Source organism: Lysinibacillus sp. A1, assembly GCF_000801965.1.
Lineage (GTDB): Bacteria > Bacillota > Bacilli > Bacillales_A > Planococcaceae > Lysinibacillus > Lysinibacillus fusiformis.
Genome location: NZ_JSZM01000012.1, coordinates 173,015 through 230,685, shown reverse-complemented (window position 1 = coordinate 230,685; position 57,671 = coordinate 173,015). Strand labels below are relative to the sequence as shown.

Here is a 57,671-nt window from a genome sequence, read left to right as displayed (position 1 = left end):
GGATTAATGATGAATAAACCACGTAGCGCGATACCTTCTTCTTCAATTAACACACCGTAATCTTTAGAAACTTGGTGGTTTGTATCCGCAGCTAATGGATATTTTAATTCACCAAGACCATTTTGAGTGCGGTCTGTATTAATCCATGCTAAGTGAGTGTGGATTGTATCAGTAGAAACACCGATTACTTCTGCATCTAAGTCTTCGAACTCGTCATAACGATCGCTCATTGCAGTGATTTCTGTTGGACATACAAATGTGAAGTCCATTGGATAGAAGAAAAGTACTGTCCATTTATCTTGTGCTTTAATATCTTCTAATGATACTTTACCAAATGATTTGTCTGAAAGTACTGCTTCCATTGTAAAGTCAGGTGCTTGTTTACCTACCATGCGTTCTGCCATAATAAATCCCTCCGAATAAATATGTAGTTTATATATTCTATTCCATTCGCACAAGCGAACTCGTCTTCTACGATAGCAGAGTAAACGTAGTTTTTCAAACAAGTAAGCTCCGCCCCATTACCCGAATGTAGTGAGTCGACAAAAAATCGTCAAATCCAAAATTGGAATTTCTGCTACATCCTATTTATTAGCTATTTTTGACAACTATATTCTCCTTTATACAAATTTTTTCTCCACTACTTTTATGACTCTTTTTTTAACATTTTACAGCGATTTTTTTCATAAAAAACGATTGCAAATTTTTATTTATTATGTATAATTGTAATGGTTTTAGTAAACTAAAAGTTTCGTTAAAGTAAACTTCATATTTCAAAAGTTTATCATTGCTAAACTTCTTCTAGGAGGGAAAAGATGCAAATAGGAGCAAAAATTAAAGCGCTTCGTTTAAAAAAAGGTCTTACCCAAGAGGAACTTGGAGAACGTACAGATTTAAGTAAGGGCTATATTTCCCAATTAGAACGTGATTTGAATTCACCTTCTATTGAAACACTTTTTTCTATATTAGAAGTGTTAGGGTCAACACCAAAGGAATTTTTTGATGATGAATCACCTGAACAAAAGGTTGTTTATACAGAGGAAGATCAGTCCATCTTTACGGATGAAGAAAAAAAATACGAAATTCAATGGCTCATCCCTACATCCAACGAAAAAGAAATGGAGCCTATTTTCTTAACATTTGAAGCCAATGGCGAATTCAAGCAATTTGAGCCTTCACTCTCGGAAACATTTATTTATGTAGTGAAAGGGCGTATTCGTCTCGTTTTAGGGAATGAACAATATATCGCTAGTGAAGGCAATGCTCTTTATTTTGACGCGACAGACCATCATCAAATTTTTAATGCACATGCTGCTGAAACGAAAATTTTACTCGTTGCAACGGATTCATATTTATAGCTTAAGGAGGCGCATCAATGACAATGAATTCCATTATCCGTTTTGAAAATGTATCCAAGTCTTATAGTGACGGAACAGTTGTCTTAAAGAATATTAACTTGGAGCTTGAAAAGGGCAAATTTTATACTCTCCTTGGCCCATCTGGTTGTGGGAAAACAACCATTTTACGAATTATTGCTGGTTTCACAGAACCTACAACAGGAGATGTGTTTTTCCATGATAAAAAAATAAATTCTGTTCCTGCCAATGAACGTCAGGTGAATACTGTTTTTCAAGATTATGCGCTGTTCCCTCATTTAAATGTATTTGAAAATGTCGCATTCGGACTACGTATTAAGAAGTTACCTGAAAAGGAAATTAAAGAACGCGTTGCGGAGGCTTTAAAATTTGTCAATTTAGCAGGCTATGGCAATCGTGAAATCTCCGAAATGTCTGGTGGTCAGCGTCAGCGTGTAGCGATTGCACGTGCTATCGTTAACGACCCTGAAGTAATTTTACTGGATGAACCACTATCAGCATTAGACTTGAAATTACGTACAGAAATGCAATACGAATTACGTGAATTACAGCAACGTCTTGGCAAAACCTTTGTTTTCGTTACTCATGATCAGGAAGAAGCACTCGCTATGAGTGATGAAATTTTTGTTTTAAGTGAAGGACAAATTCAACAATCTGGTACACCAGTAGATATTTATGATGAACCTATTAATCGCTTCGTAGCAGACTTCATCGGTGAATCCAATATAGTGCCTGGTGTCATGATTGAAGATTTCAAGGTTGAATTTGCGGGTAAGATTTTCGAATGTGTTGACCAAGGTATGAAACCAAATGAGAAAATTGATATCGTTATACGCCCTGAGGATTTAGAAATGACGACTATTGAGAAGGGGAAACTTGTTGTTAAAGTAGATACACAGTTATTCCGTGGCGTACATTATGAGCTATCTACGTATGATAAAGATGGCAATGAATGGCTAGTCCATTCGTTGAAAAAAGCTGAAGTAGGGACAGAAATTGGCTTAGACTTTGATCCAGAGGCGATTCATGTAATGCGCTTAAATGAAACAGAGGAAGAGTTCGATAAACGATTGGAATCGTACGGAGACGACGAAGATGCAAGCTAAGACATCAAAATCAGCGTTATTTCCATATGTTTTATGGATTGCCCTTTTTGTTATCGCGCCGATTGCACTCGTTGTTTATTATTCCCTACTCGATTTACATGGCAATTTCACGCTCGATAATTATAAAGCGTTCTTCACTTCTGTTTACTTAAAAATGACATTAAGCTCGTTCTGGTATGCATTTTTAATTACATTCTTTACATTATTAATTTCATATCCAACTGCTTACTTTTTAACAAAAACGAAACACAAGCAGCTTTGGTTATTGCTTATTATTATTCCTTCATGGATTAATTTATTGTTAAAAACATATGCCTTTATTGGTATCTTTGGTTTATACGGGCCGATCAATGCATTTATCGAAGTGTTTGGCTTTGACCCAAAGCAAATGCTCTTTACAGATATTAGCTTTGTTTTTGTATCCGTGTATATTTTTATTCCGTTTATGATTTTACCGATCTTTAACTCTTTAGATCGTTTAAATCCAACACTTATTTATGCGTCTCGTGATTTAGGTGCATCTGCTTTTACAACATTCCGTCGCGTTGTTTTACCATTGACAATGGATGGTGTTAAATCAGGTATTCAGGTTGTCTTTATCCCTGCTCTATCACTTTTCATGATTACTCGCTTAATTGCAGGAAATCGTGTTATCACCCTTGGTACAGCGATTGAGCAGCAATTCCTTGTGACACAAAATTGGGGAATGGGTTCAACCATTGCCGTGTTCTTAATTTTATTTATGGTAATCATTATGCTTATTACGGGACAAAAAGATAAAGGAGGTCGCGTGCGATGAACAAACTTTCTGCATCAGCCAAAGTCTATTTAACGATTGTTTTTATCGTTCTGTATGCACCCATTCTCTATTTAATCTTTTACTCGTTCAATAGTGGTGGCTCCATGAATAACTTTGAGTCCTTTACTTTAGAGCATTATAAGGCTGTTTTTGAAGATTCAAGGCTACTTGTTATTTTAATTAATACCGTTATCGTAGCATTACTTTCAGCTCTAATTTCTACTATTATTGGAACGTTAGGAGCAATCGGTATTGTAACAGTCAAGGATTCAAAAATGCGTAATACATTATTGTCCTTAAACAATGTTTTAATTGTCAGTCCAGATGTCATCATTGGTGCAAGCTTTTTAATCTTATTTACAATGGTGGGCATTAAATTAGGCTTTGCTTCAGTATTATTAGCACACGTAGCGTTTAGTGTACCAATTGTAGTGTTAATGGTTTTACCTAAATTGTTAGAAATGAATAAATCACTAATTGATGCAGCATTAGATTTAGGAGCAACCAAAAAGGATGTTATGATGCGTGTCATTTTACCATATATTCAGCCAGGTATTTTTGCAGGTTTCTTCCTAGCTCTTACGTATTCCTTAGATGATTTTGCTGTGACATTTTTCGTAACCGGCAATGGCTTCAGTACATTATCGGTAGAAATCTACTCGATGGCTCGCGCGGGAATTTCTCTAACAGTTAACGCTATTTCTGGTTTAGTATTCTTTGTAACAGTTATCGTTGTGGTTGGCTATTACTTCATTACAAGTCGCACAAGTAAAAGAACGGAGGGACAACAATGAAGTCATTAATTCAAGCGACCATCGCTATACTTGTTGTTTCTGCCCTTTTATTTTATGCTGCTGATGCCTTAAGTGCTGGTGGAGGTAAGAGTGGAAAAGACACTTTAACCATCTTTAACTGGGGAGAGTATATTGATCCTGATCTATTGAAAGAGTTTGAAAAAGAAACAGGTATTCATGTCATTTACGAAACATTTGACTCCAATGAAGCTATGATGACTAAAATACAGCAAGGTGGTACAGCGTACGATATTGCTGTCCCTTCTGAGTATATGATTGAAAAAATGAAGGAAGATAATTTATTGATTCCTTTAGACAAAGCGAAAATCCCGAATTTAAAAAATATTGATCCATACTTTTTAGATTTACCATTCGATGATAACAATCAATATTCAGTTCCTTATTTCTGGGGAACAGTAGGAATTGTTTATAACCCAAAGCTAGTTGGGAACTTAGATTTCTCCTCCTGGGATGACTTATGGGACCCTTCACTAAAAAGAAAAGTATTTTTAGTAGACGGTGCCCGCGAAGTGATTGGGATGGGTTTAAATAGTCTTGGACACTCCTTGAATTCATTGGATAACGATGAACTGCGTGAAGCAACTGACAAGCTGATTACACTTGCGCCAAACGTAAAAGCGATCATTGGGGATGAAATTACGCCATTAATGATCAATAATGAAGCAACAGTGGCCCTCACTTGGTCTGGTCAGGCAGCGGACATGATGTCTGAAAATGAAGAGTTGGACTTTGCTGTTCCTGAAGAGGGTTCCAATTTATGGTTCGATAATATGGTTATTCCAAAAACCTCAAAAAATATTGATGGTGCACATGCCTTTATCAATTTTATGCTAAGTGCTGAATCTGGTGCTCAAAATGCCGATTATGTTGGCTATTCGACGCCTAATATCGCTGCGATGGACTTAATGGACCCAGAAGTAGTTGCTGATGAACGCTATTACCCTTCTGAAGAGCAACGTGATACATTAGAGGTCTACAAAAACTTAGGCCCAGATTACTTAGGTAAATATAATGAACTGTTTTTAGAATTTAAAATGAGTATTCGATAATTTATAAGAGCGATTTGGTCTAGAAACCAAATCGCTCTTTTTCTGTAAGCATTCAGTTGTTTGACTATATTCAAAAAGCAATTCTACTAGTAGCCTGTGGTAGATCATCTTCACAGCCCCCTCTCCTATAATCCCTTTGTCTATGTTTAAATTGCTAACAATCATTTGCACTTCTTTATCCATGAAAAGACCATGTATTCTACGTGCCATTACATCTGCTCATCATAGCTTCATCTAAACAATATTATTCACTTTTATCACGCTATTTCATTTCAACAAAAATTGCTTCTAGGCAAAAGTCTATACGCTCTCACTTCCCCCTAACTATTCATGTTTATTAATCAATTAGATGATATTCCATTGTGAAGTTTTCTGAGAAAAAAACTTTTCTGAAAAACCATTCTAACGATCGGATCAGTTACAGCAATCTCAACTATTAGCCAGCTATAATTCTTTATGATAGACTGTACTATATTTGATTACATAAAGGGGGTTTTTCGATGACCCAGCAGAAGTCCAATAAGGCGGCTTTGTATATATTAATGTTTAATATGTTTATCGCAATGGGGAGTATTGGAATTATTATTCCTGTAATGCCGGAATATTTAAGAATATTTGGAGCAGCAGGACAAGTTCTAGGCATGCTTATTGCTACGTTCGCCTTGGCTCAATTCGTATTTTCTCCAATTGCTGGGAATCTTTCTGACCTGTATGGGCGGAAAAATTTAATTATTTTCGGTCTTATACTAACAGGACTTGCACAAATCGGTTTTGGCCTCTCTACAGATGTTTGGATGCTCTTTTTGGCACGCTTTTTAGGTGGCCTTGGCTCTGCATTTGTTGCACCTCCTATTATGGCTTTTGTAGCAGACGTGACAACTTATGAAGAACGCGGAAAAGGAATGAGTATGTTAGGAGCTGCAATGTCGTTCGGCTTTATGATTGGCCCTGGAATTGGTGGTTTCCTCGCAAAGGTTAGCTTACATTTTCCATTTTTCATGGCGGGAGCTGCCGCCATTTTAGCGTCTATTTTATCGTACTTTTTATTACCATCTACAAAGCCAAATACTGCGCAAAATAGACAAAAGCAAGATAATCTGGTGAAACAGATGGCTCGCTCTGTACATATGCCTTATTTTGTTATGTTAATTATTATGATGGTATTCTCATTTGGGATTGCTAACTTCCAAACAACCTTATCCCTATTTGTGACAGAAAAATTTAATTACTCACCTGGCGATATTGCTACCATTCTAGTTGTTGGTGGAGCATTTGGGGTAATTGTACAGATGTTTATCATAACGCCACTCTTTAAACGCTTTGGTGAAATGAAAGTAGTTTTGGTCAATTTATTTATTGCCTCCGTTGCTATTTTCTTAATATTATTTGTTTCAGGTTTTGCACTAATATTAGTTATAGCAACCATCTTCTCAACGGCAACAACGTTAATTCGTCCAGCTGTTAATACACTCATCTCAAAACTTGCTGAAACAGAGCAAGGATTTGCAGCCGGCTTGAACAATGCCTATATGAGTCTTGGAAATATGATTGGACCCGCTTTAGCTGGTTTCTTATTTGACTGGAATATGAATAGTCCTTATATATTTGGTGCCATTATCTTATTAGCCTGCTTCTTCCTTGCCCTGATTTGGACATTGAAAAAGGCACCACAGCTTATGCATCCAGATTCACACTAATCATCAAAGCTTATTGACTATTGATTCAAGTATGTTACACTTCTAAAAAATAGAAAAATTTTTACCACTAGGGGAGTCTTTTAAAGGCTGAGACGTATATGGTTATATACGGACCCTTCGAACCTGATCTAGTTCATGCTAGCGGAGGGAAGTGGCGCTTCTTGCTATTTTCAGTGTATAAGCAAGGCCGCTTCCTGTCGTTTGAAGGAAGCGGCTTTTTTCATTTTCCTAGTGGCTAAAACGAAAAGGAGCGCACCTATCATGTCTATTCGAAAATTAACAATTATGGCTTTATTAGTAGCGATTGCCGTTGCAGGCTCTACGTTCATCTCCATTCCAACTGGGATTGCTCGTGCCTACCCTATACAGCACGCTATTAACGTAATAGGAGCCATTATACTTGGACCCTTACCTACAGTTGTAGTGGCCTTTGTGACGGCTATCATTCGTATCCTTACAGGAACAGGTTCACTGTTAGCCATTCCTGGTAGTATTATTGGTGCATTATGCGCAGGGCTTGCCTATAAATATAGCTGTAAAATGTGGTTAGCCGGTATGGGTGAAGTGATCGGCACTGGTCTTCTCGCATCACTTGTAGCAGTACCCTATGCAAAGATACTTATGGGCACATCCGTAGCGGCCTTATTTTTCATGCCTGCCTTTTTAATATCAAGTTCAATTGGAGCAATCTTAGGTATTGTAGTAGCTAGCAGTTTGCGGAAAACGGAGCTAGTAAAATATTTTAATTCCCGCTCTCTTTATTAAAGAACGTCGTTGATATAACTTAGAGGATTTCTCTCCATGCATATATACAAAAAGCAGTGCGAAATAATTCACACTGCTTTCACCTAACTAAATTATTGGCGTTTTTTCATACCCTTTAATAATTGTGCTACATTCGTATCTTCTGCCTGTACGGGGGGATTTTCTACAAGTTGCCCCTTTTTCTTCGGCTTCGTTAGGAAATTCCAGCCAAAGCGTCTTATTGTAATATCAATAAAGAATAGGAGCATACCTGCAAGGAGAAGCCATGTCGCAATGTTTTGACGATCCGCCCCTCGCTTTGTAAAGTCACGGAACACTTCTTGTGGTTCTTTTAAAACAGCACCACCAGTTTGTTCGGTTAATTCTTCTATTAATTTATCATTAGCAGGAAGAAGTTCATACTCAGCACTATAGGGAACACTTAATCCAGCCTGATAAATCGTTTCCTTTTCATCAGCGATACGGAAGAAGATTAATCCCGGGTCAGCTTGTACTACAGCACGAACCTGAGAGGCTGATATAGTTTCAAGCTGTGTGTCTAACTCTTCACCAGCTTCATTAACCGCAACAATATCTAAAAAGGCTGCTTCATTTGTAGGATCTGTAATCATAAAGGACCCATCTGATTCTATTCTTACATCATAGGCAACATCATTATAACTTGGGAGCATTTGTGAAATAAGCGTTTGCCAAAATGTGCCCCAGTTTTGCCATCTTGCCCAGTCGCCTGACCACTTTCCTGTTGAATCAGAAGTGAATGCGAATGTTTTGCCAAGACCGTATTGCCATTGTGCTAACACCGGATCTTCTTTTTCGCTTTCAGCCACGACGGTAGCACCCTGCTTTGCGGTTGTTCCGATATAAGCATTCATTTGTGGAACCCCATTGGCAAATAGTGTATTCCATCCCCCTGCATTATAAAGTATTGGATAGAATGGGTTATCCTCAATGTACGTACGGGAAATCATAGCTGTTTCACGAGATAAAATGGAAGGAATAGTTTGCTCATCGATAACATTGTAGAAACGTCCGCTTCCCATCTCACTCAGAGCTTCCAATAAGTTAGCATCCGCATCTTGACCAATAGCCACTGTCGATAAAGTTATTCCACTATCTTTTCCTTGTTCAATTAAATCTTCATAATTTCCTGGCTGTGATTGTCCATCTGTTAAAAGAATAATATGCTTACGTTGCAGTTTTATATCTGCTAGGTTTTCATATGCTTTTGCAAGTGAACCATAGATTTCTGTCCCGCCTCCTGGTGTAACAGATAAAATGGTATCCACTGCCTCTTCTTTATTGTTCAGAGGACCAGTCTCTATAATTTCCCAAGGCCGATCATCAAATGCTATAAATCCTAATGTATCTTCATCACGTAGCATCTCAACTGAACGTGCTGCCGCTTCCTTCGCAAGCTCTAGCTTGGACCCTGACATACTACCAGAGCGATCTAATACAATGACAAGTCCTAATGAAGGTAATTGTTCTTTCCCCTTAATTTCCATTTCAACAGGTAATAATGTTTCAATTGGCGTTTTAAAATAACCACCTAAACCAAAGCTATTTTCTCCACCAACCATTGCAAAACCAACACCAAAGTTTTTGACTGCTTGCTCTATCACACTCATTTTCGCCTCACCGACTAAATGTCCTGGCACATTATCGAAAATAATGGCATTATATTGCAAATAACTGGAGAGTTCATTTGGTAAGCCTTCAGGTGATTTTACATCATAGGCTATTGATTGCTGACCGAGTGCCTCCGCTATTGGTGAAGCTGTTTCATAGCCATTCACAATGAGTAAATGTGGTTCGCTTTGTACCATTGTGACACTTGTTAATTTATTGTTTTCAAATATTGCGTCTTGTCCTACTTGAACAACGGCTTCATATTTCACCAGCCCTTCACCAGTCGCTGCATGTTTATAGGTAAACATATTCGTTCCTTCGGCTAGCTCAACTGCCTCACGATGAATCAGTTCATCATTTTCATATAATAGTAGCTCGCCCTTTCCAGCTGAAGTTGCATGCACTTCTGTTACCAGTTGTTGTTGCTCACCCACATAGGCAACTTGTGGGGACACAAAGCTTTTTAATGAAACATCATTCACAACAGGCTGACTAAAGGGCACAACATCCACACTAATATTGGAGCCTTTAAACTTCGTGGCGAAATCTAAAGCATTGCCCTTTGTCTCATTGCCGTCTGTTAAGAGCACTAAGCGTGTTGCTTTTTTCGGATCTATAATACCTGTGGCAAGTTGCAGGCTTTGTTCTATATTCGTTTGATCAGTAGCCTTTATTTCCGTAAACTTTGGTACTTCCTTTAATGTTTTAGTCAAAATGGCTTCTGTTTGTAATGTTGATGAGAATGAATACAGCCCTGCAAGCTGTTCGTCTTTTTTCGATTGTAAACTATCCTGTATAAACTGTACCATCTCATCCTCAGTCCCATTCATGGAAGCTGAGCGGTCAATTAGATACACGATTTGTTCTTCTTTTATAGGTAATAAAAGATACGGCCCTGCCAATGCGAAAACTAAACAGCCTACCGCAAGCATGCGAATCATAAGTACGATAGCATGACTCTTTTTTAGTCGCTGTCGTTCTCGCCAATAGGTCCAACCAAAATAGATGAGCAATGGAAGTAATAGCAACAATATTAATGGCATATCAATTCGTAAATCCACGACGTCGTTGCACCTCCCACTCTGAAACAAGTAAAACTAAAATAATTAGAATTAGCCAAGGGACAAAAGAAGCCTTCGAAATCTCAGCCTTTCCGTTATCAGAAATATCCCCTAATGCATAGCTTGTTCCTTGTTCAATAACACGTTCTTGCGCCTGCAATTGTACAATAAAATGTTTTTCTTCATTATTAGAACGCACAAAATAGATGCCTGGTTTTGTTGGCGCAGTTAGCATACCATCCGTAACTAATGAAAGAAATTCATCTTCTTGTGAATATACACTCCAGTCTTCCTGCGCTAAAGCTACTACTCTTTGTTCATTTGGTGTGAAAATACCGAGTGAATCAATGGATTCTGATAACTGCTGTTCAGTACTCCATAAGAATAACGGGAATGATGGATGTAGTGGCCAATCCGTATCTGCAATATCTGCTAAGACGACGATATCCCCTTTAGGAGAGCGCTGTATAAACGGCTGTTCTCCAACAGTAGCGATAGTTTGATAATTTGCAAATCCTGGATACAAGGCGCTAACATAAACATCCTTGAGCTCGCTAAAAGCAAATAAAGCATCACTTTTAGTACTTACTATGCCACTTACCTCTACTTTTTTGGCATCATCACGGCCAAATAACACAAGAGGTTTGTCCATCTTTTCCAGCAATTCAGCTTGATTAGTGATCACCGTGGCATCCTGATTGTCTACTACTTGTAAAGGCGGAACGATTTTCACACCCGTACTTACCGATTGAAACCCTTTTTGAATCAATTGATGCATGCCCTGATCAACCACAATTTTTGAAGTAGCTGTTTGTAGTAAAACTGTTTGTTGATTATCTACTGCATAATCATCTCGTACATCAATGATTGCTGTCATTGATTTTTCTAAAGGTAACTCCTTGAAGGTTTTTGTTATCTCTTCCTTTGGAGGCACAGCGATATTCTCAGCTACCAGCTCTTTACCCTCTTCATTAAGTAATGCTAGTGTGACCTTTTGCTCAATGTCTGTATCATTATGAAGCTGCACAAGCGCCATTGTAGCCTGTCCATCTGTTGTTGCAGCAAATCGAGTAATAGCAATATTTGTTAAGTCCTTCGCAGCACCTCTTACCAGCCATTTAACAGAGTCCTTGTTCATAGGTAGTTGTTTTTTATCGAGTGTATCTGTAAATACATAGATTGAAGTCGGTGTGTCTCCAACAAATGCTTGAGCCACATCAAGCGCCTTATCCATTTCTGCCGTTTCATAGGTTACTTGTAAGTCTTTAATACCTTTTTCGATATCTTTAATATTTGTCTCTTGCTGTAAAATCGCTTTTGGAGCTGAACCAGTCGTAATTAGCGTGACCGGTCTCCCATTTAATTCATCTATAAGCGTCAGCATTTCCTGTTTATGTGTGTCAAAGGTAGATTGCCCCTTACCAGCTAACATTGTCGCAGAAGTATCAACAATAAATATAGTTTGCTCACCAACAATCGTTGATTTTTTCACATAGGGATTCATGAGTGCCAACACAAGGAGTAGCAATGCTAGTAACTGCAAATACAGTAGGGCATTCTTTTGCAAATGCTTTAAATAAGGAGATACCCGTGTTTCCTGCATAATCTCAGACCAGAAAAGTGTTGAAGAAACCGTCTGAACTGTATATTTTTTTCGAAAGAAATAATAGAGTAGGACAATGACCGGGATGATGGCCGTCCAGCTAAATATGATTTGACTAAAGCCCAATACGGCTCACCTCACCTAATCCAATGTGCTTTTAATAATTGCTGAAAGATTGCCTGTTGCAAACCATCTTCCACCTTCAATTGTAATTTCCGAATGCCGAAACGACGACAAATGGCTTCAAATTCTTCTTCATGTAATAAACGTCTTGCGTGATAGGTTTCTAGAACTTTAGTGGACATTGTCACATTGACTTCATTACCTGTTTCACGATCAAGAAGACGAACATCACCCGAATAGTTTGGTGATAGCTCTTCTTGCGTCACAATTTGTAAAATACGGACATCACCAGCATAGCGTGGTAGCCTTTTTAAAAGTTGCTCCCATTCCTCGATGGACTCTAGTCCATCTGTCACAATAAATAACACTGTACTGTCTTTTGGTAAAGCCTTTAAGGCACCCTGCGCAAAAGGATTCGAATAACTCGCTTCCTCTATATCTGTAATTATTTGTAAAAATGCTCGGCGATACATAGCGCCCTTCCGACGAAACGGTGGCTTCGCATCATCCTGTAAAAATGAAAAAGACAAACGATCGTCTCGACCAAGTACCATAAAACCAAGGGATGCCACTATTTGACGAGCAAAAATCCACTTGGCATCTGTCCCCATTGATTTTGTGGTATCAAGTAAAATGTGTACGCGCATTTCTTGTTCATCTAAAAATCTTTTAATAAAGTATTTATCCGTTCGGGCAAAGACGTTCCAATCCACTTGTCGTACATCATCACCTAAATGATATTCTCGAAAATCCGAAAAATCGAGGGAAGCCCCAAAGCGCTGTGAACGATGCGAGCCTTTATGCTGCCCGCGTAGTTTGGAGGCAGTCGCTATTTGAAAACGACTGATTTTCGCTAACCAGTCTTCGGGGAATAAGTAGTTAGCTGTCACTTGCTAACACCTTGCTGAACTTTTTCTAAAATAACATCAATGACATCATCTGCTGTCTTTCCTGAAGCCTCCCCTTCATAGTTCAACAGCATCCGATGACGTAATACAGGCTTTACTACAGATTTAATATCCGCTACCGATACATGAAACCGCCCATTCATCAGTGCTCTAGCTTTAGCTAATTTTATTAAACTTTGCAAACCACGAGGTCCACTGCCATACATGGCATATTGCTTGACCTCGTCCAGAGCATTAGCTCTTTCTGGGTGCGTTGCCACCACTAAATCAGTGGCAAATTCAAGCATTTCATCAGCAACCAGCACTTCTTTCACCATTTGCTGTGCTTCTATTAGAGCCTCAGTGTTCATCAGTTTTTGTAAGCCAATTTCCTGAGCACCTGTCGTACGTTTCATAATTTCCATTAGTTCATTTTTTTCCGGATAGGAAACAAGAATTTTACAAAGGAAACGGTCCATCTGTGCTTCTGGTAACGGATATGTTCCTTCCATTTCAATAGGATTTTGCGTCGCTAACACGAAAAATGGTCTCGTCATTTTTTTTGTATCACCCAAAATCGTTACCGTTTTTTCTCCCATTGCTTCTAACAAAGCACTTTGAGTCTTCGGTGTAGCACGATTTATCTCATCCGCTAACACCATCTGACTAAAAATCGGACCTGGCTGAAACGTAAATTGTTGCTTCCCATCTGGGGTACGTTCAATCATACTTGTTCCTGTTATATCAGCCGGCATAAGATCTGGTGTAAATTGTATTCGTGAAAACGACAAGTCAAGAACTTCAGAAATTGTACGGATTAACATCGTCTTCCCTAAGCCTGGTAAACCTTCTAATAATGCATGACCATCTGCTAGTACAGCGTACATAGTATAATCAATTGCATCCTCTTGCCCTACAATAAAGCGATGGATTTCATCTTTTACTTGTTGTAATTTTGTACTCATTTCTACATACTGTTGCTCTGTAAATGCCATTTCATTTCCTCCTACTGCGACTCAATTGACGTGAAATAAGATTGCACGACATTTTGTAAATCCTTCGGTAATTGTAAACGCTCTGAGCTTTCTAAATAGCTGTCTTTATAGGAGCCAATTACTTCTTCATACGGTCGAATGGTACCCTTTTTTATCGGACCATTCCCCTGTTGCTCAGAAACATGGGAACCATCTCCCAATGCTCCTCCATCCACGGATGTCTCGTTTGACCCACCAAGACGATTCGGTGTCGTCAATAAATCACGACCACCTTGACCTCTGCCTGCGCCTTGTCCTTGTCCTTGGCCTTGACCCTGTCCTTGGCCTTGGCCTTGACCCTGTCCTTGGCCTTGACCCTGTCCTTGGCCTTGACCCTGTCCTTGGCCTTGGCCTTGATTATTACCATTTTGTTGTTGGGAGCCACTTTGAGCATTATTTTGACCAGATTGGCTTGCCTGCCCTTGCTGATTGCTTGGCTGGGAATTCCCAGATGACTGCTGACCACCTTGTTGTTGGTTATTATTTTGATTGTTAGTGCCAGCATTATTAGCACTAGCAATCGCATTTTGTAAGGAATTACTTGCTGGTTTCCCAAGTTTACTCATAGCTGTTTGTGTAGCATTTGCATTTTGTGTGAGATTTTGCTGCATTTGAGCAAGTTCCTTCAATTGTTCAACTTCTGCTTTCGATAAGCCTTTTTCGTCGGTTGCACCGTCTTGACTTGCCTTTTGCTTATCCTTTAATTGCTGCTCCTTAAGAGCAAGCTCCTTTTGCTTCTTCACCACTTCGCGCAATGCCTCTTCAGCTGTTTCTGCTTCCTTCAGCGTGTTTTGAAGCTCTTGCAATTGCTCTTTTACTTCTTTTGTCTGTGCTTTTTTCTCCAGCTCCGCAACTTCCTTCTTCATATCGTCGATTACAGCTTGCTCTTTTTCAACTTCTATCGCTTCAATTTGAGTCGCTGCTGGGAACATATAAAGGATTGCTAGGACGACAGCTGTGCCAAATAATCCAATAAACGCCTTTGGTCGAAACAAACTTTTCTTCCGAGCCTTAAAGCTTCTGAAAGCCTGTTCAACATTCTGTATCGCCTTTAATAATAATGCTTGAACAAGTGGGTCCTGATCGTCTTTCAATGATAAAGCAGTCACCAACTCATTATGTGAAAAATAATGATCCAATGTATGCAAAGCTTCTTTCTCTTTGACACGTCTCCACCAGATGTAAACTATCGTTGCAATCAGAAGCGTAACAAAGACAGCCAACGCAATTTGGCGATAATAGGGCCAGACAAATAATCTTGAAATAAGAACGAGAGAAGCACTCGAAAGCAATGCCAAAAACAGACCGTATTGTGCAATAGGGATGCTTTTTTCAAATGTTAAACTCGACTTTGCACGCTGAATATATTTTCGTAATTGCTTACGACGCTCCATAATAATTCCTCCTCATCGGTTACTTTTCATGTTGGCACGTAATTTTTTTATCGCAATCGTTAAACAAAGTACAATAATCAATACATAAGCAATTAAATAAGTAATCCATACGGGTAGTTCCACTCCTGAAAGCTCAGCTAACGCATTGCCCATATCCGGTGAAATCAGCGTCAGCATTAGGGCACCTGGATTAATTGAAGCCCAAAAATAAGTCATAAAGGAGGTACTTGCACCAACGGCATTACCCATTTGATGGAAAGCCATTGTTAAAAAGAAGAAGAATGCTGTAATCCCGCCTAAAAAGATAATAGATCCATATGTGGCAATCATGGCAACTATTGTTTTTTTCGTAATTGTTGAAAACATGACGCCAATACTACCTATTGCTACAACAGTAACTAAATAAAATGAAAATATAGAAATAAGCTGAGAAGGTGAAACTCCACCAAATAGGAACACTAAACTATATAATGGTAATCCTGCTACGAGCATTAAAACTAGAAATGACACGGACGATAATAATTTTCCAATGACAATTTGTGTAGAGCTTTGTGTCGTTGTTAGCAAAATATTTAAGGTTTGTTTTTCACGCTCACTACTGATAGCTCCTGCTGTTAAGCTTGGTGTAATGAATAGAACTAATGCCATTTGTAAAATCGTTAATACAGCAAACATCATAAAACTTGTTTCTGGTTTAAAAAATCCTTTGCCAGTAAATTCAGTTGTTAGCAATAAAAAGCCTGCAATGAAAATACAAAGTACTGCTAAGTAAAACATTAACCCTGAGAAGCTTTTAAAAGAACGGAATCGTAACTTTAACTCTTTCACAAATACTGGATTATAAAATCTTTCCATCATTGACTGTCCGCTCCCTTCGTAATCGCCATAAAGACATCCTCTAAATCTTTTTCTTCCTCACTTAACGCATAAATTGGTAAATCGGCAAGTATGGCCTTTTTCAGTAATGCCACCTGTTCTGCATCTGTTCCACGATAATTAAAGGCTATCTCAAGACGATGCTCAAGGACATCAATAGACGAAATATGGGGATCTTCTTCTAAATATGCACGTACTTCGTTTATACGATCTGTCACTTTCATTACAATACGCTTTTCTCCCTGTAGCTGTGCCTGAATGGCAGCAACATTTCCATGTGCAATTAATTTGCCATTATCAATGACGCCAATTTCATCACACATTTCAGCTAGCTCCGGCAAAATATGAGAAGAAATTAAAATAGTTTTACCCATAGACTTTAAATTCCGTAAAATATCTCGCATTTCCACACGGGCGCGAGGGTCTAATCCAGATGCTGGTTCATCTAAAATCAATACTTTAGGATCATGAATAAGTGCACGGGCAAGACATAAACGTTGCTTCATCCCACGCGATAATAAATCTACATATTCATAACGTTTACTCGTTAAATTGACAAGTTCTAATAGCTGTGGAATCAGCACTTGGCGTTCTGCCAGTTGTATACCATAGCTAGCTCCATAAAAATCTAAATATTCATCTACTTTTAACTGATCATAGACACCAAAGAAATCAGGCATATAACCAATTTGCTTGCGTACTTCTTTCGGTTCCTTGACGACACTTTTACCGTTTATCAACGCATCACCTGATGTTGGTGACAATAGTGTCGCTAAAATAGAAAATGTTGTTGATTTACCTGCTCCATTTGCACCAACAAAGCCAAACACGATGCCTTCTTCTAAGGACAAATTTAAATGATCCAGTGCCGTAAAGGAGCCATATCTTTTCGTTAAGTCACGAATTTCAATCATTATTTTGCCACTCCCTTCAGCTCTATTTCAGGTAATTTGGTTTGTTCGCCAGTTGGATCTGGGCCATATTTAATTTCTAGTCGAACTTCACTATCTTGATTAATATAATTTTTAATGTTATTTGTAAACACTTGCTTTGTATCCACTAGTGGCTCATACATATTCGTCGTATTATTCCATATCGACAGCTGCATACGCTTAACATCCTTATTAGAAATAGTTAGTTCATTAAGTGATTCCACAGCGTCCATAAATTGATCGGGCATTGCCATTGTTAATTCGTATAAACCATCAGATAGATACCAGTTATTTAATTCCTCATCAATTTTATCGAAGTATCCACTCGCCGATAGTGAGTTTAATGAGTACGTGAAATTATTACGTTTCATTGTAAATGGTCCTGATAGTTCCACTTTCCCTTTAAACGGTTGAACAAGCATTGTAAGTGGAGACATATTTGCACTTGTTTCAAGTTCAGCCCCTACAATCGCTTGGTCCGTCCATGCTGTCAGTATTGGCTGTCTATCATTCTCTACAAGTGGCAATGCTAATGTTTTCATTCGTTCAACACGCATTGGATCTACCTCATCCTTCTGAGATGGGTAACTATAATTATAACTATTAAAAACAGATGGCTTTTGCAGTACTGTTGTCTTCATTTCCTTGTCTACTTGTAAGGTGCCGTTTGCTTTAATATCACCCAGTTTTACTTCTTTCACGCCAGAGATTAAAGTGACGTCTTTTAATTCAAATGGAAAATTATTTTTTATTGTTCCAGTTAGCTTCTCATTTTTCAACGTTATATCAACATCCATTTTGCCAATATTCTGAGCAGATGTTTTCCCTCCAAATGATTGAACAGACCAATAATTTAAATCACGTAATGTTAACGTTGAACCGTTGGCATTTTCCTTAATATAAGAAGATTCATGTAAATCACCCACTGTACCCGTGAAATTATTATAATTTCTCATCGCAACAGCTGTTGTGTTTTTATCCGTATTCACGATAAAATCCCCGCTACGATTCGTTAAGATGGATTCAACATAATATCCATTTAAACTACTATCCTCATTGACCTTATAAAATGCGGATTGTTGTACTTGTGGCTGAACAACTCTGTCTTTTGCACCAACAATGAAAAGACCAATCGAAAGAACGATTGAGAATACCGGAATAATCCACCATGCATGCTCCCGCTTGTCTATCTTTTTCAGGACAAAATAAAGAACTGGACCAATGATGATAATATAAAGAATAATGACGATAAGCATATAGCTTACGGAAACTTCAAAGGACGGGAATAATTCATTTATGTTACGAAGCTCATAAGAGATTTGATCGAGTGGGGATTGTCCCTGACTCATCATTCCTTGCTGTGAAATACTTTGAATATCAATTATCTTTGCTAGGAGGGCTGCATAGCCATCCATTGAAGCGAGCGGCTGATCCCCCAAAGAAAAGGCTGTTTGAATAATTTCACCACTGCCAATTTTTTTCTTCGAGGCTAGGACTACATTATTCTCCGTTAATACCGGTAAACTTTCTTTATGATTAGTAGCTGTATGAATCGAAATTGGCTGCGTAAAAATACCACCGCCCGATAATTTTGTTAATGTTTCTGCAGAGATAGATGTCATTTCTTGTGATAATGACATTGGTAAATAATCTTTAAAAACTCCTGCTGTGGCATCTATTTGATCAGAAGCGCCTAAAAGTAATGTACCCCCATCTTGTACCCATTTCAGCAATGCCTCTTGTTGTTTTTGCGCTAAGTCGGCTATTGCTACTTCATCTACGACGATGACGTTTGCCATGGCAAGTCCTTGTTCATCTTCTGGGAATGTATAATCCTTTAATTGATTGATGTTAAATATTTCCACATTGTTTTGAGGAACAAATGATGATAAACGTAAAAGTGCTGATAGTCGATCACTTTTTTCTGTTAATGTATAGACAAATGTTGATGTAGGATCTAAAAAATTGGATTGTAGGCGCTTGGTCCCCTTATAGGCAATCTTTTTTCCCTTTTCAATATTCCCTTCATAAAAGGCAAATAAATCTGCGTCCGAATATCCATTGTCAGCTAAACCATCTAGATAGAAGGTAAATGTCTTCTCTTCTCCTGCTGCAATATCAATTGGAACGACAAGTGCGGATGCTGCTTCATAAGAATTTGAAGAATTTATTGCCATATCTCCAGAAAAATCTGCACCGTTATTTTTCACTGTCACTTGTAATGGCACAACTGATTGATATTTAGCTTTCCCTGAAATACCTGCTGTTGCTTTGACCTCTAATGGTGCAGCTGCTTGCGCCTGTGTGGAAGGCAGCAGAAAGCTCATCATCAGCATAACTAATAAGGTCAGTGCCGTCATTTTTGTCTTTTTCAAAAGCTCAACCCCTTTTTATGTAAGTAGATGGTTACATAATTATACGATTTAAATTGCATTTTGTTCCATTTCTTATGATATCTTCATCAATATTCATAAACTCTTAAGAAATCACCGAGCTAAAACGAAAAAGACAATCCCCTAATAGACTGGAATTGTCTTATTTTTTATTTTGTATAGTCAAACAAACAACGCGCATGGTCTTGCACTACTTCTACAAATGCTTCTACCTGTCGCAATTCAAAAGATGATTCATAGCCTATGAGCCATGTATCGCGTGTAATTCCAAATTCCTTTTCATCGTTTGTTAAAGGTATTTTATGAATTTCATCATGGTCATTTAATGTAATGGACGGTAGTATAGCATACCCTATCCCATTTAAAGCCATCTGTTTACAAATTTCTATTTGATCGACTAAAATTTGTTTTCTTGGATTGGAGGCAAAGTGCTGTTGCCACCATTGTTGAATTTCCTGATAATAGTTCGAGTCACTTTTATATTGAATAAAAGGACGATCTGTTGTCAGCACATCTTCAATTGTCTTCACCTCTTTATCCACCAAATAAAGGGTGTCTCTGAAAAGGTGAATCTTTTCCCCTTTCCAATCTACCTGACCTCGTACAATTCCAATATGTGCCTCGCCCTCATAAAGAGCTTTCACAATTTCAGAACTCCAGCCGGTCATAAGTGATATTTTTGCATCGGGATATTTAGATACAAATTCCTTCAGTATTTTAGGCAACCAGTTTTGACCAACAATAGACGCACAGGCAATTTTCAAGGTTCCATTTACCTTTGTCGTTAAGGATTGAATCGTTTCAAATATTTCTTCCTTTTTGGCTAGCATTTCCTTTGCATAAGCAATAACCTGTTCACCAGCAGGTGTTGCTGTTAAACCTTTTTGTGAACGAATAAATAATTGTGCACCCCAGTCCTTTTCAATCGTTTGTAAACGTTGGGAAAGGGCTGGCTGGGATAGAAATAGACGTTCAGCTGCCTTCCGCATATTGCGTTCTTCAGCTAAAATTTTTAAAATCTCTGCCTCTGTTGCCATCAATCTGTAAACCTCCAATTACAAGCAAAGAGGGCCTCATGATTTTCATATGAGCTCCCTCTTAAACTACTACTCTTTTTGATAAATATATTTTTTCAATTGCTTTAAAATAACACGTCTTGTTAATATCCCTGCAAAAGTACCATCTTCGTCCACTACACATAAAAATGCGTGGTTAATGACTAAATCCAAAGCTCGCTGAAATGTATCTGACAACTTTAATACAGCGATCTCTTTTTCCATAATAGAGTCAACTTTAATATCAGGAAGCTTTTCATACTCAATATGCTCGAGCCCTAGAATCGATTCCGTTATCATTTTCATGCTCAGTAAACCTTGAAGTCGATATTTCAAATCTAATACAGGTATGGACGAATATCCTGTACGCGTTAGTACAAGTAGTGCGTGCTCAGCACTATTGCCACTTTGTACATGCGCAACTTTTTCAGAGGAAATGATAAAATCACTAATTGGCATTGCTAATAAGTCTTTGCTGTTAGTTGAAATCATGAACTTCTTCTCCTTTTCTGTTCTGGCTGTGCAGAACAGTCCTTCCCTTTCATCATATCACAACTTTTCTATGTCTGACCATGATCAGGACGGGAAGAGTTTTTCAGGAATAACGAATTTTTTTGAGCTATTCAACAAAAACTAAGTACACCCTCAATCAGTTCAGTATTTCATCACTGATTGAGGATGAGTCATTTCTAATAGCCAACCTTACTCCAGTAATAAAAAATCATGATCCCTAAAAAAAGTAAAAATATTCCGTATACCCATACGATCGGATTGAGCATCGTTGCATACTCTTCGACCGTTTCTGAAATCGGCGTATCCTTTTCAGACTCCCGTTCAGAAGTCATCTTTGCAATTTTCAACGTGGATACAAACGAAATAACAGAAATAATTACGATGGCAATTAGAGCTGGTATCAACCACATACCCATTGTCAAAACTCCTTTCTTTGCCCTTAGTATGCGTCAATCCAGCTCTTCATTATGCAAACATTTTAGAATGGATATTGATTGAGCCACTGACCACCATCCAGTGTCACACATTCTCCATTCATATAGCTTGCCTTATTAGACATCATAAATGTAGCTAAATCAGCTATTTCCTCAGGAGTACCCGTACGTCCAAGTGGAACAGAATCCAATGTACGCGCAGCAGCTGCTTCAGATTCCCAAAGCTTATCAGCACCACCTGTTCGTTCAATTGGCCCTGGTGCTATTGCATTGACGCGAATACCAAACTGCTTCCCCCATTCTACTGCTAATGTCCTCGTCAATGATAATACTCCCGCTTTTGCTGCAGCTGAATGGACCACCCCAGCTCCTGCATTCCAAGCATAAGTAGCAACCATATTCAAAATAGAGCCCTTAATATTATTTTTAATCCAATATTTTCCTACAACTGAAGAACAGAAGAACGTACCATTTAACACGATATCTACTACTGCCTTCCAGCCATTAGGTGTTAAATCCTCAGCATGTACTATGAAATTACCAGCCGCATTATTAACAAGACCATCAACCTGTCCAAATTTTTCAACAGTAAATGCTAGCATCGCCTCGGCGTGTTCTGGTACTCTTACATCCATTTGGAAAGTTTCAATCGTTGAGCCAGCCTCGGCAATAAACTTTTTTGCCTCTGCTAAACGTTCTTCGTTGCGCCCTGTGATGACAACATTTGCTCCTTCAGCAACAAATTGCTTCGCCATATAAAGACCCATCCCACTTGATCCACCTGTAATTATAATTGTCTTCCCCTGCAACATTCCATTTCCCCCTTTGTCAAAAATGAATGGTTATTCATTAAAATTTTACTATATTTTCTCGAAACTGTCATATTAATTCTGCCAATTGCTCTTTTTATTTTCTATAAAAACATAAAAGAGCTATCCACATGGATGAATAGCTCGGAAATTTTTTAGAATTCATAAGTATAAGCTGTATGATATAACTCCATTAGTTCCTCTTTTGTTGGTATCTTTGGATTATTGCTAGGACTACCACTTGCAATTGCGTCTTCAGCCATTTTAGGGATGGCCTTATAAAACGCTCCTTCCTCTATCCCCCACTGTTTTAAATTTCCAATATTCATTCGTTTACACATTTCCTTAATGGAGGAAATCGCCAACTGAGCAAGGTCCTCTTGTGATAGTGTTCCATTCTTTTCATGAAAGAACTCGCCTAAAACTGCTAACCGATCCATACAAGCTTCTTTAGAAAATTCTAAAACCGCTGGTAAAAGCATCGCATTGGAAATACCATGGGGTACGTGGAATAACGCACCTATTGGACGAGACATTCCATGTACTAATGCAACCGAGGCATTAGAAAAAGATAGACCTGCCTGCATGGAACCTAATGACATAGCTTCTCTCGCATCTACATCATCCCCTTGCTCATAAACTCTCAAAATATTATGGACGATTAAATCCATGGCAGAAAGAGCAAGTACATTTGAATATGGATGGGCTAAACGGGACAAATAACTTTCAATGGCATGGCTTAAGGCATCAATCCCTGTAGCTGCAGTAATCGCAGGTGGTGATGTAATCGTTAAAATAGGATCAACAATGGCAACCGTTGGCATAAAGGCAGGCTGCTTAATCATCATTTTGACTTCACTCTTTGTATTAGTAATAACAGTGGCATCTGTTGCCTCTGAACCTGTTCCAGCTGTCGTTGGAATAGCAATATGTGGGATTGGCACTTGCTCTGCCATTTTTGCCATTTTCATATAATCTCCTATGTAGCCACCGTTTGTAGCCACCACTGCAATTGCCTTTGCTGTGTCAATACAGCTTCCACCTCCAACAGAAATGATAACATCACAACCTTCCTGCTGAAGAAGATGTAGCCCTTCCTCTACATACGTGTCATCCGGTTCAGTTACTACCCCTAAGTATGGAACCGCTTCTATTCCATATGTGTTTAACAAGCTTCTACATTGCTTCACAAAGCCTAAGCTGTCCATAATTGGATCACTAATAATAAGTGCTTTAGTGCCGAGTTTTTTCGCATACTCGCCCACCTCTTCAAAGGAATCACGCCCATACACAATCGTTCCAGGTGAATGAACGGTAAAGCTTGTTTTTGTTTGAATCATCTTTTTCCCTCCTACACTATTGAGCTGTATAGCCACCATCTAAAAGAATAGCTTGACCCGTTAATCCTTTTGCTAAATCACTCGCCAAATATAATGCAAGCCCTGTAACTTCCGATACATCCAGTAAGCGTTTTTGAGGTACAAGTGGATAGAGCACCTCTTCAAGTACTTCATCTACTTGAATTCCTCTAGTTTTCGCTAAATCTTTAAATTGATGGCGCACTAGTTCGGTATCAACATATCCTGGACAAATCGCATTTACCGTAATTCCATCCTTTGCTACTTCCAGCGCAGCTACCTTCGTTAAACCAATGACTCCATGCTTTGCCGCATTGTAACCTGCCTTACCTGCAAATCCAATCACACCATTAACGGAGGCCATATTGATAATACGACCAAATTGATTTTTCTTCATATGAGGTAATACATATTTCATCGCAATAAATGGTGCAACGACCATTACTTTTTGCATGTCTTCGAAAATTTCCGTCTTAAAGTCTTCAATAAGGGAGACATGTTGAAATCCTGCATTATTAATTAAAATATCTAACGTTGTAAAGCGATCGATTGTCCATTCAATTGCCTCTCGTATGGCTTCTTCATCTGTCACATCACATGTATAAGCCATTAAGGAAGGATTGTTTTCAACAGCCTCTTTTAAAAGCTGTTCATTTTTATCCGTAATTACGACATTGGCTCCTTGCTCGGTAAATGCTTGTGCCATCGAAAGACCAATACCACGGGCTGCTCCTGTAATGAACACTGTTTTTCCTTGCATACAACATTCCTCCTACATCCCTATTGAAAATAATATAATGGCAATTATTGTACCGATGGTTGGAATAATAACCGTCAACGCTCCAAATGGCATATAGGCGTCCTTATGCTTTTCATTACAGACTGAATTAATGGTAGTGACAACATAACCACCATGTGGCAAAGAATCAAGTGATCCTGATGCAATGGCAATTGTCCGATGCAGTGCCTCTGTATCTACCCCCATGTCAATATAGTGAGGTGCAAGCAAAGGCATTGCAATTGTTTGACCACCCGATGCTGAACCTGTTAAACCTGCAATGACAGCAATCGCTAGGGCTCCCCCAATTAATGGACTGCCAGGAATATTTGTCATGACATCTACCGTAGCTAAAAAGGATGGCGTTGCTTTTACGACACCACCAAACCCTACTACAGCCGCTGTATTAGCAATGGCAATAATGGCACCCATTGCTCCCGCTGCTAATGTCGTTCCAACGGATTTGGCATACTTGTAACTCACTAAATAGGCGACAATACAACCACTTGTCAAAGAGACAATTAAAGCAGAAGTTCCAAGCGAATTATGGAAAGCAAAAGAAATCACTAAAACGACTAGTAATGGTATTAGACTCAGAAGTGGGCTAGGAAGCTTCCGCGTTTCATCAATTACTGGATCTGTTGAGCGTTCAATAAATATTTCCCCATTGTTCACAGCTCGTTTAATCATCCAATTCAGCCAAAGTGAACCACCAACAGCCATAAAAATAGCGACAATAATACTAACTTGCCAACCTGCATAGGGTGTCGTTCCAAGGTATTGAATTGGAATCCAATTTTGAATTTCAGGTGAGCCAGCTGACGTCATCGTAAAAGTGACCGAGCCTAGACCAAGTGCAGCGGGGATAAAGCGTCGTGGAAAGTTCGCTTGTTTGAATAAACTGATGGCCATCGGATAAACAGAAAATGCAACGATAAAAACAGAAACACCCCCATAAGTGAGGACCGCTGCGGCTAATACAACCGCATATGTTGCATATTTCACCCCGATTTTTTCAACAATCCATTTAGAAACACTATCAGCTGCTCCTGTATCCTCCATAACTTTCCCGAAAATAGCACCTGCCATAAACATTAAATACCAAGAACCAACGAAACCAGTAAATCCATCCATATAGCTCGTTAGAAAATTAGCTTGATTTTCATTAGCAGTCTGTGGAAAAAACGCAAGACCATTAGTTAAAGCAGCTAACAGTGCAGTTAACGGTGCTGAAATAAGTAAATTAACGCCTCTCATTGTTAAATACACTAATAATGCTAAACTACCAAAAAGACCAATGTACGCCAACATGTACACCCCACCTCTCCCCATTTTTTTGGAAAAAGAGCTGTATATCGCTACAGCTCTTTGTTGGTACTAATCGTTATTGCTTGGGAATGCAAATGTTGATGCAGTGGATGTATCACTTACCATCCAGCGTTCTGAAACGGTCTTTGTCTTTGTAAAAAATCGCGCCTGATCTGGACCAAACATATGCCCTTCACCAAAACGAGATCCTTTAAAACCAGCAAAATTATGGTAGCCTACTGGAATAGGAATTGGTACATTCACTCCTACCATGCCGACGTCTATTTCTGTTGTGAATTTACGAGCCGCTAATCCATCATTTGTAAAGATAGTGACACCATTTCCTAGCTCATGCTTATTAATTAGTTCAATAGCCTCCTCCAGAGAATCTACGCGTACAACATTACGAGCAGGTCCAAATACTTCTTGCTCATAAATTTCCATACCTGGCTTTACATGATCTAATAGGGTAGGACCTACATAGAAACCTTTTGACTCTTTAACAATATCCAACTCACGACCATCACAAATAATGGACGCTCCCTCAGATTCTCCACGATCAATGGCAGCGAGTATTGCTTCTTTTGATTGTGGAGAAATAACTGGACCAAAGTCTGAATCTGGATTTGTATATGGACCTACCTTTAGATTAGTAATTTTCTCTTTTAAAATCGACACTAAACGATCAGCAGTATTTTTGCCTACAGGCATAATTGTGGATATCGCCATACAACGCTGAGATGCTGCCCCATAGGCTGCCCCTATAAAGGCGTTTGCAACTTGTTCAAGATCTGCATCTGGCATGACAACCATATTGTTTTTTCCACCGCCAAGTGCCGTTACACGTTTTCCATGCTTAGAACCGGTTTCATAAATATACTTGGCCACTGGTGTTGAGCCCACAAATGAAATCGCTTGCACAGTTGGGTTCTCTAAAAGTTCATTGACAGCATCTTTATCACCATTCACCACTGTCCAAATCCCATCTGGTAAGCCCGCTTTTTTCCATAGCTCACTAACATATAAAGCAGTCATTGGTACACGTTCAGATGCTTTTAAAATCACAGCATTTCCTACCGCGATAGCCATACTCGTTTGAGCTAAAGGCACCATGATCGGGAAGTTAAAGGGTGAAATGGCCGCTACCACACCAAGTGGATATTTTGCGGAATAAGCGTTTATTTGACCTCCAACATTAACGGAGTATTCCCCTTTCATGAGATGTGGTGCACCGATGGCTAAATCAACAGATTCAAGACCTCGTGTAATTTCACCTTTGGCATCTTCCAACGTTTTTCCACTTTCCTTACATATAATTTGTAGTAGCTCCTCCATATTTTCTGCTATAAGATTGCGGAACTTTAAGACGATTTCTGCACGTTTAGCCACAGATGTATCACGCCATAATGGAAAGGCTGCTTGAGCCTGCTCGATTGCCTCTTTTGTCTCCTCTACTGTTGCCAGTGGCACTTTAGCAATGACATCACCCGTAGTTGGATTGTATACAGAGCCAAATCTACCACTTTTCCCTTCAACTAACTGTCCACCAATAAAATGCGTTAATGTTTTTACCTCTTGAGCTGTCGTCATCATCATTTCCTCCTCTTATAATTGTTTTATTTTACATGTATCCTTTAAGCTTAAATAAGCTGCAGACATATCATTTTCACCATAGCCCTGCTGAGCAATCTCACTATAAAGATCCACCAATTTTTCCCCAATACGTAGAGATACACCAGCTTCATCAGCCATGCCCTTTGCTAACTTCAAATCTTTCAATAATAGATTCGTTGAAAAACCAGGTGTATAATTATTATTTTTTATATATTCCTCATAGTTACGCTCATAAATCCGACTTTGACCGTAGCTATTACTTAATACTTCATACAGCGTATCCGCATCAATCCCCATTTTTTCACCAAGCACAATCGTTTCAGCTACAGCCTCTGTGTAAAACCCAATCATTAGATTATTTAATAATTTAAGACGTGTACCTACACTTGAGGATAAACCTAGATGATAGATGTTTTTTCCAACTATTCTGAGTATTTCACTTGCACTATCATAATCGTCCTTGTCACCACCGACCATTATCGTTAGGGTAGCATTTACAGCTCCTATGACCCCTCCACTTACAGGTGCCCCTAAATATCGTAATCCCAACGTACTTGCTTCTATATGTAACGAATCATTTAAGTCGGGATTGACCGTACTAAAGTCAATAAGTAAGGCACCTTTCTTAGCATGATGTATAATGCCCTCCTTTGATAAATACACCATTTCTACAATTTGAGGAGTTGGTAGGCTAGTCATTATCACATCACATTGCATTGCAACATCCTTTGCTGATGCAAGACCTATACCGCCAGCTTCTGTAAATAGCTCCACTGCCTCCACATTTGTATCAAAGCCATACACCTCATTGTTTGCCTTTAATAAGTTAATAGACATTGGTAACCCCATATTTCCTAACCCGATAAAACCTAATTTTCTATTCATTTGGATATCCCCCAATCCTTGAAAATTCAGCAATAGTGCTGGATGGTCACTAGCCAACTACAGTTTTTTATCGTAACATTAATAACGAGATACCTTTAATGACCTCGGTCAGTGACTGTGGTCAATTAAATCATAATCAAAATAAATCCATCTCGTCAATTAAAAATTTTATATTTTCAGAATTTTTAATTTAAAAAATATTTTACAATACTTACTATCGGAGGTAATCTGCCACTATGGAATCTCTAACTAACAGACAAAAGAAGGCATTAGAAACTCGTGATAAATTATTAAAAACATCATTAGATTTATTCAATAAATTCGGATTTGAACATGTTACTGTCGAACAAATTACAAAGGCTTGTCATGTCTCAAAGGGTACATTTTATACACATTTCCCATCTAAATATGATGTTATTTTAGAAAAGTTTAAAGAACTGGATCATTTTTATAGCACTGTAGAAAAAAATATCAACCCTACATTACCGGCAAGTGAAAAAATTTTATTCGTCTATCAAGAACAAATGAAATACTTAACGAATGTTGTAGGAAAGGACCTGTTACGCACTGTGTATACTGCTGCAATGACAAATCAGGTAAAACAGGATCATTACTTAATTAATCCCGAGCGCAGGATTTTTCAAATAATGAATACATATATTGAGGAAGGGCTACAACAAGGTGAACTAAGACATGATGTATCAGCTCATGAAGTGCAAGCCATCATACAACGTTGTATGCGTGCCAATGTTTATGATTGGTTAATTCACGGTGAAGACTTTGACTTGGCCGCTGAGATGAATCGATTTACAGCTATTGTGTTAAACGGCCTCAAAAGCGTCAAATAAAAAAGTAGCACTTCATCCTATGATGATGAGTGCTACTTTTTAACTAGCTGACGAAATATTTCTGAACAATTGTTTCAACGGGTAAAGGTTTATTATACAAATAACCTTGTCCCTTTTGACAATGATGACGTTTAAGAAAATCAACTTGTGTGGGCTCTTCGATTCCTTCGGCAATTACCTCTAGCCCTAGGTTATGAGACATCGAAATGATGGCTTTAATGATGGCCTCATTTTTGTCATCTTTAGCGATATCTCTAATAAACGATTGATCGATTTTTATAATATCGATTGGATAACGCTTTAGATAGCTTAATGAAGAATAGCCTGTTCCAAAGTCATCTACTGACACATAAACCCCTAATTGCTTCAATTCCGTAAGAATCGAAAATGTCTCATGAACATTTGTCATAGAGCTTTCGGTAATCTCTACCTCCAGAAGTTCTGGAGGTACCTCGTATTTCTTTAATGCCGCTTTTATTTTTCGTGCGAAGTTTTCTTTTCTGAACTGTTTTGGTGATATATTGATGGCTATTCTTACAGGACGATACCCTTTCGATTGCCATTCATTTTGATGACGACAAACCTCGTCAATAATCCAATCACCAATTTCAATAATTAATCCTGAAGCCTCCGCAATAGGAATAAATTGTGCAGGTGACACAAAACCAAATTTACGGTTATTCCATCGCAATAAAGCTTCAAAGCTATTGATGCTATTATTTGTTAGGTCCATCTGTGGCTGGAGATGCAAACTAAGTTCATTAAATTCAATAGCACGTCGTAAATGTGCTTCCATTAAAGCTTCATTTGGGAAAATTGCCGTCATATCTTCACGATAATAACGATAGTGAGATCGTCCATGCTCTTTAACAGAAAATAACGCCTTATCAGCCTTCCTTACAAGTGTCTCTAAATCCTTGCCATCTGCTGGACTAAGGGAGATACCGATTGAAACACTAATAAAATATTCCTGTCCTTCTATCATAAATGGCTGCTTTAAAACTTCCAAAATGGCATTAGCGGTATGTTCAATTTTTTGAATAGTCGCATCTTTTAGTACAAAGATAAACTCATCGCTGTTATAACGAAAAAGGGCACATTTTGAATAGCACAGTTCATTAAGCCTTTGGCTAAACATACGCATAAGCTCATCCCCCTTACTTTCACCTAGGGATTCATTAAATTTTTTAAAACGATCTATATCCACTAAAATAAGGGCTGCTTGCTTATGCTCTTGTTTCTTGTCGTTTAGATGATGTAGCCAATGCTCCTTGAATGCCTTACGATTCCAAATACCTGTTAATTCATCCATTAGCGCTAGGTAATAAAATGCCTCATGATCATTCATAAATGAATTTGCATCTTTTACAAATAAATGGACACCTATAACCTCACCATTATAATAGGTAGGGTGTGTTCTTAAGTAAAAAGGCTCTTTACTTAGCAATTGGTTCTTAAACAAGCATTTCGGCATACCAAAAGCTGAGCCTTCAATAGTTTTAGCAAATAATAATTTAAATTCTTTCATATACTTACTTTCCAATAATGAAAAAATATCTCGTCCCATTAGACATTGCTGCTCTCTAGAAAGTGCTGACGTAACGGCCATGTTTTGATGAATAATTCGGCCTTGTAAATCGACCGTTAGCACAGGACTCACATGTTGTTCCACGTATTGTAAATAAGGTTTATCTTCTATCTGTGTTTCTCTCAAAATAACCGCAACCATGGATTTAGAAAAATGTTGTACATGAATAGCAAATGCTCGTTCATAATAACCGGTACCTAATTTCAGGACATGCTGTGTATGGTCTTCTTCGTTTAGAAAATTCGACAACTGCAGCCAGCATTGCTTGGTAAAAAAACGTTCAGCGTTCGTCGCTGCTTTATCTTGCAGCTCCATAAATGATAATAACTTATCATTAAAATCAACGACCTCGAACACCTTTTTATCAACTTTTCTCAAACAAATGACTGCGTCAAACGGATTCATTTGAATGAGTTGTTGATAATCTGCAAATGGCGCTACACTCTCTCTATAATTTTTCATTCTATCCCTCACTAAGTATCGTGTTTGCTCTATTCTTCGTCTAGCGTAGGCTTTAATGCATCTTGTAAGAAAATCTCCTGGCTATTCAATGGATCTTCACTACGATCAAAATCTTTATAATGATACTTACCATTGGAATCTTGAATACGAGCCTTAGCAGTATCCATTAATTGTGTATTCATAATGTCAATAATACGAGTTTTTGCTTCATTTGCATATACAGGGAATAAAATTTCTACACGTTTAATCATATTGCGTGTCATCATATCAGCTGAAGATAAATATACTCTATTCTCTCCATTATGATGGAACCAATAAATTCGGGAGTGTTCAAGGAAACGACCGACAATACTTGTTACTGTAATATTTTCACTAATGCCAGGGATACCAGGTCTAATACAGCAAATACCACGTATGATGAGCTCCACCTTTACACCAGCAATCGAAGCCTCATATAACTTCATCATTAGATCTTTGTCTGTCAATGAATTCATTTTAGTTCGAATAAAACCATTCCCGTATTTTTTATGACAAGCAATTTCTTCATCCATTAATCGAATAAATTCATCTCGAATATCAAAAGGTGCCACGACTAAGTGATTAAATGTAGGTTTTTCTGTATAGCCACTTAAATAGTTAAAGAAGTTTGTCGCATCAATACCAAATTCTTTATCTGTCGTTATTATGCCCATATCCGTGTAAATTTTTGCAGTGGCATCATTATAATTTCCTGTACCAAGATGAACAAAGCGTTCAATTTTGCCATTTCGACGACTTACGACTAATGTGATTTTGGAGTGTGTCTTTAAATTGTTCATCCCATAAATAACAAGACAGCCTGCTTGTTCTAGCTGTTTTGCCCAATGCACATTATTTTCTTCATCGAATCTGGCCTTTAATTCAACTAAAACTGTTACTTGTTTACCATTTTCTGCTGCAAGTTTCAGTGCTTGAATAATCGGTGAATTACCACTTACTCGATATAATGTTTGTTTGATTGCTAAGACATTGGGATTTACAGCTGCCTCAGAGATAAAATCAACGATTGGTGCAAATGATTCATATGGATGATGGAAAAAGATATCTTGTGTTAATGCTTTTTCAAAAATATTTTCATCGGATTGTAAATCTAAAGGTGGCTGTGGAATAAAACTTTCATATTCCAGATGTTCACGACCAACAGCTATACCTTTAACAAAAGAGAACATAAAGGTTAAATCTAAAGGTCCATCAATATGGAAAACGTCATTTTCTTCAATTTCAAATTCATCTAATAAGTAGAGAAGTACTTCCTCATTCATTTCTCCAACTCGAACTTCTAAACGGCTTCCTACTCCCCATTTACGCTTCTTCAATTCTTTTTCAATTTCAACGAGAAGATCCCTTGCGCCCTCTTCATGGATCGTTAAATCTGCATTCCTTGTTAAACGGAAGGCTTGCGCTGATTTTACGCTATAGCCATAAAATAATTTTTCAATATGCGCTACAATGACATCTTCCAACAATACAACGACCGTTTTACCTTCTTCAGTGGGCACTTTAATATAACGATCTAAAACAGATGGCACTTGAACGATTGCGACTCTTTCGCGACTTTCAAGATCCGATTCATCCTGCTCTAAAAGGACAAGTAAATTAAGTGTTTTCCCTAGCAATGTAGGGAATGGACGATACGCATCTACTGCTACAGGTGTTAGAACTGGGAAAATAGTTTCTGCAAACATTTCATTAATAAAAGCTTTTTGTGTGCTATTTAAATCTTTCATGTCTGCAATATGTACATTATGCTGTGGTAATAAATCATAGATTAAATGGCGGTATACTTCAGTTTGTCGACGCACTAAAGCCTGTGTACGTTCTGCAATTTTAGCTAATTGTTCCTTTGGTGTTAACCCAGATTTATTTTCAGCTTTATGGAACCCTGCGCGAACTTGATCTTGTAAGCCAGCAACACGTACCATAAAAAACTCATCGAGATTTGAGCTAAATATAGCTAAAAATTTCAAACGTTCGAGCAGAGGATTATTTACATCCTCCGCTTCCTCTAATACACGTTCATTAAAAGCAAGCCAGCTTAACTCTCGATTATTATAGTACTGAGGCTTCGCAATCTCCTCTAATAATTGACTATGATTTTTTAAAAACTCTTCCTCATTCAGCTCTTTATTAGTTATTTCAGTTGTCATCCGTATTCCATCCTTCTTCAATAAAATTGATTGTCATTGGGATTTTTAATGCTCGCTCTAAATGTTTTTTATGTCGATTAGCTTGATACTTTTCAGCTGCTGCATTGTTCTTTACATAAATATTGAGCTGTACATAATCTTCCTCTGGATGCATATCAATTGCATGTACAACATTTCGCTTTGAGACATTTAAAGCATAGACAAATTTTAATAACGCTCCAAAGTCTCGTATTTTTCGATAGTCCTCACGATTCATCCAAGTGGAGAACGGGGCAGCAAATCGTTGAAAATAATCTTTGTTTTTATAAGAGGCTAAAAGGGCTAGCTTGACTCTTTCTGGGTGATTTAAACCATCAATAGATTGATTCGCAATCAAATAAAAGGTGTGTTGGCTTGCAGAGCTTAATTCGATATATTCACCAATATTAAAAACCTTCGCTGCTTTTCTTATTAACTCCAAATCTCCTGCATTATATGGTAAATAGCCTAAATGACAACATTCGCGATACAATTGATCAGCTAAATGCATCAAATAATCAACCTCTTTTTCAGTTCGACCATACTGTCGTGCAAGCCTTCTGGCATTTCCTTCAAACACATTATATTTATCAAAGGCATTGCTATCTGTTTGCAAAATCTTTTTAATAATCAGTCCCTCACGTAAACCCTTCTTCGTAAGCTGAAATGACTTGCTTCCTACAGTATCCATTAACACTCTAAATACTTCTAAGGCAGGTAAAATAATATCAGCTCGGTCTGAAGACAGGCCATCTAGCTGCTTCAATTCTTGGAAGCTTAATTGACCTAAAAATATGCTTAATTCTTCTAAATTTTCTTCTGTCATTTCGTATCCATGGACACTAGCAATGGGATAATCATGTTTTTGTTGATGAATCTGTGCAATATTACGTGCACTCCCCCCAATTGCAATAATTGGTAAACCACTATTTTGAATCCATGATAATGTTTGAAATTGCTCTTTTATAAAGGCAATAAGCTCCTTCCTTTCACCGCTATTCATGATGTCGCCCTTCACAAAACGTTGCTTTAAAGAAACTGTCCCGAATGGAAAGCTATGTGATTGCTGAATTTCTTTATTTTCAAACAGCGTAATTTCGGTACTACCACCACCAATATCAATCGTAACTCCCGATTTGGTTCCACTGGAATAAGCAACAGCTACAAATCCAAAATATGCTTCTTCTTCTTCTGATAAAAGCTCAATTTGAATACCAGTTCGTACTTTCATTTCTGCAATTATTTGGTCACGATTAGACGCTTGGCGGATAGCAGCCGTTGCCGCCGCTTTCACATCTGTCACTTCAAAATCTTCTAACATCGCTTTAAATGTTTGTAATGTCTCGGCTAACACATGGATTCCTTCTTCAGACATCTCACCAGAGGGTTGTATATATGTACGTAAACGTGCCACCGTTTTAATATTGCCTAGTTCATGGAGTCCCTCTTCATTGTTGTACTGATATAACACTAAACGAATAGTATTGGAGCCGATATCAATAATGGCTGTTTTAAGTTCATTCAAATAATCACATCCTTCAAGCATCTTCTGATTATTTTGTTCACAATATGTAGACCTATACAAAAAGTCGGATACTTTAAAGGCATCCGACTTTACTTTCATTTATTTATACTTTCAGGATACCCATTATTAAAATTGTGAAGTATCATGTAAAGCACAACTATTACAGAATTAATTGGTCAACACGTAGGATGAGCTCTGCAATTTCTGGCTTACTAATTTGATCTTCTGCTCCTACCTGATCACCTTTATGACGAAGGTCATCCGTAATTAGACTTGAGAATATGATAACTGGAAGTTTTTGAAGATCAGGATGCTCTTTGATTTTTCTTGTCAAATGATGCCCATCCATTTGTGGCATTTCAATATCTGTTACGACTAATTGAATATGTTCTGCGATATCACTACCGCTCTTCGCAATTCCTTCTAAGTATTCATATGCATCTCGGCCATTTTCAAAGAACTCTACATTGTCATAGCCTGCTTCGTTCATCGTATCAAATAATAACTTCCGTAATAATGGTGAATCCTCTGCAATTAAAATACGTTTACCGGTACGTTCACGTTTGCCCAGCTTTTTAACAGATTCCACACTTATGCCCGATTCAGGATTAATATCCACCATAATTCTTTCGAAATCGAGTAGTAGAATCATTTGCTCGTTTTGTTTAATAACACCTATAACTTGTGATGTTCCGCCTTGATACATATCTGAAGGCTTTTCAATTTGATTCCATGATATACGGTGAATTTGTGTCACGTTATCCACATGGAACACAACACGTTGCTTATTAAATTCAGCAACAATATATTTTTGTTGCGGGTTACGCTCAGTACTCTGAATTCCAAGTACCCGTAGCATATCCACAACTGGTAATACTTCACCTCGTAATTGAATGATTCCTTCTACATGCGGGTGCGCGTGTGGAATAAATGTTACTGGAATCGGTTGAATGATTTCTTTTACTTTAATTACATTGATACCAAATTTATTGTTAGCTACTTCAAATTCAACGATTTCTAGCTCATTTGTGCCACTTTCTAATAATATTCCTTTATGTTCCAATGCAACCCCGCTCCTTTCTTTACTTCAATTTATAATTCAATTGTATCATAGGCAATACATTTCTCCTACTTGCTATTTCCATTTTTATCATTAACTTTTAGATGTACCAATAGGCCAATGACTGTCATTACGATTAGCGTCGATAGTGCGACACGGCTAGCTAGTGTACCGTAATCCTTCATCCATAATGTAACTGTTCCGTATACGGCTGGACCAATAATGGATGATACTTTCCCAGAGAAAGCAAACAAGCCAAAGAACTGTCCACGTTTCTCATCTGGTGACAATTCAATAATATAGGTCCTAGACGTTACCCACATAGAGCCAAGTGATATACCAAAAAGACTACCTGCCAGCCAAAACATCCATTGTGCTGTCGCAAATACAGCAAACACTAAAGCGACAATCATAATGAGGGCTACCATAGTAATCGCGCGTTTAGCGCCTACTGATTTTGTAATATAGCCAAATGCCAAAGACCCAATTATCGTGGATACAGTAGAGACTAAATAAAGAATGATAAATTGACCTGAGCTAAAACCGACAATAGCCGTCGCGTAAACGGCCATCATTGCAATCGTAGTAGCGATAGCATCATTCAAAAAGAAATAAGCAATCATAAAAGTAAAGATCGCCTTATATTGCTTCATATCCTTAAAGGTTTGAATAATTTCTTTATAGCCATCTAAAAATTTTAAAGACTTCCTCTGTGCTTTTGGAATTGGCGTATCTTTATTGATCAAAAATAAAGGCAGTGAAAATAATAAATATAAAATTGCCGTAGGAATAAATGCACGATGAAAATCACTGTTGCCTACATACAAATAAACGAGAAGACCAAAAAGTGTACCCAAATACCCAATTGCAACGCCATAGCCAGAAATAAGTGGCATTTCTTCTTTCGTTCCTAAATCTGCCATCATAGAATCATAGAATACTAAACTTGAATTAAAGAAGAACTTTGCAATGACAAAACTTGCCACGACTAAAAATAAACTAAGGGGTACGCCTGAGTAATGAGTGGTTATCTGTAGATCCGCAAATATCCCCATCATAAAAGTAAAAAGAATGGAAATAGAAGCAAACCAGACAATAAATCTTTTTTTATAGCCAGTATTATCAATCCACACTCCAAAAAGTGGAGAAAATACTACAAGTAATAAGCTAGCAATGGCATTCGCATACGAAATAAATGTACTAGCTACTTGTTGCATAACTTCATTTGTTCCTAATACCTCATCCATATAAAACGGGAAAAAAATCGTATTAATATTTGAAGAAAAAATTGTATTAGCAAAATCATAGAAAGCCCATGAAAGTATTGGTAATGATAAGTAAATCGCTAACTGACTTCGATGCTGGACGTCTATTGCTGAACTCTTTTTCATAAAACCCTCCCTTACATTCTCTATAATAATCAATTAATTTCTTTCCGTAATGAAAAATTCCTTTTTTTAAAGAAAATTAATATTATTTACAATATAACAGTAAATTCATTGAAACATAACTGCTAAAAGATCGATAAATAATGCCTTCTCAATCAAAAAAAGATATCCAAGCCCCCTCGCTTGAATATCTTTTTTATTATTCTTCTGTTATTGCTACCCATTCAGAAGACCATTGTTCAATTGCTTTTAGTACGGGTGCAAGTGCGTATCCCTTTTCAGTAAGTTCATACTCAATGATGACTGGGGTAGAAGGAATGACAGTACGTAATACAATTTCCTCGATTTCTAGCTCCTTTAATCGCTCAGTTAATACGCGGCTGCTTATATTTAACTGATTTTTAATAACTGAATACCGCTGAGGACCATCTAATAATTGAAAAATGAGTAAAGTATTCCAGCGATGATTGACTATTTTGAGCGCCTTTTCAAATCGAGGACAAATTTTTTTTTGATCCACGTTACAAGCCTCCATTGTTAGTAGTTCATATACAACATTATAACACTTCTTTCAATATTCAGTTCTTAAAACACATTTAGTTACTTGACAAAAGCTATTTTTAAAAATAAACTAAGTTACGAATTGTAAGTTAAAGAAAAAGGAGATATTTTATAATGCAAAACATTGGTTCAACTATTTTACGTGTCGTTCTCGGCATTATTTTTGCGGTGCATGGTTTTCAAAAATTTCAAGGAGGCATTAGCTATACGGCAGACTTCTTTGTTAGTTTAGGTATCCCAGGATTTATGGCGTATATCGTTGCAATTATTGAGTTAGTGGGAGGTATTGCCCTTATTTTAGGTTTAGCAACAAGAATTTTTGGCGCATTACTAACAATGACTATGATTGTAGCCATTTTCACAGCTAAGCTAAGTATTGGCTTTATTGGAGCTGATGGTTTAGCCGGATACGAATTAGATTTAGCCTTGGGTGCAATTGCACTATACTTCACTCTAGCTGGTGCTTCTAGTTTTTCATTAGACGCCCAACTTTTTGGAAAAGAATAACAAAAAAACCTGAAGTCTCTCCAAAATGAAGAAACTTCAGGTTCTGTTTTATCCAAATAGGATTTTTATTATTTATAGCGTTGAAGAAGAGCCTGTGTACCATTATCACCATAGCCCTCTTCGATCAATTTTTCATACATTTCATAGGCTAATGCCAATCCTGGCAATGTAATCCCCATTTTCTTGGATTCATCCAAAGCTATTTTCATATCCTTCACAAAATGTTTGATATAAAAACCTGGTGCAAAGTCTTCTTTGATCATGCGTGGTGCCAAATTACTTAGAGACCAAGAACCTGCCGCACCTGATGCAATGGACTGCAGTACGGTTGGTAAATCTAGCCCTGCTTTGAGACCGTATGCAAGTGATTCGCATACCCCAATCATGCCTGCAGCTATGGCAATTTGATTGCACATCTTTGCATGTTGACCAGCCCCTGCCTCACCTTGATAAACGATATTTTCTCCGAAATGCTTCATCAGCGGTAAAGCCTTATCGTAAGTTGTTAAACCGCCACCGACCATAATCGACAATGTACCATTTTGCGCACCGATATCACCACCTGAAACAGGTGCATCTAAAGAATCTACACCAATAGTTTGTGCATGCTCATATATTTTTTTGGCCAAAGATGGCTCTGAAGTCGTCATATCAATGATAAGGTTGCCAGGTTCAGCTGTTTTGAAAAGGCCATTATCTCCAAAATAAACCTCTTCAACATCTGAGGGGTAGCCAACCATTGTAAATGCAATGTCTTGATGTTTAAATGCTTCTGCTGGCGAACTAGCCCATGATGCTCCTAAAGCTACTAGCGGCTCTGCTTTTTCTTTAGTACGAGTGTACACCGTCACCTCATGGTCATTTTTCAATAAGTGTTTAATAATACTTGTCCCCATTACACCAGTTCCGATAAATGCAATACGTTGCTTTTTCATATGTATATACTCCTTTGTTATAAAAGTTAGGATTCTTTCACCTACGTGACTTGATGTTTTCAGTTTAGGCGAATAAATAAAATAATTCAAACTCTTCCTATAACTTGTACTAATAATTAGATAACTTGCATATATACCGAATAAGCAAAAAAAAAGAGAGCAAGTGATTGGGGGATCACTGCTCTAAAGGGGGAAATGAGAATGTTGCTGTGTTCATAGTAAGTTATTCCCCATTAAAATGCATTTTAAACATCTATTTTTAAAATGTTATTACTCTGAATACTGGAACAATCTTTTTATTCGTCTTGGTCTTTTTCTTCATCAAATGCTGTCTGTCTATAATAGGTATTCATTAACTGGTCTAATCTGCGACTCAGTTGAATGGTTTTTGCATTTTGTAACCCGTTTTCAACACCAGAGCGAATCATCAACTCACGAGTTTGTTCCATTTGTTTCAAGAGTAGATTGACCATTCATACAACCCTCCACACACAAATAATCATACCATTATTATACATTTATATTTCATTTCTTACAGCATTAACTTACGACAATGTTCGACAAATTAACTCCTAGGTATTTCGTTATAAGTATAGATAATTCGTCCATTTTGCTTGGCCTCACCTCTGAAATGTTTAAATAAAGGATGCGCTACAAGAATTTCTCGAAATTCGTAAAAATCTTCCTTTTGAATTTCAATACTTCCTATTTCCCCATTTTGTAATTGTTTAAGCATATTTTCGTATCTTTCCATTAGTTTTATTCCTTTCTTTTCATCTTTTGTGTAATAAATTATGAATTATTTAAAAAAAGCTTTACGTTTACCATTTTTTCGTGCAAACTGTATATTATTAGTCGATGAAGGAGCTGACTGTCTGTGAAAATAGCTGAAGTTGGAAATATTATCGAGTTTAAAAATGGTCTCCAAGGTATTGTCGAAAAGGTAAATGAAAATTCGGTGATCGTTAACTTAACATATATGGAGAATTTTGATTCCCTTGAAATTGAAGAGAAAACGGTCGTCAATCATAAACGTTACAAAATTTTATATACGAATGAAGCTTAATAGTCTGAATAGTCCCTATTTGTCTTTATAGATGATATGGGGCTTTTTTTTTGATAAAATTAAAGCATGGAGGTCGTATATGCTAACAAATTCAAAACAAACAGTACTATTACTCCTTTCTCTATTATTCGTTTATGGCATGCTTGCCTTTACCTTTGCTAACCAAGCAGTATTTTGGTACATGTATGCATTTACCTTACTAGTATGTATTGCCATTGCCATATTAGCTGGTTCTATTGAAGATCAATTACCCACATGGCAATTTTTACTCTTTGGGATTGGATACGGTACCATCACATATGGTATTATTCGCTTCGGTTATTGGCTTGCTCCATTTATTAATAATAACTTAGTACAATCAGTTCATAAATTTTTAACAAACTATGGACCGCAAAATATTTGGCACTATGCATTACTTGTTTTTATTGTTGCCATCGGCGAAGAATTATTTTGGCGTGGTTATATTCAGCAACAATTAAAACGCTTTATGCGCCCTACTCTGGCTATCCTAGTGACGGCAGTTTTATGTGCAATCTCCATTGCCCTCAGTGGTTTTATTTTAGGCGTGGTTGCTGCACTGGTGACAAGTATTATTTGGGGCTTCTTGTATGAATGGAAGAGAAGTATGCCACTTGTTATTGTAGCTCATGTTGTTTTTGTACTATTATTATTTTTAGTGTTACCTTTAACATCATAACATTATTATTTGGAAACATTTTAGCTTTACTAACGTTTAATTTAGAAAAGGAGGGTTTTTTATGCAAAAAAAATTATTTTCAATTCTTGCATTATTATTAACAGCAGTACTAGTAGTAGGTTGTAATACCTCTGAAAAAACAGAGGGTTCAGATACTCAACAAAATGAGCCGTCTGATACTGCTGCCGATCAAAAACCATCTGGCGATGAAACAGCAGGTGAAGCACAAGAGGAAGAGAATACAGATACACCTGCATCAAATGAAACAAATACTGAGGATGCTTCTAAACAGCCTCAACAAGATGTGACTTACAAACAAAATGGTGTAGATAAAACAGAAAAGGCAACTGAATCTAAAAGTGTTGACCAAAGCTATAAGCTACAGCAACTTCCAGGATTCACATTAACGCAAGAAGAGCCAGGTAAAGATATGCTAGTTTCTAATGATGATGACGAAGTGTTTATGCGTATTGAAACAATTGAGGCATCACAATCAAGCTTTACTGAAGTAAAAACAGCTATGCAAGATTATATGAATGCTGTAGGTGAAACAGTAGCTTTAACTACTGATGAATTAGCTGCATTCAAGGATGTTCAAAATATTGAAGGTTATGTTGTAGACTTTGACACAGAGAAAGTAATCGGGGTTGTTTTTGAAAATGATGGTCTCATTACAAAATTAACGATTCACGATAATGATAAGCAAGATTTAACGAATGCTATGATGAACATGGCAGCAACTATTTCTAAAAAATAATAATTCGTAATACAAGAAGGACGATAGACAAGGCATTGTCTATCGTCCTTTTATGTATGTTTGAGATTTTTTTATCCACATGATTAAAAAGTTGTCTCAAATGAATGAGACAACTTTTTTAATAAGATAAATCTTTAATAGAAAGGCCCATCTTCTTTAATAACATAATAGCCAGCTCTTTTTCTTCTGAAGATAATACGCTCATTATTTCATGCAAATGCTGCTCATGCTTTGGGAATAGTTCTCCCATAAATGCTTCGCCTTCATCCGTGATTTCTGCATATGTCACACGACGATCTGAAGGACAGGATACACGCAATAAATAGCCTCTTTTTTCAAGCTTATCAATGACATACGTAATAGACCCACTGGCAAGTAAAATTTTATTGCCAATTTGCTGTAACGGCTGTCTTCCTTTATGATAAAGAAGCTCGAGAACTGCAAATTCAGTTGGGTTTAAACCATTATCCTGAAATAATTGATGTGTTGTCTCATTAATAGCTTTAAGTGCACGTGACAATACAATATATAATTTTAAAGATTGTTTTAAGTCTTCTGACGTCATATTCTTTTCCTCTCACTTCGCTCTTTATACTTGACATTATAGCGATATTAGAAAAGCATTGTCAAAAGCATTATCCGATTTAGAAGGTTATATTGTTGTTATCCAACCCATTTTTACTCTCTTTATGTTACTAAATAGGCAGCATCTTTTGTGGATACTTCCATTGTATCCACTTGGTTAAATGTATAAATTGGGAACTGTAGATGGAAGCATGTCCCCTTCTGTAATTCACTACTAACACCTATAACTCCATCGTGCTCTTCGATAACTTTTTTCACGAAAGCAAGGCCCAGTCCTGTCCCTGTTGATTTTGTCGTGTAAAAAGGCTGGAATAGGTTTTGAAGGGTTGTGCTATCCATTCCAACGCCTTCGTCTTTAATTGTAAGTTCAACAATCGCGCAGTCATTTGTTGTCATTTCTACAGTAATCGTACCACCATTATTCATGGATTCCATCGCATTTTTGATGAGATTCATTAATACTTGCTTTAATCGATTTTCACTTCCACCAATATAAACTTGATTAGGAATTGAAATGTACTGAATCATAATATTTTTCATGAGTGCATCTGGTAACATGAACTCAATGACTTGTTTTACAATATGATCTAGTTCCAATAACTCCACTTTCATAGTTGATGGCTTGGACAAAACTAATAGCTCTGATAAGATTTGTTCCATTCGTTGAAGCTCACTATCAATGACAGAAAGGTACATGCGTGATTCATCGTCAGCATTTATTTTTAATAAATCAGTAAAACCCTTTAAAGAAGTTAATGGATTACGAATTTCATGCGCAATACTCGCAGCCATTTGTCCAACAACATTCAAAGCTTGTTGATGCTCCACTTTATGTTGAAGTTGCTTCTTTTCTGTTTCATCATTAATAACCGTGACAATAATGTTATTGTATTCATCAAAAATACTGGAAATTTCATAATAGCAAGTTCTACTTACTTGTGTTTCATCGACAACGTGTAGACTTGCATGTTTGTCACCCATTAATTTAGAAAGGTAGGATGTAATTTGCCCTTTTTTCAATGTAAATAGATCAAATATATGCTGATGAGCTTTATGGAGCAGCTGCGAGCTCTCTACTTTGAGAAACATTTCTGCATACTTATTAAGCCCAAGAATAATACCGCTAGCATCACTTACAATAACAGCATAAGGTAAGTAATCATATGCATTAAAAGATTGGGATCTTTCATGCTCTTGACTAACGTATAATTTATGGGGGACATCTTCATTTAATGTTGAAATTTGCGCAACAATTTCCTCTGCATTTGGGTCGTAGAAACATTTAAATGATAACATTTCGTACTCATTTCCTACTGTGCGAATGTTGAAAATTTCTTCCGATCGTAAATCCTTTTGTAGTTGTTGGACGAACTTCGCCCATTTAAATTTAGATGGCTCGTCCATAGCCAAATTGCCAATATACGTTAAATTAAGATTAAATAGTTGGATAGCAGCCTCATTGACGTTCAAAATTTTCCCTGCTTTATTGAGTATAAGTGTTGGTGACGAAGTACTTTTCATAAGATTTCCAAAACATTGATTAATATCATTTTGCTTCAACTTTCTCACCGAACCTTTCAAAAGAGTAAAAAACCTCTAAATCGAATTTTGAGCCTTTACTATACATTATGACAGCACGATTCTATTATTACAAAATTTAGTAAATTTAAGTATTTTAAATTATTTCACGAACTGTTCACAAAATAAATAGGTAAAAAGAATTATATTGTATGTCAAATACTTGACTGATACAATTAGATACTGAAAGGAAGATTATTGTATGAATACTATTTTAACTACTTTAAACGCAAAGTATATACACACAAATCTAGCATTACGCTATTTAAAAGGTGCCGCTGCACCCGAATTCAATTCAATTATAGCAGAATATACAATTAAAGACCCTGCTTTTAATATTGTATCAGATTTGTTCCAAAAAAAACCTGATATCGTTGGATTTAGCTGTTATATTTGGAATATTGAAGAAACAGTTCATGTTATTAAAATGTTAAAAACGGTCTGTCCAGATGTTAAAATTTTGCTTGGAGGTCCTGAGGTTTCTTACGATTCCCACCATTGGCTACGCCGTATACCTGAAGTAGATTTCATAGTGATGGGTGAAGGAGAAACTTCATTTAAGCAATTGTTACGTTATTTACACGGTGAAATATTACTGGAGGATGTCCCTGGAATTTGCTATTTGGAGGACGGAAAAGTTAAGATACACGCTCAACCACCTAAAATAGATTTGCGTGAATTAGCGAGTCCGTTTCGCTTCGAAGAGGATCTTCCTCACCTTGGGAAACGTATTCAGTACATTGAAACAAGCAGAGGCTGTCCATTTAGCTGTCAATTCTGTTTATCTTCTATAGAGGTTGGTGTTCGATACTTTAACCGAGAAAAAATTAAGGAAGATATTCGTTTCTTAATGGATAATGGCGCTAGAACTATAAAATTCGTGGATCGAACGTTTAATATAAGCCGTAGCTACGCTATGGAAATGTTCCAGTTTTTAATTGATGAACATAAACCAGGTGTTGTATTCCAGTTTGAGATTACTGCCGATATTATGCGTCCGGAAGTTATCCAATTTTTAAATGACAATGCGCCGAGAGGCTTGTTCCGCTTCGAAATTGGTGTTCAGTCCACAAATGATTTAACCAATACACTTGTACAGCGTCGCCAAAACTTTGAAAAACTAAAGCGAACAGTGACAATGGTTAAAGATGGTGGAAAAATCGATCAACACTTAGACTTAATAGCAGGTTTGCCTGAAGAGGATTACGCAAGCTTCCGTCAAACCTTTAATGATGTTTTTGCCATGCGACCAGAAGAACTTCAGCTTGGTTTTTTAAAGCTTTTACGCGGTACAGGGCTTCGAGTGGAGGCTGAGAAGTTTGGTTATACTTACGTCGATCTAGCGCCTTATGAAATCTTTTCTAATAATGTCCTTACATTTGATGATATTGTTCGCATTAAACATGCAGAGGATGTTCTGGAGAAATACTGGAATGATCATCGTATGGATCATACAATCGAATATTTAGTAACCGAGGTCTTCGATACACCATTTGACTTTTTCCAAAGCTTCGGTACGTATTGGGAAACTAAGGGATGGTCCCGTATTGGCCATCAATTAGAAGATTTATTCCGTCGTTTACTAATGTTCTTAGAAACTGTAGATGGCGCGAATTTAAACATTATACAAAGCTTAATGCAACTAGATTATCTAACAGCTCAGCAATTCCAGCCCCGTAAACTATGGTGGAAGGAACGCCCAACAATAGAGCAACAAAAAACAATCTACCAGACATTACGTGAAAATCCGGCTATCGCTGGTGAGGCTTTTGCAGGCTTTAAACTTACTGAGAAAGAGCTGTTTAAGCATACTTTGGTAATCCCACATGCTCTCAATTATGATGATTTCTTGAATGGCAAAATTGTACAAAAAGATGGCTATCTTTTAACTTATTTCCGTCATGGTCAAGCGCCTTACTTTGCAACAATCCCCACACTTTAATAACAAACGCTAGTCCTGTATGAACGATCAGGACTAGCTTTTTTATGGTCTTAAACAATTCTTAAAGATGCCCTGAAAAAGAAACGGGTAGCTGTTTTATATCGTTTCTGCCTTTTTAATCTATTAGTCAAGTATACATAGCGATTCTAAAAAAAGTTTAGGGCAAATTCCTTAAAAACAAACAATCTATACGTTGAAAATATACCCACTTCAAATGTTCACATTCGGGAAAAATAATTTTAAATTTTCCGAAAATTTTGTGACAACTTACACATTCAGGCGTTTTAGTAACAAATGGAGCCCTCTTATTCTATATCAGACACGTTTATTTATTTGTTTATTTTTATGTATTTTATATTGTATTGGAACTACCTATTCCATTCAATAGTTAATTTTCAATTCCTAAAAAATGTATAGAATTAGTATAGAGTTTTTTTAATGTATATACAGTTGTAATGACAACTTTCGACAATTTCATCTCTTTTTACTCCTATATAATAGAAGAAAGTCTATTACTCCTAAATGCTCTTTCTAGCTATCGAAAAGAGAATACATTTGTGTATGACTGCTTCATTATGAATACAGCTCACACAGCTATGTAGCTCCCAAACAAGTACATTATTACTTAACACTTTTGACGAAAAAAAGGGGCAAACTCATGGAAGCCCCTATAAAACCTATAGTTAGCAGCATTTAATTAGCGTTAACCGATAATTACACGTTCCTTTGGATAATGGAATTTCGATTTCTTTCCACGTCCACCACCACCTAGTGTATACAGGAAGGAAATTAAACCAACTCGACCAATGAACATTAACATAATAATTATTACTTTGCCAATGACCGATAAATCTGAGGTTATTCCTAATGACATACCACAAGTACCGAACGCAGAGGTAATTTCAAAAATAATTTGAATAAGGGAGGCGTGTGGCTCTGTAATAAGCAAAATAATCGTTGCAATTAAAACCATGAAAAAGGCTAATAAGATGACAACGAAGGAGCGGAAAACATCAATTAAATGAATTTCTCGCCCAAACACTTGAATATCCTCTCTCCCTCTTGCAAATGTAATTAAAAATAAAATAGCTATGGCAAAAGTAGTTGTTCGAATTCCTCCCCCCACTGAACTTGGTGAGGAACCTATGAACATGAGAAAACTCATAAAAATATCTGTCGCCTCACTAAACGTCGTCACATCGTAAGTTGTCAGCCCAGCAGATCTCGTCGAGACAGAATGGAACATCGCTGAAAAAAGCGCCTCATGCCAGGACATTTCCTTGAAAGAATGGAAAGATTCGAGAAGTAAAATGACTAGAGCACCAACAACAAATAAAATGGCATAAGTAGACGTAGTGATTTTTGTAAACAAGCTAAATCGAAAATTCGCATGACGTTTGAGTAAAAAAGTTTTTAGTTCAATTAAGACAGGGAATCCGATTGCCCCTAACACAATAAGTATCATTGTCACCAATTGAACAAAATAATCATTATGGAATGGCAATAAGCTCATTCCCGTAATGTCAAATCCCCCATTTGTCGTAGCAGAAATTGAGGCGAATACTCCGTGTAAGAATGCTTCTTCTAACGTATCAAAATAATTGGTAAAATGTAGAGTTAAAATAAACGTACCTGCTACCTCAATACCAATTAAGATTTTTAAGATTTCACGTATTAATTTCACAACACCTGACAAATTGTACTGGTTGTGGTCAATCATAATTAACTGACGCTCACGCATCCCTATTTTTTTCCCGACTAAGAGCCACACAAAGGTACCCAGTGACATAATACCAATTGCACCTAACTGTAAAATAACAAGAATCATCACAAGTCCCAATGTCGTATACGTTTCAGAAATATTAATAGTTGTTAAACCAGTGACACTTACTGCACTTACTGCCGTAAATAGACTATCTAAAAAGGAAACCTTTACTCCTTCTTGATGAACGCCTGGAAGCCGTAATAACAGGAAGGAAATCGCTATAGCTATAAAATAATAAGAAACAAGTACCTGAAATGGTGTGACAAGTCTATTGGAAGATTTTTTCCAAGGCACTTTAACAACCCCTCCTACATATGATGCCCAACTAGATAGATTATAGTATAGAAAAAATACAAGAAAAAAGAAAGAGGAATAGTTATTACTATACTTTTTGAGAATGAGACGATATCTGAACAAAAATGCATTTTTATTTTGGAGGTGAAATTTTGAATAAGTGGTTAAAGGCTTGGAGTATATTTATTTTTACAATCGGAGGATTATTAGTATTACTAATAATTGCGAGTGTTTTTTGTTTTTTTTGCATTTTAAGGCTAATTTACATCCAGATTAATCTGAAGAAGCAATGGTACTTTTACAAGCAAACTATCCAACGATGACATACGAAATTTCTGGTGAAGCAATTTGCAAAGAAAGTTTTATATCTTCTATTGAGTATTTTCATTATGATTTACCTATCGAACATACACAGGAAAAGATTTTCTCACACTGCACAATCGGTTAATGTCAAAAAAACTCGAACTATGTAGGTGGAGTGTTTATGTAGAAGTTGATTGGAACGTAGAGTGGCGACGTGGGAAAAGCGGGAACGTATAGATCCTGGACTGAGCGCAGCGATGGAAGCAGCTCTGCCCCGCTGTGGAAAGCGTCCTCCAATAGTGGAGATTAAAGGCTATACTTTATAAACAGTCGCCTAGATTGATTCTAAGCTATTTTCTCCTGTTGAAAAGTAAATCCTTAAAGTGATAAACAATGTTGACGAAAAATCACATTCATGACGTAAGCTTACCAAAACCTTGTAAGTACAAGTGAGATTAGATTTAGTAGTAAAATATCATAGAGAATGAAATACCAAAAGCCATCGATCATAATACGTTCGATGGCTTTCAACTACAGCTGAATAATTCAATCTAAGCTATTTTTTATTTCGAACACCTACTAGATAACCTACAAATGCTATGCCGAGTAAGACAATCCAGAATGTTAACTCCCATGCAGTGGAATGTGGGAATTCTGCAGGTAATATCCCTACTTTTTCATGAGCTAATGTTAAGACAACGAGCTTCACACCTACCCAGCCTACAATTAAAAATGCAGCTGTTTCAAGTGAAGGATAATCATTTAATACTTTGACAAACCATTGGGCAGCAAAACGCATCATAATAACCCCGATAAACCCACCAAGGAGCATGACGATAAATTGTCCACCATTAATGCCACCGATATCAAAATTCCCCAAATGAGGCAATGTGACAGCGATAGCTACTGCAGCCAACATGGAATCAATAGCAAATGCAATGTCTGCAGCTTCTACTTTGAGTACTGTTAACCAGAATCCAGACCCCTTTTTCCCAGTCTTTTCACTCGTCTCTTCTTCTTCATCATCTTTATGTTTACGTAAATCATAAATATTTTTCGCCGACATAAATAGCAGATAAGCCGCACCTACTGCTTGTATTTGCCAATAGTTTACTAAAACTGTAATGACAAAAAGCGCAGCGAATCGAAAAATCAGGGCGCCAAATAGTCCATAAAATAACGCCTTTTTTTGTTGTTCTTGCGGTAAATGTTTGACCATTACAGCCATTACTACTGCATTATCAGCTGCTAGTAATCCCTCTAATACAACTAGGACAATTAAAACCCAGCCGTATTGTAATATTATTGCTTCCATTTATGCTAGTGCCTCCTCTAAGCTCTAAATACCCAAATGACTAGTTCCACTAAAGTACAAAAGAAAAAAACCCCTGCCATATGTAGGCAAAGGTCTCGCTAAGTAAATTAGTACCTTATCGGTACATCAATCTACACGTCATCAGTCATCATTTTACGCATAGAGCCATTCACTATCACATCCGATGGTCAAACCATGTCTTGACGAATGTGAAACCAGGTAAAATAATTGCAAAACCTGTTAGCTACTCCCCTTTGACAAAGTGTCGAAGGTATCTTCTTTCAAACATTATAGCACTATCATTTACAGCTGACAAAAATATCTATATTGTTTTTTCATTACTTAATTTGTATCTGGTAGCTCTTATCTTCTTTATGTGCTAAATAAAAATCAATCATACGCGGCATCGTCCGAATAAAATCAGGACATGTAATTCCACCTTTTTGCAAAATTTGCTGGGCTTCATTCGTGTCGAATGTGGCATTCCATGTTAAATAATCTAATGTCTCCTGCTCCACCCCTAGCTTTCTCCGAATAAATGGAATTTGCAAGGATAGCTTTGCCCACGCAAACGGTAAACGTCCCTTCGGATAAGCATTCGTTACTAGTTTCACCATAGTACGATATACTTCCTGTACAGGGTGAGGATTCGGATCTGTTAAATGAAGGGTCTTACCTTCAGCCTCTTGTTCTGATGCCAAAAAAGTTGAGGCATTTAATATATAATCTACTGGTACTACATTGATCGTAGATGTAGATTGTCCAATATAAGGAATTATAGGTAAACATTTTAAACGTTCTACTAAATTTAAAAAGAAATAGGGGCCATCAAACTTAATTGTTTCACCCGTTTCCGAATGCCCCCTCACAATACCAGGTCTAATAATTGTTAATGGAATTTCGGATTTTAAATCTTCTACTCGGAGCTCAGCCTCATATTTTGTCTCTTCATAATAATTTTTAAATGCGAATGGTCGAATCAGTTCATTTTCACGCAGTACCCCCTCACGTGTACCAGCCACATATGCCGTACTAAAGTACATATAGCGTTTTAAATGGGGTAAAGTGCGCACAAATTCATTCACCATTGTTGTCCCATGTACATTCACTTTCCAAGCAATATCACGGGGTACAGCTAGATCGTATATAGCTGCCAAATGCCAGAACACTTCAATTTGAGGTACGATTTCTTCAATTACTTGATTATCTAAACCGAGGTTCGGCAAGGTAATATCACCCTCAACAATACGAATCGATCCATTAGGAAACTCCTTTAGTATTTTATTTTTCTCTTGATGAGCTTTAATGGTTTCGCCAGCTAATACAATTGCTATAACCTGTTGTGTTTGTTTTTTTTGGAACAATGTCCTAATTAATTGACTTGAAATGAAACCAGGAAAACCAGTAAAAAAATGAACTTTCATCTCCCATTCCCCCTCGATTCTAACGCATCTTTCTTGTTTCCTTATCCACTAAACTATAAACAATCGGTACAATATATAGTGTTAGTAACGTGGACGTCACAAGTCCTCCAATCACTGCAATTCCCATCGGTTGATTCATCTCTGTTCCTTCCCCAATGCCAAGTGCAAGTGGAAGCAATCCTAAAATAGTCGTTAACGCTGTCATTAAGATAGGACGGAGACGATCCTGAGTAGCCAGTAAAATGGCTTCATACGCTGACATACCATTCGCTTTTTGCTGGTTAATATAATCAACTAACACAATACCGTTATTTACAACAATCCCTACAAGCACTAAAATTCCTATTACAGATGTCACACCCATTAATGTATTTGTGGCAAACATGGCGATTGCTACACCTATGATCATTAATGGCACCGTAAACATAATGACAAACGGATATTTGAATGATTCAAATTGAGCAGCCATCACAATATAAACTAATATAATTGCCAGAATAACGGCTAGTAGCATATCATCGATTGCACTATCATAAAGCTCTCGATCACCGCTAAATACAATTTGCGTAGTAGGTGATAAATGAGCACTCTCTATTGCTTTATCTACCTTTGCTGATATTCCGCCTAAAGATTCCTTCGTTTCATATTCAACAAAAAATGCCACTGCTGCAGCCTGATCAGAACGTCGAATAGAGACAGGACCCTCTTCTATAGAAACTGTAGCAACATCCTCTAATTTCACAAACAAGCCTGCAGGTGAACGAAGTTGCATTGCTTTTAGTGAATTCACACTATCGTTGAAGGTCTGTCCGAAACCTGTGTAGACAGGTAACACAGCACCATCCTCTGCTATTAATTGGGACGTTAATTGCCCTCTTGTCATTTGATTGACAGACTGTGCAATTTGGGCCGGTACAAAACCATAATCTTTTGCATTCTCTCGATTGACCTCAATTTGAATTTCTTGAACCGTATTATCTAAATCTGTGGAGACTTTCGTCACTTCTTCAATCGCTTGTAGCTCTTGTTGTACTTTATTAACAGCCTGTTGGAGCCTTCCTTCATCAGAGTCAGTTAATCTAAACGTTAAAGTATGTGGTGATGAGCCAGTTGCTGTCGATACGTTAAATGTCAGTTCAGTCTTGTCTTCTAACTCTCCCTGTAATTCTTGCTCTAACTCTTCGACAAATTCAAAAATTGAACGTTCTCTATCCGCTAAAGGCACTAGCTTTACATACATTTCTGCTTGGTTCGGGCTAGTTTGTCCACGTGATTGAGATTGTTGTGTGCCACCAATTAAACTAACATAAACATCTACATCTTTTTCCTGCTTTAAACGTTCCTCGATCTTCCTGACAACCTTTTCAGTTTCAGATACAGCTACACCCTTTTCAAGATTGACGCTAATGGTTGTGAATCCTTCATCGGTAGGTGGTAAAAATTCAGTACCAATTCTAGTCAATCCGAATAATGATAGACCAAAGCAAACTACTGTGAAAATTAGTATGAGCATACGATGCTTTAGAACCCAAACAATAGACGACTTGTATCGCTTATAAAATTGAGATTGACTACGCTGCTCGTAAAAGTTAATACTTTTCATTTTTAAAAGACGACTCGCTAGCATCGGCACTACTGTAAGGGCAACTACTAAAGAGGCAATTAAACTAAATGAAATTGTGAGAGCAAATTCTGTGAAAATTTGTCCAATCAATCCTTCGATGAACATAACAGGAATAAAGACAGCTATTGTTGTTAGGGTTGAAGCTGTGATAGCAAGAGCAACTTCCCTTGTCCCTTCCTGTGCTGCTGTAATAGGATCCTTTCCTAGCCCTAAGTGTCTTTCAATATTTTCAATAACAACGATCGCATTATCCACTAGCATGCCAATACCCAAAGCTAGAGCACCTAAAGTCATAATATTGAGTGAAAAGTCAGCAAAAAACATCAATACAAATGTCACTATTACTGAATAGGGGATAGCGATACCAATGATGATAGGGCTCTTTACACTGCGTAAGAACACAAAAAGGACGAACATTGCAAACAATCCTCCTAAAATTAAGGAAGAGCCGATATTACTAATAGCAACATCTACGTAGTTGCCCTGATCTACTAATATGTCTGCTGTTATTCCCCTGTATCGCTCTTTCTCTAGCAGATCATTTAAGGTTTGTTGAAATTCCTTTGACACTTCTGCAGTATTCGCACCCGACTCCTGTATGACAGACATAAGAACTGCTGCATGCTCATTGGCACGAGTTGTCGTTACAGATGGCTGTTCTGCCCTTTTAACAGAGCCGAGATTGCCAATTGTTAACGCTTCACCTGTTAAAGGATTCACAGAAACGATTAAATCGGCTATATCTTCAGGGGAAGTTAATGTACTAACAATCCGTGTTGTTAACATTTTTCCATCATCAGTTAAAACAGGATCACCAGGAAGTGATACATTGTTCGCTTGAACGATTTGAATAATATCTGCCTGTGTTAAGCCTTTTTCGACTAGCTTTCCTTCATCTAATGTAATTTGTATTTCCTCTATAAGCTTCCCCGAAACATTCACACTTGCGACACCCTCTGTCCGTCGAAGCTCCTTTTCTAAATCCTCTGCTAATAAGCGCACATCAACATTTTCATTTTCTGCGCGCAATGATAGCTGAATAATTGGAAATTGAGATGGATCAAACTTTAAAAAGCTTGGCTTGCCCGCATCATTGGGAAGAGGCGTCATATCAATTCTTTGTAAAATATCAAGTTGGACATCTTCTAGGTTGGTGGACCAATTGAACTCAAGGACGATTAAATTGCTTCCTTCTTGCGAGGTTGACTGTAGTTTCTTAATGCCTGGTAAGGTGGCTAGTGTTGCCTCTAAAGGCTTCGTTACTCTCTCATTCACCTCTGTCGGGCTTGCTCCAGGATAGGAGGTGACTACTACACCTATCGGAGGATTTAACTCCGGAATTAAAGTAATTGGTATTTTTAATAACGATACACCGCCTAATAAAATGACAAAAAGCATCGTTACAATTGTAAAGACCGGTCTTTTAATTGAAAAATTACTAATGTTCATATGATAAACTCCTTTTTCTACCTCTTGCTTTCTATGATAGCCGAAAAGGGGATTATTTTATAAATAGGCTAATTTTCTACCATCTAGCGCTGGGCAATCTTAAATTTCCTAATACTGTATATATTCTACAGTCAGTGTCAAATTTCCTTGCAAAAAAACACGAATCGCAAAATTGTCGATTCGTGTTTGACTATTAAAGAAGGCTATAAAGTTTAATGTTCTCATTTTTATCGTTAAACCAACGCATGGCAAATTCATTTTCGAATAAGAACACAAGGTTGTCAAAACGGTCTTTCACCAGCATTGAACGACCAGAGGACATGGACTCCTTAACATCCTCTTCATTTTCAATCCAACGTGCAATTTTTGAACCAATTGGCTCCATTCTTACTTCCACATTGTATTCATTTTTCATACGATGTTCGAATACTTCAAATTGCAGTTGACCCACTGCTCCAAGAATGACTTCTTCTGTGTGCAGTGTTTTATAATATTGAATAGCACCTTCCTGTACTAATTGTAAAATACCTTTATGGAATTGCTTCGATTTCATTACATTTTTAGCCGTGACACGGACAAATAATTCTGGTGTAAACTGTGGTAATTTTTCAAATTGGAATGTTTTCTTACCACCCACAACTGTGTCTCCAATTTGATAAGTCCCCGTGTCATATAACCCGATAATATCTCCAGCAACAGCTTCATCTACAGTCTCACGATCATCAGCTAGGAATTGTGTAGATTGCGTAACTTTAAAGGATTTGCCTGTACGAGACAATGTCATATTCATGCCACGCTCAAATTTACCAGAAACAATACGTACAAAGGCAATACGGTCACGGTGTGCAGGATTCATATTAGCTTGAATTTTGAATATGAATCCTGAAAATTCTTCTTGTTCAAGCGGATCAATAAACTGCTCATCTTCCGTAATTCTAGGCTGTGGTATTGGTGCAAATTGTAAGTAAGTTTCTAGGAATGTTTGTACCCCAAAGTTTGTTAAAGCTGAACCAAAGAACACTGGTGTTAATTCGCCACGACGAATTTTTTCCTCCGAATATTCATTACCAGCCTCGTCTAGTAGTAAAATATCGTCCATTGCTTGAGAATAATAAGAAGTGACTTTCATTGGATGTTCTACAGCAAGTTCACCATTTTCATCTATTGGTAGAAAGCGCTCTGTCTCATCCGTACGGAACTGCTCAATACGCTTATTGTAACGATCATAAATACCAAGAAACTCTTTCCCCATACCAATCGGCCAGTTCATTGGATACGCATTAATTCCTAGTACTTCCTCAAGCTCTTCAATTAGCTCAAGCGGCTCTTTCCCTTGACGGTCTAATTTATTAATAAAAGTGAAAATCGGAATACCGCGCATTTTACAAACCTTAAATAGCTTTAATGTTTGTGCCTCGATCCCTTTAGCGGCATCCACTACCATGACAGCACTATCTACTGCCATTAGTGTACGATACGTATCTTCTGAGAAGTCTTGGTGCCCAGGGGTATCCAAGATGTTTACACGTGAGCCATTATAGTCAAACTGCATCACGGAAGAAGTTACGGAGATACCACGCTGCTTTTCGATTTCCATCCAGTCAGATGTTGCAAACTTACCTGTTTTTTTCCCTTTTACTGTTCCTGCGTCACGAATGGCGCCACCAAAAAGTAAAAGCTTTTCTGTAATCGTCGTTTTCCCAGCATCAGGGTGACTGATAATGGCAAAAGTACGACGCGATTGTATATCTTTTTCTAAATTTGAATTCATCTCGTCATTCTCCTTTTTTCATACTTAATAATAATAAAAGAAGACTTGCCTTTCGTACAACCTTTTTACATGAAATCGCCAAAAAGAAAACCCTTTAGTACTATCTAAAAGGGTTTCCTAGGATCTTATATTCCATCAAACAAATTTCAATCGGCCAGCTTCTATTGCTATTTCTGCATCACTATGTGGAAATTTTGTATTTTCAATAATTTGATAATCCTCATGGCCTTTACCAGCAAAAATGATCATATCGCCTGGTTCAGCAACCTCAATGGCATGTCGGACTGCCTCTGCACGATCCCCAATGCAAGCAAAATTGTCATGTAACATCCCTTTGGCCAAATCACCTGTAATACTATTATAGTCCTCATAGCGTGGGTCATCTGTTGTCAGAATGACATACTCTGCTGCCGACGCCTTCTCAGCCATTGCAGGACGTTTTGATTTATCGCGGTTACCACCTGTCCCAACTAAGAAAATAAGTTTACCCTTTTTATATGGTTGTGCTGCTTCAATTGCTTTTTCAATAGCATCAGGTGTATGTGCATAATCAACAAACATTTGAACAGGTAGATCAGAGCATACTTTTTCCATACGACCTTTAACTGGTGGGAGTTGCTCGATTTGCTCAATAATGGCTTCCATAGTATAACCACGACCATAAAATGCCACCATCGCTGCTAGCACATTATAAATGTTAAATTCACCTAATAAATTCATTTTCACACGATAAATTCCTTCTGACATCTCCACATCAAAGGATGTCATATAATCGTGATATTCACAGTTAATGGCACGGAAATCTGCTGTTTCATTTTTTAAACCATATGTCCACACTGGAAATGGTGTCATAGCTGCGTATCGCTCTGACCACGCATCATCTGCATTTAGCACAACAAATTTATTTTTTTCTAAATCTTGTCCAAGCTGGGAGAATAATAAACCTTTAGCATGGCCATATTCCTCCATCGTACCATGGAAATCAAGATGATCGTGCGTTAGATTTGTAAAAATAGCAACATCATAGTCAACACCTGCTAAACGTCCAAGTGCTAAGCCATGGGATGAAACCTCCATCGTCATTAAACGACAGCCTTCCATTTTTGCTCTAAAAATCATTTGTTGCGTCGATAACGCATCACTCGTTGTATTGGCAGATTCATATAGAATTCCATTTAAATTAAAGCCAATTGTGCCAGATAGGGCAGATTTTTCACCCATACCATGCATGATATTTTGAATAATGCCCGTCACAGATGTTTTACCATTCGTTCCCGTTACCCCGATCATCGCTATATCTTTGGAAGGATAATCAAAAAACTTAGCAGCTAATAAGCCTACTGCACGGTCCGTGTCTTTCACAATTACTTGAGCAATAGTCTCACCTAGCGGTAATTCTCGCTCCGTTACAACAATCGTAGCCCCGCCATCTACAGCCTTTTGAGCATAATCATGTCCATCCACTGTATAACCTTTAATACAAACAAACATACTATTTGGCTGTACACTTCTTGAATCCACTACGATATCAGTTACTTGGTCTGGCAACATGCCAATTATTTTTTTCAAAGGTAATGCACTTAACAATTCCTCTGCATACATTTCATAGTCCTCCAATCAATCTCTACACTCACGTCATCATTTTTGATTATTCGACAAAAAACGACAAAATGAATCCCCCCACGATCTATTGAACTTATTTTACTACTTATTTCGTGATAAATAAAATG

At 37.5% G+C, this 57,671-nt stretch carries 49 protein-coding genes and 1 riboswitch (1 of these 50 cut by a window edge); of the genes, 14 read left to right on the top strand and 35 right to left on the bottom strand.

Features of this window, described 5'->3' with window-relative positions; translation table 11 throughout:
• Positions 1-404 carry the 5' portion of a peroxiredoxin gene (locus tag PI85_RS10615; protein ID WP_008174083.1) on the bottom strand. Its footprint begins 139 nt before the window's first position, so 404 of the gene's 543 nt are visible here — the first part of the coding sequence; the start codon lies at positions 402-404; the stop codon falls past the left edge of the window.
• Positions 405-815: 411 nt separating this feature from the next.
• On the opposite strand from PI85_RS10615, the gene PI85_RS10610 reads away from it, so the two are divergent.
• From PI85_RS10610 to thiW, 7 genes are all read left to right on the top strand, one after another.
• Positions 816-1,358: a helix-turn-helix domain-containing protein gene (locus tag PI85_RS10610; protein WP_012293063.1), complete on the top strand. Its 543-nt coding sequence runs from the start codon at positions 816-818 to the stop codon at positions 1,356-1,358.
• Between the two features lie 17 nt (positions 1,359-1,375).
• Positions 1,376-2,482: an ABC transporter ATP-binding protein gene (locus tag PI85_RS10605; protein ID WP_036123593.1), complete on the top strand. Its 1,107-nt coding sequence runs from the start codon at positions 1,376-1,378 to the stop codon at positions 2,480-2,482.
• Positions 2,472-3,281, top strand: coding sequence for an ABC transporter permease (locus PI85_RS10600; protein ID WP_025113756.1), 810 nt, complete (start codon positions 2,472-2,474; stop codon positions 3,279-3,281). The genes PI85_RS10605 and PI85_RS10600 overlap by 11 nt, the downstream gene beginning before the upstream one ends.
• On the top strand, positions 3,278-4,075 hold the full coding sequence (locus tag PI85_RS10595; protein WP_036123590.1) for an ABC transporter permease: 798 nt from the start codon (positions 3,278-3,280) through the stop codon (positions 4,073-4,075). The genes PI85_RS10600 and PI85_RS10595 overlap by 4 nt, the downstream gene beginning before the upstream one ends.
• Positions 4,072-5,145 (top strand): PotD/PotF family extracellular solute-binding protein, encoded by a 1,074-nt coding sequence (locus PI85_RS10590; RefSeq protein WP_036123588.1) that lies wholly within the window; start codon positions 4,072-4,074, stop codon positions 5,143-5,145. Before PI85_RS10595 ends, PI85_RS10590 begins: the two co-directional genes overlap by 4 nt.
• Before the next feature lie 500 nt (positions 5,146-5,645).
• Positions 5,646-6,842 carry a tetracycline resistance MFS efflux pump gene (locus tag PI85_RS10580; RefSeq protein ID WP_036123584.1) on the top strand — a complete coding sequence of 399 codons (1,197 nt, stop codon included), beginning with the start codon at positions 5,646-5,648 and terminating at the stop codon, positions 6,840-6,842.
• Positions 6,843-6,901: 59 nt separating this feature from the next.
• Positions 6,902-7,009, top strand: a riboswitch (TPP riboswitch).
• Positions 7,010-7,103: 94 nt separating this feature from the next.
• Complete coding sequence (gene thiW / locus PI85_RS10575) at positions 7,104-7,607, top strand: energy coupling factor transporter S component ThiW (protein WP_036123582.1); 504 nt, start codon at positions 7,104-7,106, stop codon at positions 7,605-7,607.
• A gap of 92 nt (positions 7,608-7,699) precedes the next feature.
• On the opposite strand, the gene PI85_RS10570 is transcribed toward thiW, so the two are convergent.
• The 17 genes from PI85_RS10570 to PI85_RS10490 all read right to left on the bottom strand — a co-directional run bounded on the left by PI85_RS10570 (position 7,700) and on the right by PI85_RS10490 (position 28,293).
• Positions 7,700-10,297, bottom strand: a complete 2,598-nt coding sequence (locus tag PI85_RS10570; RefSeq protein ID WP_036123579.1) for a VWA domain-containing protein — start codon at positions 10,295-10,297, stop codon at positions 7,700-7,702.
• Positions 10,281-12,026: a BatA and WFA domain-containing protein gene (locus tag PI85_RS10565; RefSeq protein WP_036123576.1), complete on the bottom strand. Its 1,746-nt coding sequence runs from the start codon at positions 12,024-12,026 to the stop codon at positions 10,281-10,283. The genes PI85_RS10570 and PI85_RS10565 overlap by 17 nt, the downstream gene beginning before the upstream one ends.
• A gap of 11 nt (positions 12,027-12,037) precedes the next feature.
• A complete protein-coding gene (locus tag PI85_RS10560) occupies positions 12,038-12,913 on the bottom strand; it encodes a DUF58 domain-containing protein (RefSeq protein WP_036123573.1) in 876 nt (291 codons plus the stop codon).
• Positions 12,910-13,905, bottom strand: a complete 996-nt coding sequence (locus PI85_RS10555; RefSeq protein ID WP_036123570.1) for a MoxR family ATPase — start codon at positions 13,903-13,905, stop codon at positions 12,910-12,912. The genes PI85_RS10560 and PI85_RS10555 overlap by 4 nt, the downstream gene beginning before the upstream one ends.
• A gap of 11 nt (positions 13,906-13,916) precedes the next feature.
• Positions 13,917-15,338, bottom strand: coding sequence for a hypothetical protein (locus PI85_RS10550; RefSeq protein WP_036123568.1), 1,422 nt, complete (start codon positions 15,336-15,338; stop codon positions 13,917-13,919).
• 12 nt (positions 15,339-15,350) lie between these two features.
• Entirely contained in the window at positions 15,351-16,196 is an 846-nt protein-coding gene (locus tag PI85_RS10545; protein WP_036123566.1) for an ABC transporter permease, read from the bottom strand.
• A complete protein-coding gene (locus tag PI85_RS10540) occupies positions 16,193-17,128 on the bottom strand; it encodes an ABC transporter ATP-binding protein (RefSeq protein ID WP_036123563.1) in 936 nt (311 codons plus the stop codon). The genes PI85_RS10545 and PI85_RS10540 overlap by 4 nt, the downstream gene beginning before the upstream one ends.
• Positions 17,128-19,521 (bottom strand): hypothetical protein, encoded by a 2,394-nt coding sequence (locus PI85_RS10535; protein WP_036123562.1) that lies wholly within the window; start codon positions 19,519-19,521, stop codon positions 17,128-17,130. Before PI85_RS10535 ends, PI85_RS10540 begins: the two co-directional genes overlap by 1 nt.
• A 167-nt stretch (positions 19,522-19,688) precedes the next feature.
• On the bottom strand, positions 19,689-20,576 hold the full coding sequence (locus PI85_RS10530; protein ID WP_008174113.1) for a LysR family transcriptional regulator: 888 nt from the start codon (positions 20,574-20,576) through the stop codon (positions 19,689-19,691).
• Positions 20,577-20,645: 69 nt separating this feature from the next.
• Entirely contained in the window at positions 20,646-21,086 is a 441-nt protein-coding gene (gene cbpB / locus PI85_RS10525) for a cyclic-di-AMP-binding protein CbpB (RefSeq protein ID WP_008174114.1), read from the bottom strand.
• Positions 21,087-21,283: 197 nt separating this feature from the next.
• Positions 21,284-21,523 carry a hypothetical protein gene (locus tag PI85_RS10520; protein ID WP_036123559.1) on the bottom strand — a complete coding sequence of 80 codons (240 nt, stop codon included), beginning with the start codon at positions 21,521-21,523 and terminating at the stop codon, positions 21,284-21,286.
• Between the two features lie 62 nt (positions 21,524-21,585).
• Positions 21,586-22,353, bottom strand: coding sequence for a 2,4-dienoyl-CoA reductase (gene fadH, locus PI85_RS10515; protein WP_036123555.1), 768 nt, complete (start codon positions 22,351-22,353; stop codon positions 21,586-21,588).
• A gap of 152 nt (positions 22,354-22,505) precedes the next feature.
• Positions 22,506-23,690 carry an iron-containing alcohol dehydrogenase gene (locus PI85_RS10510; RefSeq protein WP_036123553.1) on the bottom strand — a complete coding sequence of 395 codons (1,185 nt, stop codon included), beginning with the start codon at positions 23,688-23,690 and terminating at the stop codon, positions 22,506-22,508.
• A gap of 16 nt (positions 23,691-23,706) precedes the next feature.
• Complete coding sequence (locus PI85_RS10505) at positions 23,707-24,468, bottom strand: 3-hydroxybutyrate dehydrogenase (protein WP_036123550.1); 762 nt, start codon at positions 24,466-24,468, stop codon at positions 23,707-23,709.
• 12 nt (positions 24,469-24,480) lie between these two features.
• Entirely contained in the window at positions 24,481-25,797 is a 1,317-nt protein-coding gene (locus tag PI85_RS10500; RefSeq protein ID WP_036123547.1) for a GntP family permease, read from the bottom strand.
• A 66-nt stretch (positions 25,798-25,863) separates the two neighbouring features.
• Positions 25,864-27,384 carry a CoA-acylating methylmalonate-semialdehyde dehydrogenase gene (locus tag PI85_RS10495; RefSeq protein WP_036123544.1) on the bottom strand — a complete coding sequence of 507 codons (1,521 nt, stop codon included), beginning with the start codon at positions 27,382-27,384 and terminating at the stop codon, positions 25,864-25,866.
• Positions 27,385-27,399: 15 nt separating this feature from the next.
• A complete protein-coding gene (locus PI85_RS10490; protein WP_036123542.1) occupies positions 27,400-28,293 on the bottom strand; it encodes an NAD(P)-dependent oxidoreductase in 894 nt (297 codons plus the stop codon).
• A 236-nt stretch (positions 28,294-28,529) separates the two neighbouring features.
• On the opposite strand from PI85_RS10490, the gene PI85_RS10485 reads away from it, so the two are divergent.
• Positions 28,530-29,141 carry a TetR/AcrR family transcriptional regulator gene (locus tag PI85_RS10485; RefSeq protein ID WP_036123539.1) on the top strand — a complete coding sequence of 204 codons (612 nt, stop codon included), beginning with the start codon at positions 28,530-28,532 and terminating at the stop codon, positions 29,139-29,141.
• Positions 29,142-29,184: 43 nt separating this feature from the next.
• Here the strand turns inward: PI85_RS10485 and PI85_RS10480 are convergent, their stop codons facing one another.
• The 6 genes from PI85_RS10480 to PI85_RS10455 form a co-directional block, all read right to left on the bottom strand.
• A complete protein-coding gene (locus PI85_RS10480; protein WP_036123535.1) occupies positions 29,185-31,191 on the bottom strand; it encodes a bifunctional diguanylate cyclase/phosphodiesterase in 2,007 nt (668 codons plus the stop codon).
• A gap of 29 nt (positions 31,192-31,220) precedes the next feature.
• Positions 31,221-33,377, bottom strand: coding sequence for an RNA degradosome polyphosphate kinase (locus tag PI85_RS10475; protein WP_036123532.1), 2,157 nt, complete (start codon positions 33,375-33,377; stop codon positions 31,221-31,223).
• Positions 33,367-34,920 (bottom strand): Ppx/GppA family phosphatase, encoded by a 1,554-nt coding sequence (locus PI85_RS10470; RefSeq protein WP_036123530.1) that lies wholly within the window; start codon positions 34,918-34,920, stop codon positions 33,367-33,369. Before PI85_RS10470 ends, PI85_RS10475 begins: the two co-directional genes overlap by 11 nt.
• A 160-nt stretch (positions 34,921-35,080) precedes the next feature.
• Positions 35,081-35,983 carry a chemotaxis protein gene (locus tag PI85_RS10465; protein ID WP_008174137.1) on the bottom strand — a complete coding sequence of 301 codons (903 nt, stop codon included), beginning with the start codon at positions 35,981-35,983 and terminating at the stop codon, positions 35,081-35,083.
• Between the two features lie 65 nt (positions 35,984-36,048).
• Positions 36,049-37,371 carry an MFS transporter gene (locus PI85_RS10460; protein WP_008174138.1) on the bottom strand — a complete coding sequence of 441 codons (1,323 nt, stop codon included), beginning with the start codon at positions 37,369-37,371 and terminating at the stop codon, positions 36,049-36,051.
• A gap of 196 nt (positions 37,372-37,567) precedes the next feature.
• Positions 37,568-37,888 carry a helix-turn-helix domain-containing protein gene (locus PI85_RS10455; protein WP_036123525.1) on the bottom strand — a complete coding sequence of 107 codons (321 nt, stop codon included), beginning with the start codon at positions 37,886-37,888 and terminating at the stop codon, positions 37,568-37,570.
• 155 nt (positions 37,889-38,043) lie between these two features.
• On the opposite strand from PI85_RS10455, the gene PI85_RS10450 reads away from it, so the two are divergent.
• Positions 38,044-38,436, top strand: coding sequence for a DoxX family protein (locus PI85_RS10450; RefSeq protein ID WP_036123521.1), 393 nt, complete (start codon positions 38,044-38,046; stop codon positions 38,434-38,436).
• Between the two features lie 68 nt (positions 38,437-38,504).
• Here PI85_RS10450 and PI85_RS10445 read toward each other — a convergent pair whose 3' ends face one another.
• The 3 genes from PI85_RS10445 to PI85_RS10440 form a co-directional block, all read right to left on the bottom strand.
• Positions 38,505-39,371 carry an NAD(P)-dependent oxidoreductase gene (locus PI85_RS10445; protein WP_036123518.1) on the bottom strand — a complete coding sequence of 289 codons (867 nt, stop codon included), beginning with the start codon at positions 39,369-39,371 and terminating at the stop codon, positions 38,505-38,507.
• A gap of 296 nt (positions 39,372-39,667) precedes the next feature.
• Positions 39,668-39,844, bottom strand: a complete 177-nt coding sequence (locus PI85_RS23895; RefSeq protein WP_008174142.1) for an aspartyl-phosphate phosphatase Spo0E family protein — start codon at positions 39,842-39,844, stop codon at positions 39,668-39,670.
• 92 nt (positions 39,845-39,936) lie between these two features.
• On the bottom strand, positions 39,937-40,125 hold the full coding sequence (locus tag PI85_RS10440) for a hypothetical protein (protein WP_036123515.1): 189 nt from the start codon (positions 40,123-40,125) through the stop codon (positions 39,937-39,939).
• Positions 40,126-40,248: 123 nt separating this feature from the next.
• Between PI85_RS10440 and PI85_RS10435 the strand changes: the two genes are divergently transcribed.
• The 3 genes from PI85_RS10435 (at position 40,249) to PI85_RS10425 (ending at position 41,891) form a co-directional block, all read left to right on the top strand.
• On the top strand, positions 40,249-40,437 hold the full coding sequence (locus tag PI85_RS10435) for a DUF2187 family protein (RefSeq protein ID WP_004224583.1): 189 nt from the start codon (positions 40,249-40,251) through the stop codon (positions 40,435-40,437).
• 79 nt (positions 40,438-40,516) lie between these two features.
• On the top strand, positions 40,517-41,134 hold the full coding sequence (locus PI85_RS10430) for a CPBP family intramembrane glutamic endopeptidase (RefSeq protein ID WP_036123513.1): 618 nt from the start codon (positions 40,517-40,519) through the stop codon (positions 41,132-41,134).
• A gap of 61 nt (positions 41,135-41,195) precedes the next feature.
• Positions 41,196-41,891 (top strand): hypothetical protein, encoded by a 696-nt coding sequence (locus PI85_RS10425; protein ID WP_036123509.1) that lies wholly within the window; start codon positions 41,196-41,198, stop codon positions 41,889-41,891.
• A 118-nt stretch (positions 41,892-42,009) separates the two neighbouring features.
• Here PI85_RS10425 and PI85_RS10420 read toward each other — a convergent pair whose 3' ends face one another.
• Positions 42,010-42,456, bottom strand: coding sequence for a MarR family winged helix-turn-helix transcriptional regulator (locus PI85_RS10420; protein ID WP_036123507.1), 447 nt, complete (start codon positions 42,454-42,456; stop codon positions 42,010-42,012).
• Positions 42,457-42,578: 122 nt separating this feature from the next.
• Complete coding sequence (locus tag PI85_RS10415; protein ID WP_233301107.1) at positions 42,579-43,946, bottom strand: ATP-binding protein; 1,368 nt, start codon at positions 43,944-43,946, stop codon at positions 42,579-42,581.
• 310 nt (positions 43,947-44,256) lie between these two features.
• On the opposite strand from PI85_RS10415, the gene PI85_RS10410 reads away from it, so the two are divergent.
• Positions 44,257-45,996, top strand: a complete 1,740-nt coding sequence (locus PI85_RS10410; RefSeq protein WP_036123504.1) for a B12-binding domain-containing radical SAM protein — start codon at positions 44,257-44,259, stop codon at positions 45,994-45,996.
• A 703-nt stretch (positions 45,997-46,699) separates the two neighbouring features.
• On the opposite strand, the gene PI85_RS10405 is transcribed toward PI85_RS10410, so the two are convergent.
• Entirely contained in the window at positions 46,700-48,055 is a 1,356-nt protein-coding gene (locus tag PI85_RS10405; protein ID WP_036123502.1) for a TrkH family potassium uptake protein, read from the bottom strand.
• Between the two features lie 497 nt (positions 48,056-48,552).
• Here PI85_RS10405 and PI85_RS25055 point away from each other — a divergent pair, with 497 nt between their 5' ends.
• A complete protein-coding gene (locus PI85_RS25055) occupies positions 48,553-48,684 on the top strand; it encodes a hypothetical protein (protein WP_255350098.1) in 132 nt (43 codons plus the stop codon).
• Between the two features lie 230 nt (positions 48,685-48,914).
• Here PI85_RS25055 and PI85_RS10400 read toward each other — a convergent pair whose 3' ends face one another.
• The 5 genes from PI85_RS10400 to PI85_RS10380 form a co-directional block, all read right to left on the bottom strand.
• The gene (locus PI85_RS10400) at positions 48,915-49,673 is read right to left on the bottom strand and encodes a TerC family protein (protein WP_036123499.1); all 759 of its coding nucleotides are present in this window, start codon (positions 49,671-49,673) and stop codon (positions 48,915-48,917) included.
• A gap of 338 nt (positions 49,674-50,011) precedes the next feature.
• Positions 50,012-51,097 carry an SDR family oxidoreductase gene (locus PI85_RS10395; protein WP_036123496.1) on the bottom strand — a complete coding sequence of 362 codons (1,086 nt, stop codon included), beginning with the start codon at positions 51,095-51,097 and terminating at the stop codon, positions 50,012-50,014.
• A 19-nt stretch (positions 51,098-51,116) separates the two neighbouring features.
• On the bottom strand, positions 51,117-54,170 hold the full coding sequence (locus PI85_RS10390) for an efflux RND transporter permease subunit (protein ID WP_036123493.1): 3,054 nt from the start codon (positions 54,168-54,170) through the stop codon (positions 51,117-51,119).
• A gap of 193 nt (positions 54,171-54,363) precedes the next feature.
• Positions 54,364-55,941, bottom strand: coding sequence for a peptide chain release factor 3 (locus PI85_RS10385; protein ID WP_008174169.1), 1,578 nt, complete (start codon positions 55,939-55,941; stop codon positions 54,364-54,366).
• Positions 55,942-56,076: 135 nt separating this feature from the next.
• Positions 56,077-57,543 carry a UDP-N-acetylmuramoyl-L-alanyl-D-glutamate--2,6-diaminopimelate ligase gene (locus PI85_RS10380; protein WP_036123491.1) on the bottom strand — a complete coding sequence of 489 codons (1,467 nt, stop codon included), beginning with the start codon at positions 57,541-57,543 and terminating at the stop codon, positions 56,077-56,079.
• Positions 57,544-57,671: the final 128 nt, after the last annotated feature.

What these genes read in the sequence shown, in the direction of transcription:
- PI85_RS10610 (WP_012293063.1), top strand. Translation starts at nt 816, where the DNA reads ATGCAAATAGGAGCAAAAATTAAAGCGCTTCGTTTAAAAAAAGGTCTT.
- PI85_RS10605 (WP_036123593.1), top strand. Translation starts at nt 1,376, where the DNA reads ATGACAATGAATTCCATTATCCGTTTTGAAAATGTATCCAAGTCTTAT.
- PI85_RS10600 (WP_025113756.1), top strand. Translation starts at nt 2,472, where the DNA reads ATGCAAGCTAAGACATCAAAATCAGCGTTATTTCCATATGTTTTATGG.
- PI85_RS10595 (WP_036123590.1), top strand. Translation starts at nt 3,278, where the DNA reads ATGAACAAACTTTCTGCATCAGCCAAAGTCTATTTAACGATTGTTTTT.
- PI85_RS10590 (WP_036123588.1), top strand. Translation starts at nt 4,072, where the DNA reads ATGAAGTCATTAATTCAAGCGACCATCGCTATACTTGTTGTTTCTGCC.
- PI85_RS10580 (WP_036123584.1), top strand. Translation starts at nt 5,646, where the DNA reads ATGACCCAGCAGAAGTCCAATAAGGCGGCTTTGTATATATTAATGTTT.
- thiW (WP_036123582.1), top strand. Translation starts at nt 7,104, where the DNA reads ATGTCTATTCGAAAATTAACAATTATGGCTTTATTAGTAGCGATTGCC.
- PI85_RS10555 (WP_036123570.1), bottom strand. Translation starts at nt 13,905, where the DNA reads ATGGCATTTACAGAGCAACAGTATGTAGAAATGAGTACAAAATTACAA.
- PI85_RS10550 (WP_036123568.1), bottom strand. Translation starts at nt 15,338, where the DNA reads ATGGAGCGTCGTAAGCAATTACGAAAATATATTCAGCGTGCAAAGTCG.
- PI85_RS10545 (WP_036123566.1), bottom strand. Translation starts at nt 16,196, where the DNA reads ATGATGGAAAGATTTTATAATCCAGTATTTGTGAAAGAGTTAAAGTTA.
- PI85_RS10540 (WP_036123563.1), bottom strand. Translation starts at nt 17,128, where the DNA reads ATGATTGAAATTCGTGACTTAACGAAAAGATATGGCTCCTTTACGGCA.
- PI85_RS10530 (WP_008174113.1), bottom strand. Translation starts at nt 20,576, where the DNA reads ATGGCAACAGAGGCAGAGATTTTAAAAATTTTAGCTGAAGAACGCAAT.
- cbpB (WP_008174114.1), bottom strand. Translation starts at nt 21,086, where the DNA reads ATGATTTCAACTAACAGCAAAGACTTATTAGCAATGCCAATTAGTGAT.
- PI85_RS10520 (WP_036123559.1), bottom strand. Translation starts at nt 21,523, where the DNA reads ATGGGTATGTGGTTGATACCAGCTCTAATTGCCATCGTAATTATTTCT.
- fadH (WP_036123555.1), bottom strand. Translation starts at nt 22,353, where the DNA reads ATGTTGCAGGGGAAGACAATTATAATTACAGGTGGATCAAGTGGGATG.
- PI85_RS10510 (WP_036123553.1), bottom strand. Translation starts at nt 23,690, where the DNA reads ATGATTCAAACAAAAACAAGCTTTACCGTTCATTCACCTGGAACGATT.
- PI85_RS10505 (WP_036123550.1), bottom strand. Translation starts at nt 24,468, where the DNA reads ATGCAAGGAAAAACAGTGTTCATTACAGGAGCAGCCCGTGGTATTGGT.
- PI85_RS10500 (WP_036123547.1), bottom strand. Translation starts at nt 25,797, where the DNA reads ATGTTGGCGTACATTGGTCTTTTTGGTAGTTTAGCATTATTAGTGTAT.
- PI85_RS10495 (WP_036123544.1), bottom strand. Translation starts at nt 27,384, where the DNA reads ATGACGACAGCTCAAGAGGTAAAAACATTAACGCATTTTATTGGTGGA.
- PI85_RS10490 (WP_036123542.1), bottom strand. Translation starts at nt 28,293, where the DNA reads ATGAATAGAAAATTAGGTTTTATCGGGTTAGGAAATATGGGGTTACCA.
- PI85_RS10485 (WP_036123539.1), top strand. Translation starts at nt 28,530, where the DNA reads ATGGAATCTCTAACTAACAGACAAAAGAAGGCATTAGAAACTCGTGAT.
- PI85_RS10480 (WP_036123535.1), bottom strand. Translation starts at nt 31,191, where the DNA reads ATGAAAAATTATAGAGAGAGTGTAGCGCCATTTGCAGATTATCAACAA.
- PI85_RS10475 (WP_036123532.1), bottom strand. Translation starts at nt 33,377, where the DNA reads ATGACAACTGAAATAACTAATAAAGAGCTGAATGAGGAAGAGTTTTTA.
- PI85_RS10460 (WP_008174138.1), bottom strand. Translation starts at nt 37,371, where the DNA reads ATGAAAAAGAGTTCAGCAATAGACGTCCAGCATCGAAGTCAGTTAGCG.
- PI85_RS10450 (WP_036123521.1), top strand. Translation starts at nt 38,044, where the DNA reads ATGCAAAACATTGGTTCAACTATTTTACGTGTCGTTCTCGGCATTATT.
- PI85_RS10445 (WP_036123518.1), bottom strand. Translation starts at nt 39,371, where the DNA reads ATGAAAAAGCAACGTATTGCATTTATCGGAACTGGTGTAATGGGGACA.
- PI85_RS23895 (WP_008174142.1), bottom strand. Translation starts at nt 39,844, where the DNA reads ATGGTCAATCTACTCTTGAAACAAATGGAACAAACTCGTGAGTTGATG.
- PI85_RS10440 (WP_036123515.1), bottom strand. Translation starts at nt 40,125, where the DNA reads ATGGAAAGATACGAAAATATGCTTAAACAATTACAAAATGGGGAAATA.
- PI85_RS10430 (WP_036123513.1), top strand. Translation starts at nt 40,517, where the DNA reads ATGCTAACAAATTCAAAACAAACAGTACTATTACTCCTTTCTCTATTA.
- PI85_RS10425 (WP_036123509.1), top strand. Translation starts at nt 41,196, where the DNA reads ATGCAAAAAAAATTATTTTCAATTCTTGCATTATTATTAACAGCAGTA.
- PI85_RS10420 (WP_036123507.1), bottom strand. Translation starts at nt 42,456, where the DNA reads ATGACGTCAGAAGACTTAAAACAATCTTTAAAATTATATATTGTATTG.
- PI85_RS10410 (WP_036123504.1), top strand. Translation starts at nt 44,257, where the DNA reads ATGAATACTATTTTAACTACTTTAAACGCAAAGTATATACACACAAAT.
- PI85_RS10400 (WP_036123499.1), bottom strand. Translation starts at nt 49,673, where the DNA reads ATGGAAGCAATAATATTACAATACGGCTGGGTTTTAATTGTCCTAGTT.
- PI85_RS10395 (WP_036123496.1), bottom strand. Translation starts at nt 51,097, where the DNA reads ATGAAAGTTCATTTTTTTACTGGTTTTCCTGGTTTCATTTCAAGTCAA.
- PI85_RS10390 (WP_036123493.1), bottom strand. Translation starts at nt 54,170, where the DNA reads ATGAACATTAGTAATTTTTCAATTAAAAGACCGGTCTTTACAATTGTA.
- PI85_RS10385 (WP_008174169.1), bottom strand. Translation starts at nt 55,941, where the DNA reads ATGAATTCAAATTTAGAAAAAGATATACAATCGCGTCGTACTTTTGCC.
- PI85_RS10380 (WP_036123491.1), bottom strand. Translation starts at nt 57,543, where the DNA reads ATGTATGCAGAGGAATTGTTAAGTGCATTACCTTTGAAAAAAATAATT.